Annotated in this window: 47 protein-coding genes, 8 tRNA genes, 1 other RNA gene and 1 pseudogene (2 of these 57 cut by a window edge); 34 read left to right on the plus strand and 23 right to left on the minus strand. The window is 69.6% G+C overall.

All coding sequences use genetic code 11. The annotated features are described in order from the left end of the window. From OG352_RS20480 to OG352_RS20490, 3 genes are all read right to left on the minus strand, one after another. Positions 1-1,740 carry the 5' portion of a DEAD/DEAH box helicase gene (locus OG352_RS20480; RefSeq protein ID WP_329218775.1) on the minus strand. It extends 651 nt beyond the left edge of the window, so 1,740 of the gene's 2,391 nt are visible here — the first part of the coding sequence; the start codon lies at positions 1,738-1,740; its stop codon lies beyond the left edge, outside the window. Between the two features lie 378 nt (positions 1,741-2,118). Beyond that, complete coding sequence (locus tag OG352_RS20485; protein ID WP_329218777.1) at positions 2,119-2,670, minus strand: hypothetical protein; 552 nt, start codon at positions 2,668-2,670, stop codon at positions 2,119-2,121. A 131-nt stretch (positions 2,671-2,801) separates the two neighbouring features. Then, positions 2,802-3,152 (minus strand): metallopeptidase family protein, encoded by a 351-nt coding sequence (locus OG352_RS20490; protein WP_067435541.1) that lies wholly within the window; start codon positions 3,150-3,152, stop codon positions 2,802-2,804. A gap of 84 nt (positions 3,153-3,236) precedes the next feature. Between OG352_RS20490 and OG352_RS20495 the strand changes: the two genes are divergently transcribed. The 6 genes from OG352_RS20495 (at position 3,237) to OG352_RS20520 (ending at position 9,502) form a co-directional block, all read left to right on the plus strand. Continuing rightward, positions 3,237-4,868 (plus strand): metallophosphoesterase family protein, encoded by a 1,632-nt coding sequence (locus OG352_RS20495; RefSeq protein WP_329218779.1) that lies wholly within the window; start codon positions 3,237-3,239, stop codon positions 4,866-4,868. 80 nt (positions 4,869-4,948) lie between these two features. Then, positions 4,949-5,021: transfer RNA gene (locus tag OG352_RS20500), tRNA-Glu, on the plus strand. A 38-nt stretch (positions 5,022-5,059) separates the two neighbouring features. Next, a tRNA-Asp gene (locus tag OG352_RS20505) sits at positions 5,060-5,134 on the plus strand. 30 nt (positions 5,135-5,164) lie between these two features. Further along, a tRNA-Phe gene (locus tag OG352_RS20510) sits at positions 5,165-5,241 on the plus strand. Between the two features lie 113 nt (positions 5,242-5,354). Further along, positions 5,355-9,332: an ATP-dependent RNA helicase HrpA gene (gene hrpA, locus OG352_RS20515; RefSeq protein ID WP_329218781.1), complete on the plus strand. Its 3,978-nt coding sequence runs from the start codon at positions 5,355-5,357 to the stop codon at positions 9,330-9,332. A 95-nt stretch (positions 9,333-9,427) separates the two neighbouring features. Beyond that, positions 9,428-9,502, plus strand: a tRNA-Asp gene (locus OG352_RS20520). A gap of 609 nt (positions 9,503-10,111) precedes the next feature. Here OG352_RS20520 and bldC read toward each other — a convergent pair. Together bldC and OG352_RS20530 are read right to left on the minus strand one after the other, a co-directional pair. After that, positions 10,112-10,318, minus strand: a complete 207-nt coding sequence (bldC, locus tag OG352_RS20525) for a developmental transcriptional regulator BldC (protein ID WP_033321412.1) — start codon at positions 10,316-10,318, stop codon at positions 10,112-10,114. A gap of 561 nt (positions 10,319-10,879) precedes the next feature. After that, the gene (locus OG352_RS20530; protein ID WP_329218783.1) at positions 10,880-11,725 is read right to left on the minus strand and encodes a hypothetical protein; all 846 of its coding nucleotides are present in this window, start codon (positions 11,723-11,725) and stop codon (positions 10,880-10,882) included. Between the two features lie 188 nt (positions 11,726-11,913). On the opposite strand from OG352_RS20530, the gene OG352_RS20535 reads away from it, so the two are divergent. Next, on the plus strand, positions 11,914-13,017 hold the full coding sequence (locus OG352_RS20535) for a Leu/Phe/Val dehydrogenase (RefSeq protein ID WP_329218784.1): 1,104 nt from the start codon (positions 11,914-11,916) through the stop codon (positions 13,015-13,017). 366 nt (positions 13,018-13,383) lie between these two features. Then, positions 13,384-13,641: a DUF3073 domain-containing protein gene (locus OG352_RS20540; RefSeq protein ID WP_093781564.1), complete on the plus strand. Its 258-nt coding sequence runs from the start codon at positions 13,384-13,386 to the stop codon at positions 13,639-13,641. A gap of 161 nt (positions 13,642-13,802) precedes the next feature. On the opposite strand, the gene purM is transcribed toward OG352_RS20540, so the two are convergent. The 6 genes from purM to OG352_RS20570 form a co-directional block, all read right to left on the minus strand. After that, a complete protein-coding gene (gene purM, locus OG352_RS20545; protein ID WP_329218785.1) occupies positions 13,803-14,888 on the minus strand; it encodes a phosphoribosylformylglycinamidine cyclo-ligase in 1,086 nt (361 codons plus the stop codon). 36 nt (positions 14,889-14,924) lie between these two features. Then, the gene (gene purF / locus OG352_RS20550; RefSeq protein ID WP_329218786.1) at positions 14,925-16,451 is read right to left on the minus strand and encodes an amidophosphoribosyltransferase; all 1,527 of its coding nucleotides are present in this window, start codon (positions 16,449-16,451) and stop codon (positions 14,925-14,927) included. Between the two features lie 232 nt (positions 16,452-16,683). After that, on the minus strand, positions 16,684-17,163 hold the full coding sequence (locus OG352_RS20555) for an META domain-containing protein (protein WP_329218788.1): 480 nt from the start codon (positions 17,161-17,163) through the stop codon (positions 16,684-16,686). Between the two features lie 47 nt (positions 17,164-17,210). Beyond that, positions 17,211-18,008 carry a maleylpyruvate isomerase family mycothiol-dependent enzyme gene (locus OG352_RS20560; protein ID WP_329218790.1) on the minus strand — a complete coding sequence of 266 codons (798 nt, stop codon included), beginning with the start codon at positions 18,006-18,008 and terminating at the stop codon, positions 17,211-17,213. A 121-nt stretch (positions 18,009-18,129) separates the two neighbouring features. Continuing rightward, entirely contained in the window at positions 18,130-18,378 is a 249-nt protein-coding gene (locus tag OG352_RS20565) for a DUF397 domain-containing protein (RefSeq protein ID WP_329218792.1), read from the minus strand. Then, the gene (locus OG352_RS20570) at positions 18,375-19,466 is read right to left on the minus strand and encodes a helix-turn-helix domain-containing protein (RefSeq protein WP_329218793.1); all 1,092 of its coding nucleotides are present in this window, start codon (positions 19,464-19,466) and stop codon (positions 18,375-18,377) included. Before OG352_RS20570 ends, OG352_RS20565 begins: the two co-directional genes overlap by 4 nt. Before the next feature lie 17 nt (positions 19,467-19,483). Between OG352_RS20570 and OG352_RS20575 the strand changes: the two genes are divergently transcribed. Both OG352_RS20575 and OG352_RS20580 read left to right on the plus strand, forming a co-directional pair. Then, positions 19,484-19,711 carry a hypothetical protein gene (locus OG352_RS20575; RefSeq protein ID WP_329218795.1) on the plus strand — a complete coding sequence of 76 codons (228 nt, stop codon included), beginning with the start codon at positions 19,484-19,486 and terminating at the stop codon, positions 19,709-19,711. 37 nt (positions 19,712-19,748) lie between these two features. Next, on the plus strand, positions 19,749-20,027 hold the full coding sequence (locus tag OG352_RS20580; RefSeq protein ID WP_329218796.1) for a hypothetical protein: 279 nt from the start codon (positions 19,749-19,751) through the stop codon (positions 20,025-20,027). A gap of 153 nt (positions 20,028-20,180) precedes the next feature. Here OG352_RS20580 and purL read toward each other — a convergent pair whose 3' ends face one another. Genes purL through purS form a run of 3 tightly spaced genes read right to left on the minus strand, consistent with a single transcriptional unit; the run spans position 20,181 to position 23,376 of the window. Beyond that, positions 20,181-22,439 carry a phosphoribosylformylglycinamidine synthase subunit PurL gene (purL, locus tag OG352_RS20585; RefSeq protein ID WP_329218797.1) on the minus strand — a complete coding sequence of 753 codons (2,259 nt, stop codon included), beginning with the start codon at positions 22,437-22,439 and terminating at the stop codon, positions 20,181-20,183. After that, a complete protein-coding gene (purQ, locus tag OG352_RS20590; RefSeq protein ID WP_329218799.1) occupies positions 22,436-23,116 on the minus strand; it encodes a phosphoribosylformylglycinamidine synthase subunit PurQ in 681 nt (226 codons plus the stop codon). Before purQ ends, purL begins: the two co-directional genes overlap by 4 nt. Further along, positions 23,113-23,376: a phosphoribosylformylglycinamidine synthase subunit PurS gene (purS, locus tag OG352_RS20595; RefSeq protein ID WP_329218800.1), complete on the minus strand. Its 264-nt coding sequence runs from the start codon at positions 23,374-23,376 to the stop codon at positions 23,113-23,115. The genes purQ and purS overlap by 4 nt, the downstream gene beginning before the upstream one ends. Before the next feature lie 332 nt (positions 23,377-23,708). On the opposite strand from purS, the gene OG352_RS20600 reads away from it, so the two are divergent. The 8 genes from OG352_RS20600 (at position 23,709) to OG352_RS20635 (ending at position 28,494) form a co-directional block, all read left to right on the plus strand. Continuing rightward, positions 23,709-24,026 carry a histone-like nucleoid-structuring protein Lsr2 gene (locus OG352_RS20600; RefSeq protein WP_329218802.1) on the plus strand — a complete coding sequence of 106 codons (318 nt, stop codon included), beginning with the start codon at positions 23,709-23,711 and terminating at the stop codon, positions 24,024-24,026. Positions 24,027-24,271: 245 nt separating this feature from the next. Further along, positions 24,272-24,343: transfer RNA gene (locus OG352_RS20605), tRNA-Gly, on the plus strand. 80 nt (positions 24,344-24,423) lie between these two features. Beyond that, a tRNA-Gly gene (locus tag OG352_RS20610) sits at positions 24,424-24,496 on the plus strand. A 157-nt stretch (positions 24,497-24,653) separates the two neighbouring features. Further along, positions 24,654-25,625: an ABC transporter ATP-binding protein gene (locus tag OG352_RS20615; RefSeq protein WP_329218803.1), complete on the plus strand. Its 972-nt coding sequence runs from the start codon at positions 24,654-24,656 to the stop codon at positions 25,623-25,625. 125 nt (positions 25,626-25,750) lie between these two features. Further along, on the plus strand, positions 25,751-26,494 hold the full coding sequence (locus OG352_RS20620; protein WP_329223897.1) for an ABC transporter permease: 744 nt from the start codon (positions 25,751-25,753) through the stop codon (positions 26,492-26,494). Between the two features lie 50 nt (positions 26,495-26,544). Beyond that, complete coding sequence (locus OG352_RS20625; RefSeq protein ID WP_329223898.1) at positions 26,545-27,771, plus strand: sensor histidine kinase; 1,227 nt, start codon at positions 26,545-26,547, stop codon at positions 27,769-27,771. Beyond that, on the plus strand, positions 27,768-28,376 hold the full coding sequence (locus OG352_RS20630; protein WP_329218805.1) for a response regulator transcription factor: 609 nt from the start codon (positions 27,768-27,770) through the stop codon (positions 28,374-28,376). The genes OG352_RS20625 and OG352_RS20630 overlap by 4 nt, the downstream gene beginning before the upstream one ends. Before the next feature lie 45 nt (positions 28,377-28,421). After that, a tRNA-Gly gene (locus tag OG352_RS20635) sits at positions 28,422-28,494 on the plus strand. A 55-nt stretch (positions 28,495-28,549) separates the two neighbouring features. On the opposite strand, the gene OG352_RS20640 is transcribed toward OG352_RS20635, so the two are convergent. The 5 genes from OG352_RS20640 to OG352_RS20660 all read right to left on the minus strand — a co-directional run bounded on the left by OG352_RS20640 (position 28,550) and on the right by OG352_RS20660 (position 37,845). Then, positions 28,550-29,449 carry a phosphoribosylaminoimidazolesuccinocarboxamide synthase gene (locus tag OG352_RS20640; RefSeq protein ID WP_329218806.1) on the minus strand — a complete coding sequence of 300 codons (900 nt, stop codon included), beginning with the start codon at positions 29,447-29,449 and terminating at the stop codon, positions 28,550-28,552. A 286-nt stretch (positions 29,450-29,735) separates the two neighbouring features. Continuing rightward, entirely contained in the window at positions 29,736-31,283 is a 1,548-nt protein-coding gene (locus OG352_RS20645; RefSeq protein ID WP_329218808.1) for a N,N-dimethylformamidase beta subunit family domain-containing protein, read from the minus strand. A 358-nt stretch (positions 31,284-31,641) separates the two neighbouring features. Then, positions 31,642-33,651 (minus strand): hypothetical protein, encoded by a 2,010-nt coding sequence (locus tag OG352_RS20650; RefSeq protein WP_329223899.1) that lies wholly within the window; start codon positions 33,649-33,651, stop codon positions 31,642-31,644. Between the two features lie 373 nt (positions 33,652-34,024). Then, entirely contained in the window at positions 34,025-35,278 is a 1,254-nt protein-coding gene (gene purD, locus OG352_RS20655) for a phosphoribosylamine--glycine ligase (RefSeq protein WP_329218810.1), read from the minus strand. 158 nt (positions 35,279-35,436) lie between these two features. Next, the gene (locus OG352_RS20660; protein ID WP_329218811.1) at positions 35,437-37,845 is read right to left on the minus strand and encodes a DNA polymerase III subunit gamma and tau; all 2,409 of its coding nucleotides are present in this window, start codon (positions 37,843-37,845) and stop codon (positions 35,437-35,439) included. A 237-nt stretch (positions 37,846-38,082) separates the two neighbouring features. Between OG352_RS20660 and OG352_RS40020 the strand changes: the two are divergent. Further along, a pseudogene (locus tag OG352_RS40020) lies at positions 38,083-38,580 on the plus strand (histidine phosphatase family protein); the annotation flags it as partial. A 1,238-nt stretch (positions 38,581-39,818) separates the two neighbouring features. Here OG352_RS40020 and ffs read toward each other — a convergent pair. Beyond that, an RNA gene (gene ffs, locus OG352_RS20670) (signal recognition particle sRNA small type) lies at positions 39,819-39,915 on the minus strand. Positions 39,916-39,988: 73 nt separating this feature from the next. On the opposite strand from ffs, the gene OG352_RS20675 reads away from it, so the two are divergent. From OG352_RS20675 to OG352_RS20690, 4 genes are all read left to right on the plus strand, one after another. Then, a tRNA-Ser gene (locus tag OG352_RS20675) sits at positions 39,989-40,076 on the plus strand. A 316-nt stretch (positions 40,077-40,392) separates the two neighbouring features. Then, positions 40,393-41,373, plus strand: coding sequence for a serine/threonine protein kinase (locus tag OG352_RS20680; RefSeq protein WP_329218814.1), 981 nt, complete (start codon positions 40,393-40,395; stop codon positions 41,371-41,373). Between the two features lie 40 nt (positions 41,374-41,413). Beyond that, complete coding sequence (locus OG352_RS20685; RefSeq protein ID WP_164323976.1) at positions 41,414-41,992, plus strand: ABC-three component system middle component 2; 579 nt, start codon at positions 41,414-41,416, stop codon at positions 41,990-41,992. Further along, positions 41,989-44,004 carry a DNA recombination protein RecN gene (locus tag OG352_RS20690; protein WP_329218817.1) on the plus strand — a complete coding sequence of 672 codons (2,016 nt, stop codon included), beginning with the start codon at positions 41,989-41,991 and terminating at the stop codon, positions 44,002-44,004. Before OG352_RS20685 ends, OG352_RS20690 begins: the two co-directional genes overlap by 4 nt. A 107-nt stretch (positions 44,005-44,111) precedes the next feature. On the opposite strand, the gene OG352_RS20695 is transcribed toward OG352_RS20690, so the two are convergent. The 3 genes from OG352_RS20695 to OG352_RS20705 form a co-directional block, all read right to left on the minus strand. Next, positions 44,112-45,347 carry a tyrosine-type recombinase/integrase gene (locus OG352_RS20695; protein ID WP_164323974.1) on the minus strand — a complete coding sequence of 412 codons (1,236 nt, stop codon included), beginning with the start codon at positions 45,345-45,347 and terminating at the stop codon, positions 44,112-44,114. 11 nt (positions 45,348-45,358) lie between these two features. Next, positions 45,359-45,664, minus strand: coding sequence for a helix-turn-helix domain-containing protein (locus OG352_RS20700; RefSeq protein ID WP_164323972.1), 306 nt, complete (start codon positions 45,662-45,664; stop codon positions 45,359-45,361). A 176-nt stretch (positions 45,665-45,840) separates the two neighbouring features. Continuing rightward, a complete protein-coding gene (locus tag OG352_RS20705) occupies positions 45,841-46,347 on the minus strand; it encodes a helix-turn-helix domain-containing protein (RefSeq protein WP_164323970.1) in 507 nt (168 codons plus the stop codon). Positions 46,348-46,729: 382 nt separating this feature from the next. Here OG352_RS20705 and OG352_RS20710 point away from each other — a divergent pair, with 382 nt between their 5' ends. The 11 genes from OG352_RS20710 to OG352_RS20760 all read left to right on the plus strand — a co-directional run. Further along, positions 46,730-47,926 carry a DUF3631 domain-containing protein gene (locus tag OG352_RS20710; protein ID WP_443072488.1) on the plus strand — a complete coding sequence of 399 codons (1,197 nt, stop codon included), beginning with the start codon at positions 46,730-46,732 and terminating at the stop codon, positions 47,924-47,926. Between the two features lie 409 nt (positions 47,927-48,335). Further along, complete coding sequence (locus OG352_RS20715) at positions 48,336-49,334, plus strand: DUF2637 domain-containing protein (RefSeq protein WP_329218819.1); 999 nt, start codon at positions 48,336-48,338, stop codon at positions 49,332-49,334. A 374-nt stretch (positions 49,335-49,708) separates the two neighbouring features. Then, positions 49,709-50,260 (plus strand): MobC family plasmid mobilization relaxosome protein, encoded by a 552-nt coding sequence (locus tag OG352_RS20720; RefSeq protein ID WP_329218820.1) that lies wholly within the window; start codon positions 49,709-49,711, stop codon positions 50,258-50,260. Positions 50,261-50,265: 5 nt separating this feature from the next. Further along, entirely contained in the window at positions 50,266-51,981 is a 1,716-nt protein-coding gene (locus tag OG352_RS20725; protein WP_329218822.1) for a relaxase/mobilization nuclease domain-containing protein, read from the plus strand. Between the two features lie 851 nt (positions 51,982-52,832). After that, a complete protein-coding gene (locus tag OG352_RS20730) occupies positions 52,833-53,027 on the plus strand; it encodes a hypothetical protein (RefSeq protein ID WP_329218823.1) in 195 nt (64 codons plus the stop codon). 15 nt (positions 53,028-53,042) lie between these two features. Then, complete coding sequence (locus tag OG352_RS20735; protein ID WP_329218825.1) at positions 53,043-53,237, plus strand: hypothetical protein; 195 nt, start codon at positions 53,043-53,045, stop codon at positions 53,235-53,237. A gap of 376 nt (positions 53,238-53,613) precedes the next feature. Beyond that, positions 53,614-55,275, plus strand: coding sequence for an alpha/beta fold hydrolase (locus OG352_RS20740; RefSeq protein ID WP_329218827.1), 1,662 nt, complete (start codon positions 53,614-53,616; stop codon positions 55,273-55,275). After that, entirely contained in the window at positions 55,272-55,856 is a 585-nt protein-coding gene (locus tag OG352_RS20745; protein WP_329218828.1) for a hypothetical protein, read from the plus strand. Before OG352_RS20740 ends, OG352_RS20745 begins: the two co-directional genes overlap by 4 nt. Positions 55,857-55,983: 127 nt before the next feature. Beyond that, entirely contained in the window at positions 55,984-56,745 is a 762-nt protein-coding gene (locus OG352_RS20750) for a class I SAM-dependent DNA methyltransferase (protein ID WP_329218829.1), read from the plus strand. A 48-nt stretch (positions 56,746-56,793) separates the two neighbouring features. Further along, a complete protein-coding gene (locus OG352_RS20755; protein ID WP_329218830.1) occupies positions 56,794-56,973 on the plus strand; it encodes a hypothetical protein in 180 nt (59 codons plus the stop codon). Then, on the plus strand, positions 56,970-57,671 hold the beginning of the coding sequence (locus tag OG352_RS20760; RefSeq protein ID WP_329218832.1) for an ABC transporter ATP-binding protein. Its footprint extends 1,020 nt past the window's final position; the window shows 702 of its 1,722 coding nt (coding positions 1-702); its start codon is at positions 56,970-56,972; its stop codon lies beyond the right edge, outside the window. The genes OG352_RS20755 and OG352_RS20760 overlap by 4 nt, the downstream gene beginning before the upstream one ends.

Below are 57,671 nucleotides of genomic sequence, written 5' to 3' on the forward strand. Positions count from 1 at the left end.
ACCGGACGACGAACGGTCATCGCGGCGGTCGTCACGGCGGTCGCGGCGCTCGTAGTTGCCCCGCTCGTCACGACGCTGACGCGGCTCGTAAGAAGAGGACTTCTCGTAGGCGGGCTTCTCGTAGGAGGACGGGCGCTCCTCGCGCACCGGAGCCTCGGTCGCCTGCGGGGCGGCCGACTGCTCCGGCAGGGAGACGTCGGCCACGGTCGCGGCCTCGGTCGCGGCGGCGGCCACGGCCGCCTCCGGGTCCTCGCCGCGCTCACGCGCCACGCGGGCCACCAGACGGTCGGCGTCCTCGCGCAGCTCGGTCGCCCGGCGCTGCGCGCGCTCCAGCTCCTTGGTGAGCTGGGAGACCTCACGCTCGGCCTGCTGCGCCGCGTTGCCCGCGGACTCGGCCTGGACCTCCGTCATCGACCGGGCGCCGGTGATCTCGGCGACCTCGGGCTCGAAGGCGGTGCCGCCCTGGATGATGTGACGCCCGGCGTCGACGCCCGCGTCCTCCATCAGGCGGAAGATCTGACGGCGCTGGTGCGGCAGGGAGAGCGAGACGACCGTGCCGGTACGGCCGGCACGCGCCGTGCGGCCCGCGCGGTGCAGGTAGTCCTTGTGGTCGCCGGCCGGGTCCACGTTCAGGACGAGGTCGATGCCGTCGACGTGGATACCGCGGGCGGCGACGTCGGTCGCGACGAGCGCGTTGACGTAACCGTCCTTGAAGTCGGCCAGCGTGCGGGTGCGCGCGCCCTGGGTCATGCCGCCGTGCAGCGCGTCGGCCTTCACGCCGGAGTCGCGCAGTTGCTCGGCGATCCGGTCGGCGCCGAGCTGGGTGCGCACGAAGATGATGGTGCGGCCCTTGCGGGACGCGATCGCGGCCGTGACCGGCGCCTTGTCCTTGGGCTTCACGATCAGGATGTGGTGCGACATGGTCGTGACGTTGCCCTGGGCGCTGTCGACCTCGTGCGTGACCGGGTTGCTCAGGTAGCGCTTGACCAGCGTGGAGATCTCGTTCTCCATCGTGGCCGAGAACAGCATCCGCTGGCCGCCGCCGGGGATCTGGTCGAGCAGCTCGGTGACCTCGGGCAGGAAGCCCAGGTCGGACATCTGGTCGGCCTCGTCGAGTACGGCGATCTGCACGTTCTCGAGGGAGCAGGCGCCGCGGTTGATGAGGTCGCGCAGCCGGCCCGGGGTGGCGACGAGGACGTCGACGCCGCGCTCCAGGGCGTAGATCTGGTTGCTCATCGACGTACCGCCGCAGACGACCTTCATCTTCAGGCCGAGGACGTCGCCGTAGGGCTGCAGCGCGTCCGCGACCTGCATCGCCAGCTCACGCGTCGGCGTGAGGATGACGGCGCGCGGCTTGCGCTTCTCGGTCGTGCCGCCGGCCAGCGTGGCCAGGGTCGGCAGACCGAAGGAGAGGGTCTTGCCGGAGCCGGTGCGGCCACGGCCGAGGATGTCCTTGCCGGCCAGGGCGTCCGGGATGGTCGCGGCCTGGATCGGGAAGGGGCTGGTCACACCGTTCTGCGCGAGCTTGCGCACGATGCCCTCGGGAAGCCCGAGGTCGCCGAAGGTCTGCTCGGGGGTCTCGGCCTCCACGGCTTCCTCCTCCACAGCCTCTACGGCCTCCACGATCTCGGCCTCGGCTTCGGTGAGTTCTGCGGCGTCGATGTCGATGACGTCGGTGAGCTCGATCGGCTCGTCGTTGCTCTCGGGCACGACGGCGTGATCAGTACTGGAAATGGACATGCGAATGCGAAACCTTCCGGAGTCTCCTCGGCACGCGCCCGTCAACTCCGTGTTCGCATCGCTTTACGACCGCCTCTATGCGGTCCGCCACGGCAAGGGAGAGTACGCGCCACACGGCGCGCTCTGTGGTGGCGCCGGGCAAATGGGATCAAACGATCTACTACCATACTCACCCTTGCCACCGAAGGCAAACCGAGCCCCATAACCGCAGCTCAGCAGCCATCCGGGTCCTGCGCCCTGCCGTTCCGAGGTCCACTCCCGGACTGGCCTAAGGTCGCCCCTGAGGTCGACCGTGAGGTCCCGTCCCGGGCCGGTCCGAGGTCCCACCGGCCCTAGGCCAGCGACCCCGCCCAGGCCACGCCCGGGCCGGCGAACCCCCTAGACCGGCGAAGCCGCCTCGGGCGCCGCTTCCGGAGCCGGCTCCCGCTCCGCCAACTGCGGCGCCGTCCCCCCGCCGTCCTCGTGCGCCGAGGCCGACGGCTCGGCGACCGTCGGCTCCGGGGAGGGCGACGGCGGCTCCGGCGACGGCACGGGCGGCTCCGGGTCCGGCGAGCGGGTGGGCGCCGTCGGCTGCGCCTTGGTCGGCGTGGGCGCCCCCGGCTTGTCGGTCCTCCCCGGCTTCACCGCCCCCGCCGAGGCCGACGCGCTCGCACCGGCCGACGGCGCGGCCGAGGCGGATGCCGACGCGCTCGCCTTCGCCGCGTCACCCTTCCCGTGCCCGTGCTTGCCGTCGCCGCCCGCCGCGCCCATCCCGAAGCCGCCGCCCACGCCCGCCGAACCCCCGTCCGGCGCCTCACCGGCCTGCTGCCCCGCCGAGTGCGACGGCTTGACCCGGCCGCCCTCCTCGTCCCCCACGCTCATGCAGCCGGCGGCCGCGGCGACGGCCATGACCGTCACGGCCAGACGAACGGGTACGTACAAGGGGCGCACGGGGCCACCTCCGGTGCAGGCGTATGGAGTCGACGTGCCCAACTCCCGCCGCCCACAAGAAGACACGCCCGGGACACGCGCCCCCACCGGACGCCTCGCCGGACTCCGCACCGGACATCCCGCCGGACGCCTCAGCCGTACCCCAGCGCGTGCAGCCGCGCGTCGTCGATGCCGAAGTGATGGGCGATCTCGTGCACCACCGTCACCTCGGTCTCCGCCACGACCTCCTCCCGCGACCCGCACATCCGCAGCGTGGGCCCCCGGTAGATCGTGATCCGGTCCGGCAGCACCCCCGCGTACCACTCCCCGCGATCCGTCAGCGGAGTCCCCTCGTAGAGCCCGAGCAGCTCGGGATCGTCCGCCGGCGGCTCGTCCTCGACGAACACCGCGACGTTGTCCATCAGCCGCGTCAACTCCGGCGGAATCCGGTCCAGCGCCTCGGCGACCAGTTCCTCGAACTCCTCACGCGTCATCTCCAGCACAGGCCCATTGTCCGGTACGAGGCCGCCGTACGAAGGGTCCGAACCGTTCGCATACCAGCGCCCGGACCGGGGCATACGGCACCAATGGCCCGCGCCCGCGTCCCCGCCGCAGCCCTGAACCGCCTCAAGCGCCGCAACAGCACCAAGAACAGGATCAGGAACAGCAGCAGGACGGTCCCCGAACTCGCCGCCCGGCCAGGCCCCTGGGCCCGCGCCTTCGGGCTGACCGCCGTCGTCCTGTTCGGCGCCTGGCTCGGGCTGCTGATCGTCGGCGACGTCCGCGTGCCCGTCGGCCCCATGGACACGACCATGACCCTGCGCCCGTCCGTCACCGGCGGCACGAAGATCAACGTCTCCCCGCTCGGCGCGCTCACCCTGGACAGCCACCACGCCCCGGTCCGCCTCGACGTGAACGTCGACCAGCTCGACCCGGTCCGCGCCCAGGCCCTCGTCGACCACCCCGAACGCCTCTCCGGCCTCCAGGACGAGATCGTCCGCGACGTCGAACACGGCACCCTCGACCTGGCACTCCGCTCCTGCGTCGCCGTCGTCTCCGGCGCCACCGCCCTCGGCCTCGCCGTCTACCGCCGCCCCCGCCGCGCCCTCGCCGCCGGCGGCCTCGCCCTCACCCTCCTGGGCGCCTCGGGCGCGACCGCGTACGCCACCTGGAACCCCAACTCGGTGCTGGAACCGCGCTTCTCGGGCCTGCTGTCCTCGGCGCCCTCCATCGTCGGCAACGCGCGCAGCATCGTCACCGAGTTCGACGTCTACCAGCGGGAACTCGCCCGCCTGGTCACCAACGTGACCAAGCTCTACGACGTCACCTCCACGCTCCCCGCCTACCAGCCGGACCCGACGACCGTCCGCGTCCTGCACGTGTCCGACATCCACCTCAACCCCGCGAGCTGGAAGATCATCGCCTCGCTCGTCGAGCAGTACAAGGTCAACGTGATCGTCGACTCCGGCGACACCATGGACCACGGCACGGCGGCGGAGAACGGCTTCCTGGACCCCATCGCCCACCTGGGCGCGCCGTACGTCTGGGTCAGGGGCAACCACGACTCCCTCGTCACCCAGCGCTACCTGGCGGGCATGAAGAACGTGCACGTCCTCGACGACGGCCGCGCGGTCACCGTCGCCGGGCTGCGCTTCGCGGGCATCGGCGACCCCCAGTTCACCCCCGACCGCTCCACCGTGCCGGGCGCCGCCGAGACCCAGGAGGCGGCGGGCGCCCGGCTGGCGGCCGCCCTGCGCGCCCAGCAGGCCGCCGGCACCCCGGCCGACGTGGCCGTCGCCCACGAGCCCTCCGCCGCCCGCGGCACGGACGGCGCGGTGCCGCTCGTCCTGGCCGGCCACCTCCACCACGAGGAGATGGAGGTCATGAAGCAGGGCACCCGGCTGCGCGTCGAGGGCTCGACCGGCGGCAGCGGCCTGCGCGCCGTCGAGGGCAAGTACCCCGACCCCATCGAGGCGTCGATCCTCTACTTCGACCGCGACACCCGCCGCCTCCAGGCCTGGGACGAGATCAAACTCGGCGGCCTGGGCCTGACGACGGCCGAGGTCAGCCGCCACCTCCCGAAGGAGAACCAACCGGGCGCCGACAAGTCGCCGTCCCCCGAGTCCCCCACCCCGAGCCCCGCCCCCACTCCTTCCCCCAGCACCGCCGAAACCGCCGCCGGAACCCCGTCCCGAACCCCCTCCAGGACGGCCCGGTAAACCGTTTTGGCGATACCCCCCGCCATCCCATATGCTCATGACGTCCCCGACGCGCTGAGAAGCGCCCAGGCGGGCCGATAGCCCTCATCGTCTAGCGGCCTAGGACGCCGCCCTTTCAAGGCGGTAGCACGGGTTCGAATCCCGTTGGGGGCACGCAACACCGTGTGCGACACTGTCGTACGCAACAGCTGGGTCCTGTGGAGCAGTTTGGAGTGCTCGCCACCCTGTCAAGGTGGAGGCCGCGGGTTCAAATCCCGTCAGGACCGCTGAGGTTTCCGTTTCACGTGAAACCTCGTGGCTGGGTAGCTCAGTTGGTACGAGCGATCGCCTGAAAAGCGATAGGTCGCCGGTTCGACCCCGGCCCCAGCCACCAGAACGAAAACCCCCTCCGGGCAACTGGAGGGGGTTTTCGTCGCTCCGCGTCAGGTGAGGCGGCCCCAAAAGCGCTCGCCCCTTCTTTCGCCAAGATGAGATCCTGGATCGCGTATGTCTACGCACCCCGCCCCCGGCGCCTCTGCCCCGGGAACCCCCGCCCTCGGCGCTCTCGCCCCCCGCCTGGCCGAGCTGTCTCTGCGCGACGCGCATCGGCTCGGGCGCAGGCTCGAAGGCGCGCGCAGGATCCGCAAGCCGGAGGCCCGTGCCGCCGTCCTCGCCGAGATCGAGGCGGAGGTCGCGCAGGTCGAGGAGCGGATGACGCTGCGGCGCAGCCGTGTGCCCGCCGTCTCGTACCCCGAGCAGCTCCCGGTCAGCCAGAAGAAGGACGATATCGCGGCCGCCATCCGTGATCACCAGGTCGTCATCGTCGCCGGTGAGACGGGGTCCGGCAAGACGACCCAGATCCCGAAGATCTGTCTCGAGCTGGGTCGTGGCGTGCGCGGGATGATCGGGCACACCCAGCCCCGTCGCATCGCCGCCCGTACGGTCGCCGAGCGGGTCGCCGAGGAGCTGCGGACGCCGCTCGGTGAGGCCGTCGGCTGGAAGGTGCGGTTCACCGACCAGGTGAACCCGGACGCCACCTTCGTGAAGCTGATGACGGACGGCATCCTGCTCGCGGAGATCCAGACCGACCGTGAGCTGCGCGCGTACGACACGATCATCATCGACGAGGCCCACGAGCGGTCCCTCAACATCGACTTCCTGCTGGGCTACCTCGCCCAGTTGCTGCCGCGCCGGCCGGACCTCAAGGTCGTCATCACCTCCGCGACCATCGACCCGGAGCGTTTCTCCCGGCACTTCGGCGACGCCCCGATCGTCGAGGTCAGCGGGCGGACGTATCCGGTGGAGGTGCGTTACCGACCGCTCCTCGAAGACGAGTCCGACGACGCCGACCGGGATCAGATCACCGCGATCTGCGATGCCGTGGAGGAGCTCCAGGCCGAGGGGCAGGGCGACATCCTCGTCTTCCTCTCCGGTGAGCGGGAGATCCGGGACACCGCGGACGCGCTGGAGAAGAAGAGATACCGGTTCACCGAGGTACTGCCTCTCTACGCCCGGCTGTCGCACGCCGAGCAGCACCGGGTGTTCCAGCAGCACACGGGCCGCAGGATCGTTCTGGCGACGAACGTGGCCGAGACGTCCCTGACCGTCCCGGGCATCAAGTACGTCATCGACCCCGGCTTCGCCCGGATCAGCCGCTACAGCCACCGCACCAAGGTCCAGCGGCTGCCCATCGAGGCGGTCTCGCAGGCCAGCGCCAACCAGCGCAAGGGCCGCTGCGGCCGGACCAGCGACGGCATCTGCATCCGGCTGTACGACGAGGACGACTTCGTCGCCCGCCCGGAGTTCACGGACGCGGAGATCCTCCGGACGAACCTGGCGAGCGTCATCCTCCAGATGACGGCGGCCGGGCTCGGCGAGATCGAGAAGTTCCCGTTCATCGACCCGCCGGACCACCGCAACATCCGTGACGGCGTGCAGCTCCTCCAGGAGCTGAACGCGCTGGACCCGACCGAGAAGGACCCGCGCAAGCGGCTCACGCCGACCGGCCGCAAGCTGGCCCAGTTGCCCGTAGATCCGCGGCTGGCCCGGATGGTCCTGGAGGCCGAGAAGAACGGCTGTGTCCGCGAGGTCATGGTGATAGCCGCCGCGCTGTCCATCCAGGACCCGCGCGAGCGGCCGGCCGACAAGCAGACGCAGGCCGACCAGCAGCACGCCCGTTTCAAGGACGAGACCAGCGACTTCCTCGCGTATCTCAACCTGTGGCGGTACGTCCGCGAGCAGCAGAAGGAGCGAGGGTCCTCCTCCTTCCGGCGGATGTGCAAGCAGGAGTACCTGAACTTCCTGCGCATCCGTGAGTGGCAGGACATCTACTCGCAGTTGCGCACGGTCGCCAAGCAGATGGGGATCCATCCGAACGAGGAGGACGCGGCCGAGCAGAGTGTCCACGTCTCCCTCCTCGCCGGTCTGCTCTCGCACATCGGCATGAAGGACGTGAAGGACGGCAACAAGAACGAGTATCTGGGCGCGCGGAGCGCCAAGTTCGCGCTCTTCCCGGGCTCGGCCCTGTTCAAGAAGCAGCCCCGGTTCGTCATGTCCGCGGAGTTGGTGGAGACGTCCCGTCTCTGGGCGCGGGTCAACGCGAAGATCGAGCCGGAGTGGGTGGAGCCGCTCGCCGGGCATCTCCTGAAGCGGACGTACAGCGAGCCGCGCTGGGAGAAGGACCAGGCGGCCGTGATGGCGGACGAGAAGGTCACGCTGTACGGCGTGCCGATCATCGCCCAGCGGAAGGTCAACTACGGCCGGATCGACCCGGAGACCTCCCGCGAGCTGTTCATCCGCAACGCGCTCGTCGAGGGCGACTGGCGCACGCACCACAAGTTCTTCGCCGACAACCGCCGGCTCCTCAGCGAGGTCGAGGAGCTGGAGCACCGGGCGCGGCGGCGGGACATCGTCGTCGACGACGACACGCTGTTCGACTTCTACGAGCAGCGGGTGCCCGAACACGTGGTGTCCGGCGCGCACTTCGACTCCTGGTGGAAGCACAAGCGGCACGAGCAGCCCGATTTCCTGGACTTCGAGCGGGAGATGCTCATCCGGGAGTCGGCGGAGGCGGTCACGAAGGCCGACTATCCGGACGCGTGGCGGCAGGGTCCGCTGAAGTTCCCGGTCACGTACCAGTTCGAGCCGGGCGCGGACGCGGACGGTGTGACCGTCCACATCCCGCTCCAGGTGCTCAACCAGGTCACGGACGAGGGATTCGACTGGCAGATCCCGGGTCTGCGGGAGGAGGTCGTCACGGAGCTGATCCGTTCCCTGCCGAAGCCGATCCGCCGCAACTACGTGCCGGCGCCGAACTTCGCGCAGCGTTTCCTGGGCCAGGCGGCGCCGCTCCAAGGGCCGCTCACGACGGCGATGGCCCGCGATCTGAAGCGCATGGTCGGTGTCCCCTTCGAGGCGGACGACTTCGACTGGTCGCGGCTCCCCGACCACCTGAAGATCACCTTCCGGATCGTCGACGAGCGGCGCCGCAAGCTGGCCGAGGACAAGGACCTGGAGTCCCTGAAGCTCCGGCTGAAGCCGAAGGCGAGGCAGGCCATCTCGCAGGCCGCCGCGGCCACCGCCGAACGGCAGGGCGGCGAGTCCCTGGAGCGTTCGGGCCTGACGGACTGGACGATCGGCGCGCTCACCCGCGTCTTCGAGACCCGCCGCGCCGGCCAACCGGTGAGGGCGTACCCGGCGCTGGTCGACGACGGACCGACGGCGAACACGGTGTCCGTACGCCTCTTCGACACGGAGGCGGAGCAGGCGGAGGCGATGTGGAAGGGCACCCGCCGGCTGATCCTGCGCAACATCCCGGTCAACCCGGCAAAGTTCGCATCCGAGAAGTTGACGAACGCTCAGAAGATCGCGCTGTCGGCGAATCCGCACGGTTCCATCCAGGCTCTGTTCGACGACTGCGCGATGGCGGCGGCGGACCGGCTGATCGCCGACTTCGGCGGTCCGGCGTGGGACGAGGAGTCGTTCCGGAAGCTGTACGACAAGGTGCGCGCGGAGATCGTCGACACGACGGTGCGGACGGTCGGGCAGGTGCAGCAGGTGCTGGCCGCCTGGCAGGCCTGTGAGCGCCGTCTGAAGGGCGTACGCAGCCCCGTGCTCCTGGCGAACCTCACGGACGTACGGGGGCAGTTGGACGCCCTGGTGAAGCCCGGTTTCGTGACGTGGGCGGGCCTGCGCCGGCTGCCCGACCTCATGCGCTACCTGGTGGCGGTGGACCGGCGCCTGCAGCAGATGCCGACCGGCGTGCAGCGGGACACCAGCCGCATGGAGAAGGTCCACGAGATGCAGGACGAGTACGCCTGGCTCCTGGAACAGCTCCCCCCGGGCCGGCCGGTGCCGTCCTCGGTGCTGGACATCCGCTGGATGATCGAGGAGCTGCGGGTCAGCTACTTCGCGCACGCGCTGGGCACGGCGTACGCGGTCTCCGACAAGCGGATCGTGAAGGCGATCGACGCGGCGGTGCCGTAACGGATCCCGTACGGAGGGTGAGTTCGACCAGCAGGCTCACCCTCCTGTACAGTCCTTCTCGCAGCACAACGCAACATCAAGTGCCGCGAAAACCTGGTCCTGTGGAGCAGTTTGGAGTGCTCGCCACCCTGTCAAGGTGGAGGCCGCGGGTTCAAATCCCGTCAGGACCGCAGTAACAGAGAGCCCGGATCTTCGGATCCGGGCTCTCTGCGTTCCCCGACGCGCCCTTGACGGCGTCGCGTCCGGCCCGGTACCCAGATCTCAGGGACCGCCCCCGCACAGCCCGCGAGCGTCGACGCCCAACTCCCCTTTAGCGCACATGGGTCAGCGGCGACAAGGCTTCCGGCATGTGACAGGTGTCACCGCATGAGTTTCGAAAACCCGGGTTCTTACCGGTCGCCTACAACTGGTCAATTTTATATGTGCAATTGCACCACTCGGTAGGAAGTCCGGAGGAAGTCCGGGAGATGCCCCCAGGAACCCTCCCAGAGCCTCCCCAGACTCCGACAAGGTCGCTCACAGAGTCACCTGATACGACCTGATGCGACCACGAAGAGCGGCCCTCAGCGGCCTCAGGCAGTCCCAAGCGGTCTCAAGCGGTCTCAAGTGGCACCAGGCGCACAAAAAAAGATCGCGCTGGACCCGGCGGAGTCCAGCGCGATCGACGACGTTCCCAGTGGGCGAGGGGCCTGTTGGGGCAGGACCCACGTCGCTTGGAGCTAGGTTTCGGGCGTCCGAACAGGTTGGGGGACCTGACGTGTTGCCCGCATATTCAGTTGTCAGGCTTCGGTGCGCTGCTGCGGGATCCCCGCAAGCAGAGCGCGGACCTCGGCCTCGCGATAACGGCGATGTCCGCCGAGCGTACGAATCGACGTGAGCTTGCCGGCCTTCGCCCACCGTGTGACCGTCTTAGGGTCCACACGGAACATGGTGGCGACCTCAGCCGGGGTCAGCAGCGGCTCAGCATCAGGGGTGCGAGCGGTCATGAGCGGCCTCCTCGGGAGAACCGAACCTTCTCGGTTCTTTCCTCTAAATTCTGCACCTTGACCCGCGTTGCCCGAAATGGCGGACGCGAGTCGAGTCGGTTATAGGACGAACGGCTTGTCCTCGGCACTACAACTACACCATCCGTCCAGCCGCGTCGGCCAAACCGATGGAATTGCCCCCCAGGTGTTCATCGGCGACGGAAGCCGATGGACCATGCCATAGCGGACAGTCACGCCACTGTGACGATCAGTCACAGTGGCGATCAGGAGTCACCAGACTCCACAAAGCGTGCATTACTGAGATTTCCCCCCACAGTGGAACATAAGCGGGTGGAGGAGTCCTCCCCGGACTCCTTGTCCTATTTTGGCACGAGGAGGGGCAAGCGGCGCAAGGGCCGTGTACGTGCGGTCCGTCACCCTTGCGACATAAGCCCGGATCGGGACCTACGTCCCGTCAGTTCCGTGAAGTGCGTTTGACGGTACGCTGTCCGGCCACTTCTGGTCCGTGACGTGCGTCACATGCGCCACCGCTGTAGCGCCTGTCACACCGTCAGTTGATCATCAGTTCGCGGAGCGCCTGTTCCGGACCGACCGCCACCGCTCCACGAGCCGCGCGTACGCCTCGCCGGCCGCCGCGCCGTCGCCGGTCCGCAGCGCCTCGATGCCCTCGGCCACGTCCTTCGCCGAGTGATCGTCCTCCAGCTCGCCGGCCGGCAGCACGTGCACGAGGCCGCCGTAATCCAGTTCCACAAGCGAACGCGGGTGGAATTCCTCCAGCCAGCGCCCCACGTCCAGCAGGCCGTCGATCAGCGGCCCCTCGTCCATCGCGTCCTTCAGCGTGCGCAGCGACCGGGCCACCCGCCGCCGCGCCTGCACCATGGGCGTGCGGTAGCGCAGCACGGGTGCGACCTCCGCCGTCCCCTTGCCGTACTCCCGCTCCCCGTCGGAGACGAGCACGAACCAGTTGATCGGCACCTGCCAGATCGCCGTGCGGATCCACGGGCGGGCGTCGGGGTTGCGCTCCAGCCACCGCTCGTGGTCCTTCGCCGCCTGCAGGCGTACGACCTCGGGGAGCGCCGCGTCGAGGACCGACCGGGGCAGCTCGTCGCCGTCCAGCTCCGCCAGGGCCAGCCAGCCGCGCAGCCGGGTGCGCCAGGGGCAGACGCAGAGCACGCCGTCCACCTCGGTCACGAACGCGTCGCCGCTCTCGTGCACCGGTACCCCGACCGGCGGGGTGGGCAGCAGGTCGGCCAGCGAGCGGCGCAGCTCGTCCTGGTAGGAGGGGAGCTCGGGGCGGCGGGCGTAGGCCGTCCAGTGGGTGCGTTCGGGCTCGGGAAAGGCGGCCAGCGGCTCGTACACGCGCAGATAGGCCGCGTACGGGACGATCACCGAGGACTCCTTGGGCACGCCTGCTCCCTCCCCCTTCCGCGGACCGGGAAACCCCGCGCATCGTCCCACGGCGGCACTCCGGAAGAAGTGATCCTCCACAGGTCGCGATCGGCGGGCCGCGCAGGCTCTACGCTCAGTTCACAGGCCCCGCCACCCTTACGGTGCCTGCGCCCCGAACCGCCGCTAGTCACCCGGGAGTCACCACAGTGACCGACGTATCCGGCGCACCTGCTGACGTACTGCACACCCTGTTCCACTCGAACCAGGGCGGCCATGAGCAGGTCGTGTTCTGCCAGGACCGTGTCAGCGGCCTCAAGGCCGTCATCGCGCTCCACTCCACCGCCCTGGGCCCCGCCCTCGGCGGTACCCGCTGCTACCCCTACGCGACCGAGGCGGAGGCCGTCGCCGACGCGCTGAACCTCGCGCGCGGGATGTCGTACAAGAACGCCATGGCCGGTCTGGACCACGGCGGCGGCAAGGCCGTGATCATCGGTGATCCGGACACGATCAAGACCGAAGCGCTGCTGCTCGCGTACGGCCGTTTCGTGGCCTCGCTCGGCGGGCGGTACGTGACCGCCTGCGATGTCGGCACGTATGTCGCCGACATGGACGTCGTGGCGCGCGAGTGCCGCTGGACGACCGGGCGCTCGCCGGAGAACGGCGGGGCCGGCGACTCGTCCGTGCTGACCGCCTTCGGCGTCTACCAGGGCATGCGGGCCTCGGCCCAGCACCAGTGGGGCGATCCGTCGCTGCGGGGCCGCAAGGTCGGCGTCGCGGGCGTCGGCAAGGTCGGCCACCACCTGGTGGAGCACCTGCGGGCCGAGGGCGCCGAGGTCGTGATCACCGACGTACGCGAGGACGCCGTACGCCGGATCCTCGGCCGGCACCCGGAAGGGGTGACGGCGGTCGCCGACACCGAGGCGCTGATCCGCGTGGACGGGCTCGACGTGTACGCCCCCTGCGCGCTCGGCGGGGCGCTCGACGACGGCTCGGTGCCGGTGCTGACGGCGAGGATCGTCTGCGGCGCGGCCAACAACCAGCTCGCCCACCCGGGCGTCGAGAAGGACCTCGCCGACCGCGGGATCCTCTACGCCCCGGACTACGTGGTGAACGCCGGCGGGGTCATCCAGGTCGCCGACGAGCTGCACGGCTTCGACTTCGAGCGGTGCAAGGCGAAGGCCGCGAGGATCTTCGACACCACGCTGGGAATCTTCGCACGTGCGAAGGAGGACGGGATTCCACCGGCCGCCGCGGCCGACCGGATCGCCGAGCAGCGGATGCACGAGGCGGCCCAGGCACGCGGCTGGTGACCGGCCGGTGACGGACTGACGAGGGGCCGGTGGGGCTCTGTGAGAGTCCCACCGGGGTTCAGCCGGGGTTCCCGTGGCGGCTCGTCCGAGGGTTTCGGCGGTACCGGCCGGTGGAAAGTTAGAGAGAACTCACACTCTCCCCGGCGGGTCGGCCGCCGATAAGTGGTTAAAATCGCCACTGACCAGCAAGGACGGGTCGTCTGAAAGGTGCTGCGCACACGCGCGTGCGGCGGGCGACGTACCGTACGGGCGTGGGCTCAGGTACCGTGGGAGCCCTACGACGGGCTCTCCATGGAGAGGCCGTCCTGGATCATGAACGCGTGTCAACCTGGGGCCGTCGAGCCCCGTCGTTGAGGGGGTCGAGCCATGGGGCGCGGCCGGGCCAAGGCCAAGCAAGCGAAGGTCGCCCGCCAGCTGAAGTACAACAGCGGCGGGACGGATCTCTCACGCCTGGCCGAAGAGCTGGGCGCATCGCCATCGAATATTCCGCCGAACGCTGAGCCGTTCGAGGATGATGACGATGAGCAAGACGAGGACGACCCGTACGCCCGGTACGCCGAGCTGTACGGGGCCGACGACGAGGATGACGGCGAGGATTCCTCGCAACACCGTCGCGGCGCTTGACCTTGTACTGAGCACCCGCCCGGTCGGTGACTTCGGTCACCGGCCGGGTCTTGTGCTGCCTGCACGGGTATTGCCCGTGCGGTTACTGCCTGTGCGATTACTGCCTGTGCGGTTACCGCCTGCGCGGTCCTGACCGCGCAGGCAGTCCCAGCGGGCGGGTCCTAGCGGGCGTAGTCGCCGACCAGTTCGGCTCCCGTGGTGTGCTCGCCGCGCTCGGTGATCTCGCCGGCGATCCAGGCGTCGACCCCGCGGTCGGCCAGTGTGGCCAGGGCCACGTCCGCCGACTCGCCGGGCACGATCGCCATCATGCCGACGCCCATGTTCAGGGTCTTCTCCAGCTCCAGGCGCTCGACCGAGCCGGTCCGGCCGACGAGGTCGAAGATCGGGTCCGGGGTCCAGGTGGAGCGGTCCACGGTCGCGTGCAGCGCGTCGGGGATCACGCGGGCCAGGTTGGCCGCGAGGCCGCCGCCGGTGATGTGCGAGAAGGCGTGCACGTCCGCCGTACGGGTGAGGGCCAGGCAGTCCAGGGAGTAGATCTTGGTGGGTTCCAGGAGCTCTTCGCCGAGCGTGCGGCCGAGGTCGTCGATCCGGGCGTCGAGGGCCAGGCCCGCCTGGTTCAGCAGGACATGCCGGACCAGGGAGTACCCGTTCGAGTGAAGGCCGGAGGACGCCATGGCGATCACCGCGTCACCCGTGCGGATACGGTCCGGGCCGAGCAGCCGGTCGGCCTCCACGACGCCCGTACCGGCGCCGGCGACGTCGAAGTCGTCCTCGCCGAGCAGGCCCGGGTGTTCGGCGGTCTCGCCGCCGACGAGGGCGCAGCCGGCGAGGACACAGCCCTCGGCGATGCCCTTGACGATGGCGGCGACCCGCTCGGGGTGGACCTTGCCGACGCAGATGTAGTCGGTCATGAACAGCGGCTCGGCGCCGCACACCACGATGTCGTCCATGACCATCGCGACCAGGTCGTGGCCGATGGTGTCGTACACGCCGAGCTGGCGGGCGATGTCGACCTTGGTGCCGACGCCGTCCGTGGCGGAGGCGAGGAGCGGGCGCTCGTAGTGCTTGAGGGCGGAGGCGTCGAAGAGGCCGGCGAAGCCGCCGAGGCCGCCGAGGACCTCGGGCCGCCGCGTCTTCTTCACCCACTCCTTCATCAGCTCTACGGCGCGGTCGCCCGCTTCGATATCGACGCCGGCGGCCGCGTAGGAAGCACCGGTTCCGGATACACCGGACGTGGTCTCAGACATTGCCTGGGATCTTTCGAGTTGATGGGGATACGGGGCTTACGGGCGACGGATGGCGTCAGCCGCGGCCGTGGCTGCGGGACCCGCGGCCAGCTCCGTCTCCAGGAGCTGCTTGCCGAGCAGCTCGGGGTCGGGCAGCTCCATCGGGTACTCGCCGTCGAAGCAGGCGCGGCAGAGGTCCGGCTTGGCGATGGTGGTCGCCTCGATCATGCCGTCGAGGGAGATGTACGAGAGGGAGTCGGCGCCCAGCGAGGTGCCGATCTCGTCGATGGTCATGCCGTTGGCGATGAGCTCCGCGCGGGTGGCGAAGTCGATGCCGAAGAAGCAGGGCCACTTCACGGGCGGCGAGGAGATCCGGATGTGGACCTCGGCCGCGCCCGCCTCGCGGAGCATGCGCACCAGGGCCCGCTGGGTGTTGCCGCGGACGATCGAGTCGTCGACGACGACCAGCCGCTTGCCCTTGATGACTTCCTTCAGCGGGTTCAGCTTCAGGCGGATGCCGAGCTGCCGGATGGTCTGCGAGGGCTGGATGAAGGTCCGGCCGACGTACGCGTTCTTGACGAGACCCGCGCCGAAGGGGATGCCGGAGGCCTCCGCGTAGCCGATAGCGGCCGGGGTGCCGGACTCCGGGGTCGCTATGACCAGGTCGGCGTCGGCCGGGGCTTCCTTGGCGAGCTTGCGGCCCATCTCCACGCGGGAGAGGTACACGTTCCGCCCGGCGATGTCGGTGTCGGGGCGGGCCAGGTACACGTACTCGAAGACACAGCCCTTGGGCTTCGCGTCCGCGAATCGGGAGGTGCGCAGGCCGTTCTCGTCGATGGCGATGAACTCGCCCGGCTCGATCTCGCGGACGTAGGCCGCGCCGCAGATGTCGAGGGCGGCGGACTCGGAGGCGACCACCCAGCCGCGCTCGAGGCGGCCGAGGACCAGCGGGCGGATGCCCTGCGGGTCGCGGGCGGCGTAGAGGGTGTGCTCGTCCATGAAGACGAGCGAGAAGGCGCCCTTGACCTGCGGGAGGACCGCGTGGGCGGCTTCCTCGATGGTCAGCGGCTTGCCGTCCTCGTCGACCTGGGCCGCGAGGAGCGCGGTGAGCAGGTCGGTGTCGTTGGTCGCCGCGACGCGCGGGGACCGGCCTTCCTGCTTGGGCAGGTCGGCGACCATCTCGGCGAGCTGGGCGGTGTTGACGAGGTTGCCGTTGTGGCCGAGCGCGATCGAGCCGTGCGCGGTGGCACGGAACGTCGGCTGGGCGTTCTCCCACACGGAGGCGCCGGTGGTCGAGTAGCGGGCGTGACCGACCGCGATGTGACCGAGGAGCGAACCGAGCGAGGTCTCGTCGAAGACCTGGGAAACGAGGCCCATGTCCTTGAAGACAAGGATCTGGGAGCCGTTGCTGACCGCGATTCCCGCGGATTCCTGGCCTCGATGCTGGAGGGCGTAGAGCCCGAAGTAAGTGAGCTTGGCGACCTCTTCACCGGGAGCCCAGACTCCGAAGACGCCGCAAGCGTCCTGGGGTCCTTTCTCGCCGGGGAGCAGATCATGACTGAGTCGACCGTCACCACGTGGCACGCCACCGAGTGTAGGCGAGATCGACCACTGGTCCGAATTGGGGATACCCGCCGGTAACTGGATCACTCGTCGGCGAACGCGTCCACGATCGGCTCGTTTTCGCAGGTCAGATGGGATATGTGATGATCCACTTGTTGGCCGGACGGAGTTCCGGGGTGACCCGGCGGGGACCCGTTCCGAGCGCGTGAGTGAGGTGTCGCACACCAATAGGGCCGGTGGGCCGGGGTCGGCGTCACTTTTTGGTCAGGTGGACCTGGTCGCCGTCGGCTGTGCCGAGGGTCAGCGTGGTGCCCTCGACCTCGGTGGTGAGGGTGCCCTTGCCGAGGGTTCCGGACAGCGTGCGCTCGAAGGTCATGGGCTGGCCCGTGCAGGCCATCCTGGTCGACCGGGCGTCGCTGAAGCGGACGCTGTCGGCGGCGACGGCGGCCGTGGCGGTGAAGGTGTTGCAGCCGTAGCTGCCCGCCGCCTTGCTGTCCTCGATCTCCAGGTGCGCGCCGTCCGGTGCCTGGTGGGTGGTGCCGTTGACAGTGACGCTGTCGATGTTCCACCGGACCCCGGTGACGGGCTGCTCGGCGCTCACCGCCCCGCTGCCGGGCTGTTCGCCGCCGGCCTTCTCCGCGCCGCAGGCCGCGGCGAGCGGTATGAGGACGACAGCAGCGGCCGTCAGCATCATGCGCTGCTTGTGCCTGTACTTGTCCGTGTACGTGTACATGCCGATGTGACGGTCCCCGGAGACGACCGGTTCCCCTACGCCGGCGACTACGACAGCAGCGGCAGCAAATGCGCGAGATCGGCCCGCTCGCCGCTCGCGCTGACCTTCGCCTCCTCGACGGCGTCCTGCCAGGTCACCCGGCCGGTCGCCAGCCGCATCCAGGTCAGCGGGTCCGTCTCGACGACGTTGGGCGGGGTGCCCCGGGTGTGCCGGGGCCCTTCGACGCACTGCACGACGGCGTACGGCGGGATCCGCACCTCCGTCGCACCGCCGGGTGCCTTGACCGCGAGGGCGTCGGCGAGCAGCCGGGTGGCGGCCGCGAGCGCCTGTCGGTCGTACGGGATCTCCAGGCCGGGGACTGCGGCGTTGAGGTCGTCGGTGTGGACGACGAGTTCGACGGTACGGGTGACGAGGTAGTCGGCGAGGGTCATCGCGCCGGTGCGGGCGGCGAGGCGGCGGTCGCCGGGGGCGGTGGCGAGGGCCTCGGTGAGGCATTCCCCGGTGCGGGTGTAGAGGGCGTCCAGGTCGGGGTGGGCGGCGGCGAGGGCCACGGTGTCGTCGGAGATGCCGGCGGCTCGGACGGCGGTGGCGAAGGGCCACTCCAGGAGGGCGAGCTCCGCTTTCGGGGGCTCGTCCCGGTCGAGGTTGCGGCTGACGGTCTCCACGGCCATGGTCACGTGCGCGGCCAGCTCCCGCACGGACCAGCCCGCCAGCCGCGTGGGCATCGCGAGCTGCTCCGCGCTGAGCCCGCCGACCCCCTCCCGCACGTTGACGAACTGGGCCAGTACGGCGGCCCGAGTCTTGACGGGGTCGTACACACGGGTGCGCTTCTTGGCCGGGGGCATGCGGGTGAGCCTAGTCAGCGACGCTGCCGGCGAATTCCGCCTAGGCGATCCGGGTCTTGGCGAGTCCGTGCCGGAGACCCGGGTGGTGTCCCGCGAAATGTGACACATCACCCTGGGAGTGTCACGTTCGTAGAACTGGGACCCGGCCGCTCGTGGATTCGCCAACATGGTCGACGAAGGTTGTGAATGCCACCGGCGGCAGCAGGAGGGCGGGGCCGCTCGGGAACTTGGAGTCGCGGACGGCCACGCGGGCGTGGGTCGGGATGAGGTTCGCGACCTCGACGCAGCTACCGCCCGTTTGGTCGCTGTACGAGGACTTGAACCAGGCACCCGTGTCGGCCAGTTCGAGGGCGTTGTGGTGTGTGGTCATGACTGTTCCAACTCTCGTTCCGCTCGCTTCAGGAAGTCGTGCGTCGCCCTGGGCCCGCCGGCGTCGGCCCGCATGGCATCGAACCGACGCTTGTACGCCCAGATCTCCGTGTCCTTGTCAGTGACGTTCACCGCGCTGAAGCCGTCGACGCTCACGACGGTGGGCAGGGGCGGCTCGAACTCCATGAGGATGAAGTTCTGGCCGGAGCGGTAGACGGGCTGACTCATCGGCAGGATCTGCACGGTGACATTGTCCAACACCGCCAGTTCCGCCAGGTGTTCGTACTGCTCCCGCATTACTTCCGGGCCGCCGTACACGCGTCGCAAGACGGCCTCGTCGAGGATCGCGTGGATCTCGACCGGGCGTTCGCTGCGGGTGATGGCCTCCTTGCGCCTCATCCGGATCTCAATGTTCCGCTCGACGAACTCCGTGTTGCGCTCGTCGACCGGCTTGGCGCTCTCGAACTGGGCTCGTGCGTAGGACGCCGTCTGGAACAACCCGAACATGACGTCTGGTTGGTAGATCCTGAGGATCTTGGCGTCGCCCTCAAGCCCCACGCTGAGATTGAAGCCGGAGGGCATGAAGAGCCGGTACGGCGACCACCATCCCCGGTTCAGCGAGTTCTTGTGGATGTCCAACAGGAACTCGATGTCCCCCGGGTCGCTCACCCCGTACCGCTTCAGCAGTGACTTGAGGTCCTGCACCCGAGGGAGGCTGGTCAGGCCCCTCTCCACGCGGTGCAGGGTCGACTCGGACACGCTCGTCCCCTTGACCGCCTGGCCCCTCGTGATACCCCGCCCCAACTCCCCTCCGCCGTCGGCCTGCTCGCGCAGGCGTCGCAGCTCCTGTCCCAGTTGCATACGACGGATCGTGGGCCCCGTCTTCGCTGCCACCGTGTCCACCTCTTTTCGTGCTGTGCCGACCAACTCGACCCGCATGCCCACCGAATGACGCTCGGTGCCCGGCGGATCGCAGCCAGTGCCCGGAGTCTGGCATACCGTGCCCTGCGTCCGCAGCCATATGCCCACCACCGGGCATATACCAGTCAACGAGGGATTCCCTTGTTCGATTGCGGAGCCCTGCTCCACCTGCGGAAAGTGGTCCCATGGCTACCCCACGCAAACCCAGCCCGCGCCCCCGCACCGACGCCCCCTTCCTCATCGGTGACCGGGTTCGGGGCACCACCTACGTCCCGCCCGACGCCCGCCGTCGGGAACGCCGCGAGCCCTTCGAGGGCGTCGTCGTTCAGGTCGGGTCCGGGTACGCCGGCGTCGACGCGAGGAGGCGTTTCTCTGGGTGCGGCTCGCCGATCACACCGAGCGCCAAGCGCTGATCACGGAGACCGAGTTGGCGTCGGAGGCGGTCCGCAAGTGAACCTCGTGGACCTCGTCCTCGGCTGCCTCGCCGGTCTCCTCGCGCTGCTCGCCGTCGTCTTACTGCTCACGTCGTACGACGAGCCGGCTCCCCCGGACCCCGTCCCCGCCGAGCGGGAAACCCTCCCCGCGCGGCGCATCCTGGGCACCGGTCTCGGTGGGGCCTGGCCGCCCGTCACCTTCTGCGACGGACGCTGCTGTCCAGCCCCCTCGCCCCTGCCCTACGCCACCGGGATCCTCCGGATCACCGAAGCCCACTCCCCGCCCACCAGGTAGTCCCCACAAAAATGTGACACTTCAGTACCCGAGTGTCACATTCCCGCACCTCACCCACCGGGACCCTGCGTGCAACGACGAAGGCCCCGCTCGCCGAAACGAACGGGGCCTTCACAGCCGTAGAGCCACGGAACCGCGAAACTGCGTGACCGCTTACGCGAGCAGCGCCGGGATCGTCTCCTCGTGGGCCTTGCGCAGCTCCTCCAGGGACAGTTCGAACTCGCCCTGGAGCTCGACCGTGTCGCCGTCGACGACACCGATGCGGGTGACGGGCAGGCCGCGCGCCCCGCACATGTCGTTGAAGCGGAGTTCCTCGGAGCGCGGCACGGCCACGACCGCGCGGCCGGCCGACTCGGAGAAGAGGAGGGTGAAGGCGTCCAGGCCGTCCGGGACGATCAGACGCGCGCCCTTCTCACCGAGCAGCGCCGACTCGACGACCGCCTGGATCAGACCGCCGTCGGACAGGTCGTGCGCGGAGTCGACCATTCCGTCGCGGGAGGCGGAGATCAGGATCTCGGCGAGGAGGCGTTCGCGCTCCAGGTCGACCTTGGGCGGCAGGCCACCCAGGTGGTCGTGGACGACCTGGGACCAGGCCGAGCCGCCAAACTCCTCACGTGTGTCGCCGAGCAGGTAGAGGAGCTGGCCCTCTTCCTGGAAGGCGACCGGCGTGCGGCGCGCGACGTCGTCGATGACGCCCAACACCGCGACGACCGGGGTCGGGTGGATGGCCACCTCGCCCGTCTGGTTGTAGAGAGACACGTTGCCGCCCGTCACCGGGGTGCCCAACTGCTGGCAGGCGTCGGCCAGTCCGCGCACGGCCTCCGCGAACTGCCACATCACCGCCGGGTCTTCGGGCGAGCCGAAGTTCAGGCAGTCGGAGACGGCGAGGGGCTTCGCGCCGGTCGTCGCCACGTTCCGGTACGCCTCGGAGAGCGCCAACTGCGCGCCCGCGTACGGGTCGAGCTTGGCGTACCGGCCGTTGCCGTCGGTCGCGATGGCGACGCCGAGGCCGGTCTCCTCGTCGATCCGGATCATGCCCGAGTCCTCGGGCTGGGCGAGAACGGTGTTGCCCTGCACGAAGTGGTCGTACTGGGACGTGATCCACTTCTTCGAGGCCTGGTTGGGAGACCCCACCAGCTGCAGGACCTGGTCCTTGAGCTCCGCCGAAGTCGTGGGCCGGGGAAGCTTGTTGGCGTCGTCCGCCTGGAGGGCGTCCTGCCAGTGCGGGCGGGCGTACGGACGCTCGTAGACCGGGCCGTCGTGGGCGACCGTGCGCGGGTCGACGTCGACGATCTTGCCGCCGTGCCAGAAGATCTCCAGCCGGTCGCCGTCGGTCACCTCACCGATGACGGTGGCGATGACGTCCCACTTGTCGCAGATCTCCAGGAACCGGTCGACCTTCGCCGGCTCGACGACCGCGCACATGCGTTCCTGCGACTCGCTCATGAGGATTTCCTCGGGCGAGAGCGTCGAGTCGCGCAGCGGTACGTCGTCCAGCGTCACGCGCATGCCGCCGGAGCCGTTGGACGCCAACTCGCTGGTGGCGCAGGAGAGTCCGGCCGCGCCGAGGTCCTGGATGCCGACGACCAGCTTCTCGGCGAAGGCCTCCAGGGTGCACTCGATGAGGAGCTTCTCCTGGAAGGGGTCGCCGACCTGGACCGCCGGGCGCTTCGACGGCTTGGCGTCGTCGAAGGTCTCGGACGCCAGGATCGACGCGCCGCCGATGCCGTCGCCGCCCGTGCGAGCCCCGTACAGGATGACCTTGTTGCCCGCGCCGGACGCCTTCGCCAGGTGAATGTCCTCGTGCCGCATCACACCGATGGCACCGGCGTTGACCAGCGGGTTTCCCTGGTAGCAGGAGTCGAAGACGACCTCGCCGCCGATGTTCGGCAGACCCAGGCAGTTGCCGTAGCCGCCGATGCCCGCGACGACGCCCGGCAGGACGCGCTTGGTGTCGGGGTGGTCCGCCGCGCCGAAGCGCAGCGGGTCGACGACCGCGACCGGCCGCGCGCCCATCGCGATGATGTCGCGCACGATGCCGCCGACGCCCGTGGCCGCGCCCTGGTAGGGCTCGACGTAGGAGGGGTGGTTGTGCGACTCGACCTTGAAGGTGACCGCGTAGCCCTGGCCGACGTCCACCACGCCCGCGTTCTCGCCGATGCCGACGAGAAGAGCATCTGATTGGGGCGCCTTCTCGCCGAACTGGCGCAGGTGCACCTTCGACGACTTGTAGCTGCAGTGCTCGGACCACATGACCGAGTACATGGCGAGCTCGGCACCGGTGGGCCGGCGGCCGAGGATCTCCACGACCCGCTCGTACTCGTCCTTCTTCAGGCCGAGTTCGGCCCAGGGCAGCTCGACGTCGGGGGTCTCGGCCGCGTGCTCGACCGTGTCCAGAGGCGTCCGGCTCATGCGTTGACCAGCTTCTTGAGGATCGAGGTGAAGAAGGGGAGGCCGTCGGTGCGGCCGGAGCCGATGAGCGGCTCGACGGCGTGCTCCGGGTGCGGCATGAGGCCTACGACGTTCCCGGCCTCGTTCGTGATGCCGGCGATGTCACGGAGCGAGCCGTTCGGATTGAAGTCGACGTACCGGAAGGCGACGCGGCCCTCCGCCTCGAGCTTGTCGAGGGTGTACTCGTCGGCGACGTACCGGCCGTCCATGTTCTTCAGCGGGATGTGGATCTCCTGGCCCGCCTCGTAGTCGGCGGTCCAGGCGGTCTCCGCGTTCTCCACCCGCAGCTTCTGGTCGCGGCAGATGAAGTGGAGGTGGTCGTTGCCGAGCATGCCGCCGGGGAGGAGGTGGGCCTCGGTGAGGACCTGGAAGCCGTTGCAGATACCCAGGACCGGAAGGCCGGCCTTCGCCTGCTCGATGACGGTCTCCATCACCGGCGAGAAGCGGGAGATGGCTCCGGCGCGCAGATAGTCGCCGTAGGAGAAACCGCCGGGCAGTACCACGGCGTCCACCTGGTGGAGGTTCTTGTCCTTGTGCCAGAGAGCGACGGGTTCGGCACCCGCGAGGCGGATCGCACGCTGCGTGTCCCGGTCGTCGAGGCTGCCCGGGAAAGTGACGACGCCAATACGAGCGGTCACTTCGCTGCCTCCGCGACTTCATCAACGCGGACCGTGAAGTCCTCGATCACGGTGTTGGCGAGGAAGGATTCCGCAAGATCATGGATGCGGGCGAGGGCGGCGTCGTCGACGGGGCCGTCAACTTCCAGTTCGAATCGCTTTCCCTGACGTACGTCGGAGATGCCTTCGAAACCCAGCCGCGGCAGTGCGCGCTGCACCGCCTGGCCCTGGGGGTCGAGGATCTCCGGCTTGAGCATGACGTCGACTACGACGCGTGCCACTGGCACTCCCGGTGGTGTGGTGCTGAGCAGGCTCCTGCCGGTGTCTCCAACAGGCACCTTCAGACTACCCGCACAAAATTTCTACGCGGGTAGCGTTGTAGGAATCTACGTGACGGCCATCACGATCGCGCAACGGAGGCGGGTGTTCGCGAAAAGTTACGGGAAAGATCCCCGAACGGTCCCGGAAACCTATTGCGCTCGGACACGCGGACAGATTTAGTCGGGCTTCACAATGCATTCCGCGCACTGTACAAATGAATTAGAAATAGCCGAGACTCGGCACTTCACCGTAGCTACGGTGTATGTGGTGCCGGACGAAGGGACCGATATTCGTGGCGCAGAAGGTCGTGGTCACTCTCTTTGACGACATCGACGGCTCGGAAGCGGCGGAAACGATCGCCTTCGGACTCGACGGCAAGTCGTACGAGATCGACCTGAATGAAGCCAATGCCAAGAAACTGCGTAAGGCGCTCGCGCCCTACGTGGACGCCGGCCGCAAGCGGTCGAGGTCGGGCCGGGCGTACAAGCAGACGGAGGTCGCACCCGACCCCGCGGCGGTCCGCGCCTGGGCCCAGGCCAACAAGATGGAGGTGCCGGCCCGCGGCCGTATCCCCAAGAGGATCTACGAGGCGTTCACCGACGCGCAGTGAGTCGCGTCCGGCACGTCGCGTCCTCTGAGCCACGTCCGGTACGTCGTGTACGTCGCGTTCCCGAGTCGCTGCCGCCGAGTCGCGTCTTCTGAGTCGCCGCCGCTGAACCGCACCCGCTGAGCAGTGGGCCGCCGACCGGTCATCCGCCCCTCGAACGAACCGACTTGCGCTGCACCCCTCCCGGTCGGCTAGAGTCTGGAGCACGCCGAGGGGCGAGGCCGAAAGGCCCAGCTCACGGAGTACACGCGGGTGTAGTTCAGTAGCAGAACATCCCCCTTCCAGGGGGAAGGCGCAGTGTGCAATTCCTGTCACCCGCTCTGCATCGCCGGTCTGACCACTGTTGTGGATCAGGTAGGCTGGTGCTCGCGCCGATCGGTGAAAGCTGGTCGGAGGCAATGCGGACGTAGCTCAGTTGGTAGAGCGCAACCTTGCCAAGGTTGAGGTCGCCAGTTCGAACCTGGTCGTCCGCTCTGGATAGAGATCAAGCCCCCCGGCTTCGGCCGGGGGGCTTTTTCGTTCCCGTTGCGTCCTTGCCCGTCGCGTCCGTGCTCGTCACCTGACATTTGTCATGGGGAGTGGTGACAGCTCTCACTGCTGCCGGCCTCCGGCTGCGGGGAGGCTTGAGGCATGGACACGAATGAACACGTGATTGAGGTCAGCGACCTCCGGCGTGTGTACGGGGGCGGGTTCGAAGCGGTCCGTGGGATCTCCTTCCACGTCGACCGCGGTGAGATCTTCGCGCTGCTGGGCACCAATGGGGCCGGAAAGACATCGACCGTCGAGTTGCTGGAAGGCCTCGCGCGGCCCGACGGCGGGCGGATCGGCGTGCTCGGCCACGACCCGTACACCGAGCGGGCCGCCGTACGGCCGCGCACCGGCGTGATGCTCCAGGAGGGCGGCTTCCCCTCCGAGCTGACCGTCGCCGAGACCGCGCGGATGTGGGCCGGCTGCGTGAGCGGCGCCCGCCCGGTCGGGGAGGCGCTGGCGCTGGTCGGGCTCGCCGGGCGGGCCCGCGTCCGCGTCAAGCAGCTGTCCGGCGGTGAACGCCGTCGCCTCGACCTGGCGCTCGCGGTGCTCGGCGAACCCGAGGTGCTGTTCCTGGACGAGCCGACGACCGGCCTGGACGCCGAAGGCCGCCGGGACACCTGGGACCTGGTCCGCGCCCTGCGCGACGCCGGTACGACGGTGCTGCTGACCACGCACTACCTGGAGGAGGCGGAGAACCTCGCCGACCGGCTGGCCATCCTGCACGAGGGCCGCATCGCCGCCGCCGGGACACCCGCCGAGGTGACCGGCGCCCAGCCGTCCCGGATCACCTTCGAACTGCCCGAGGGGTACTTCGTGGGCGACCTGCCACCGCTGGGCGAACTGGGCGTGTGCGGTCACGAGAGCGAGGGCCGCGTCGTACGGCTGCGTACGCGGGAGCTGCAGCGTGCGGCGACCGGGCTGCTGGTGTGGGCCGAGCGGGCCGGCGTCGAGCTGCGCAGGCTGGACGTGCGGTCGGCCTCCTTGGAGGAAGCGTTCCTGGGGATAGCCCGGGAGGCGTCGAACAGTGACACGGCCGACCAGGCCGACCAGACCGAGGGGGTCGCGGCATGAGCGGGGGGAACGGGGTGAACGGGGTGACGGTGAAGGACTCCGGGGGCAGGGGCGCGGGCACCGGTACGGGCGGGGGTGCGAGCAAGGGTGCGAGCAGGGGTGCGGTCACGACTCCCGTGAGCCGGATGACCGCCCTCGCGCGGGCCGAGCTGACGCTGCTCGGGCGCAGCAAGAGCACGATCCTCGCGGCCGTCTTCGTGCCGCTGGTGCTGCCCGTCAGCCTGGCCACGGTGGTCAAGGACATGGACGTGGAGGACGTCGGGCTCAGTGTCGGCCTGGTGCTGCTGCCCGCCTCGATCGGCTTCTCGCTGCTGTTCGGGGTGTACTCGGCGCTGGCCGCCATCTACACCGCCCGGCGCGAGGAGTTGGTGCTGAAGCGGCTGCGCACCGGTGAGCTGCGGGACACCGAGATCCTCGGTGGGTCGGCGCTGCCGGTCCTCGCCACCGGGCTGGCGCAGTCCCTGGTCCTGGTGGCGGGCTGCACGGTCCTGCTCGACATACCGGCCCCGAAAGCACCCCATCTCGCCGTCCTGGGGCTGCTGTTGGGCCTGGTGATGTGCGCGGCGCTCGCGGCGGTCACGGCGTCCGTGACCCGGAGCGTGGAGAGCGCGCAGGTCACCACGATGCCGATGGTGCTCGTGTCGATGATCGGCTCCGGGATGGCCGTCCCCCTTGAAATGCTGCCCGACCGGCTCGCCTCCGTCTGCGAACTGCTCCCGCTGACCCCGGTGATCACCCTGATACGCGGCGGCTGGACCGGCAGCCTGTCGGCGTACGAGACCCTGGGCGCCCTGGCGACCGCGCTGGCCTGGACGGTGCTGGCGGTGTTTGCTGTACGGCGGTGGTTCCGGTGGGAGCCCCGGCGCTGACGTACGGGGAGCGCCGGGAGTACGGGAAGACGGGGGCGTGGGGCATGGGGATGCGCAGGCCTGGGGGCTGGTGGCGGCAGAAGAGCACGCCGGCGAAGGTCGAGACGTACACACGGTGGTCGTTCCACTTCTTCGCGGTCGCCGAGTGCCTGTCGGTGGGGCTGCCCTTCGTGGGGGCGCTGTGGACCGGGTTCGGGCTGTGGCTGCCGGCCATGATGCTCGGGCACAGCGCGCTCTGTGCCGTGACGGCCTCGCGGGCGCTGGACTGGAAGCGCGGGCGCCGACCACAACCCGTCGGGCTGCTGTGGGGCCTCGCCGCCGCCACCGGGGTGGTCGCCGTCGTCGCGCTCTGGACCGCCGTGCACGGCTCCGCCCACGAGGGCGTCCCCGACGCCGCGGCCACCGTCTTCGGGGTCGCCCTGATCTTCGGGGCGGGCATCACCGCGCTCGGCGTCCGCGAGCGGCAGCAGGCGTTCGCGGTCGTCAGCGGCTACTCGCTGGGCACCGGAGCCGTGGCGTTCCCGATCAGCCAGAACGGCTACGCCAGCCTCGTCGCGATGTCGGCGGTGATGATCGGCGGCGCGTTCCTCGCCTTCACCTCCGTCTTCTCCGTCTGGCTGCTCAACTCCTTCTACGAACTCGACGAGGCCCGCGAGACCCGCACGCGGCTCGCCGTCGCCGAGGAGCGGCTGCGGTTCGGGCGGGACCTGCACGACGTGATGGGCCGCAATCTGGCCGTGATCGCCCTGAAGAGCGAACTCGCCGTGCAACTGGCCCGGCGCGGCCGGCCGGACGCCGTGGACCAGATGATCGAGGTGCAGCGCATAGCGCGGGAGTCGCAGCGGGAGGTACGCGCTGTCGTACGGGGCTACCGGGAGGCCGACCTCGGAGTCGAACTCGCGGGAGCCCAAGGAGTGTTGAAGGCCGCCGGGATCACCTGCGAGGTGAGCGGAGAGGTCGACGGGCTGCCCGCCGAGGTGCAGTCCGCGCTCGGCTGGGTGGTGCGGGAGAGCACCACCAACGTGCTGCGGCACGGAGACGCCGGGCGGTGCTCGGTGACGTTGGGGAGGACGGAGGAACATGTGGTGCTGACAGTGGAGAACGACGGGGCCGGGGCCACCGCCGGAGGCGGCGGGTCGGGGCTCGCCGGGCTGCGGGAGCGGCTGCGGGGAGTCGACGGGCGGCTGGAGGCCGGGTTCGTCGGGGCGGGCGTGTTCCGAGTGGTCGCCGAGGTGCCGCTGACCGGGAAGGCTGCTGTGAGAGAGGTCACTTCATGACGGTGCGGGTGCTGCTCGCGGACGACGAACACCTCATCCGGGGTGCGCTGGCCGCGCTGCTCTCCATGGAGGACGACCTCGTGATCGTCGCCGAGGCGGCCACCGGGCCGGAGGCGCTGGCGATGGCGCGGGCACACCGGCCCGACGTGGCCGTCCTGGATCTGCAGATGCCGGGCGCGGACGGTGTGAAGGTCGCCACATCCCTGCGTACCGAACTGCCCGGCTGCCAGGCACTGATCGTCACGAGCCACGGCCGGCCGGGGCATCTCAAGCGGGCTCTCGCGGCGGGGGTGCGCGGGTTCGTGCCGAAGACGGTGAGCGCGCAGCGGCTCGCGGAGATCATCCGTACCGTGCACGCCGGGAACCGTTACGTCGACCCGGAGTTGGCGGCCGACGCGATCGCCGCCGGGGACTCGCCGCTGACCTCGCGCGAGGCGGAGGTGCTCGAACTCGCCGCCGACGGGGCGCCCGTCGCGGAGATCGCCGAGCGGGCCGCGCTGTCACAGGGGACCGTGCGTAACTATCTGTCGTCGGCCGTGTCCAAGCTCGGGGCGGAGAACCGGCACGCGGCGGTGCGGCTCGCACGGCAGCGAGGTTGGGTATAGTTGGCCTCGCGCCACGGACGTTCACCGCGTTCATCGCGGCGCGATGCGGACGTAGCTCAGTTGGTAGAGCGCAACCTTGCCAAGGTTGAGGTCGCCAGTTCGAACCTGGTCGTCCGCTCGGTTCAGGAAAGGCCCCCGGTTCTCCGGGGGCCTTTTTCGTGCCGTCGGCGCCGCTAGCTCCAGCTCGTGCCGGTCAGGCGCTCGTAGGCCTCGACGTACTTCGCGCGGGTGGCGTCCACGATCTGCTGGGGCAGGGGCGGCGGGGGCTGCTCGCTCGCGCGGTCCCAGCCGGACTCTGCGGAGGTCAGCCAGTCGCGCACGAACTGCTTGTCGTACGAGGACTGGGCGCGGCCGGGCTGCCACTGGTCGGCGGGCCAGAAGCGGGAGGAGTCCGGGGTGAGGACCTCGTCGGCGGCGACCAGGGTCTCGCCCTCGAAGCCGAACTCGAACTTGGTGTCGGCGAGGATGATGCCCCGGTCGCGGGCGATGTGGCAGGCGCGGCCGTAGACGGCGAGGGTCGCCTGGCGGAGCTGGGCGGCGGTGTCGGCGCCGACCTGGCGGGCGACCTCCTCGTAGGAGACGTTCTCGTCGTGCTCGCCGACGGCGGCCTTGGTGGCGGGGGTGAAGATCGGGGCGGGGAGTTCGCTGCCGTCGACCAGGCCCTCGGGGAGGGCGAGGCCGCAGACCGTGCGGGACTCCCGGTACTCGGCGAGGCCCGAGCCGGTGAGGTAGCCGCGGGCCACGCACTCGACGGGGACCATCTGCAGCGACTTGCAGATCAGGGTGCGACCCGCCCAGTCGGCGGGGGCGCCGGCGGGCAGCTCCGTGCTCAGGACGTGGTTCGGGACCAGGTCGGCGAGCTGGTCGAACCACCACAGGGAGAGCTGGGTGAGGACGCGGCCCTTGTCGGGGATCTCGGTCGGCAGCACCCAGTCGTACGCGGACGTACGGTCGCTGGCGACCATCACGAGGTCGCCCGCCTCGTTCTGGTACAGCTCGCGCACCTTGCCGGTGTGCAGATGCACCAGGCCCGGCACCTGAAGAGGCTCGGGCTTTTCTACGAATCCGGACACGGTTCCTCCCCGTGGGTATGACCTAACGGCTCGATTGTCCCGTATGGGGGCCTGGTCATGGTCGGCGGGTCGGCGGGTCGGCGCGTATGGGTGCCTGGCGTCGGTCGGTGGTCGGTCGGGGTGGGGTGCGTGGCTCCGGGCAGCGGTCGGTCGGGGAGGGGTGCGTGGCTCCGGGCAGCGGTCGGTCGCGTAGGGGGGCGTGGCTCTGGGCAGCGGTCGGTCGCGTAGGGGGGCCTGGCCTCCGTCAGCGGTCAGGCGCGTATGAGTGCCTGGGCTCCGTCGGCGGTCAGTCTCGCTTGCAGATGCGGTCCAGGAGGTTGGCTGTGGCGCGTTGGACTCGGGGGTCCACGTGGCCGGGGCGGTCCAGGGCGGGGGACCAGGCGAAGGTTCCGGAGGCGAAGACCAGGGCGCCTGAGGGGGCACGGTAGAGGGAGGTCTCCTGGTGGCGGAGGGCGCCCTCGCTGTCGGCGTACGGGGAGTGGGCGAGAAGGATGCGGTCCTCGTGGGGCGGGAGGGCGGTGCGGGGGAAGTAGCGGTCGGCCTCGCCCGCGACCAGGCCCTCGATGCCGTCGCCCTCGCGGGCGCCGGTCGCCTCCCACAGCCAGTGGTTCGCGTTACGCACGATCAGCGGGTGCGGCTCGGGCACCCGGCCCGCGTACTGGATGCCGACGAGCTGCTGCTCGGCCCGGTCGATCTCGCGCCAGAGGACGGGTTTGCCGGGTCCCTTGCGCTTGCGGCAGGTGAGCAGCCGGCCGGGCACGCCCGACGGGGACGGCCCCAACTCCACCTGCCAGTAAAGGGAGTTGGCGGACAGGAAGACGAGCGAAGTGCCGCTGTCGCGGGCGAGTTCCACGGTGCGGCGCATGTTCGTCGACCAGTACTCGTCGTGGCCGGGGAAGACCAGGCCCTGGTAACGGGTGGGGTCGATGTGACCTGCGTGCAGGTCGCGGGCGTCGGCGTAGGCGAGGTCGTAGCCGTAGCGCTCGGCCCAGCGGATGAAGTCGTAGGCGTGGCCGACGTGGAGGGGGAGGCCGGCGCCCGCGTAGGGCCGGTCGAAGGAGACCGTGGTCGCGGCGTCGGCCTCGCCGAGGAGGCGGCCGTCGTCGTCCCAGGCGTGGTAAAGGCTGGCGCCGGTGTGGCCGTCCTCGGGGTAGAGGTTGTAGGCCTGCCAGGTGACGTCGGGGAGGACCAGGAGCAGGTCGGCGGGGTGGTCGTCGCGGACCGTGAAGGGGACGTGCGAGCGGTAGCCGTCGGCGGTGGTGAGGACGGCGACGTACGCGCCGACGTTCCAGTACGACGGGACCTGGAGACGCCAGGAGAGCCACCAGTGGTGGCAGGAGACCGTGCGGTCGGCGGCCAGGGGCGGCGGCTGGACGATGCCGGAGAGGCGCGGACTGGTGGTGATCTTGGCGGCGCCGTCGCCGTCGTAGTGACCGATGCGGTAGATGTCGACGCTGAATTCCTGCGGCGGGTCGACCGTGACGTGGAAGTCGACGGCGTCGCCGGGGGCGACCGCGCCGGTGGAGATGAAGCCCTTGATCTGGCGGCGGACGTCGTCGGCGGAGCGGGGGCCGCCGGAGGTGGGGGCGGTGCGGGGGGCGGGGACGCGGGGCGCTCCGCGCGGGGTGCCGCGGGTGGGGCCGTGGCGGGTTCCGTCGGTGGGGGCGGGGGGCGCGTCCACGTACCAGGGGACGACATTGCCGGTGTCGTCGAAGTACGTCTCGCTGCCGCGCAGCCAGGGGACGGGGCCCAGCCCGAAGGGATCGCTCACGGCGTGGGCCAGCGCTCCCGACTCCCATCGGCGGATGTGCTCCGGTCGTGGTCCGGGTCCCATGGTGCTCCCCTCCCTGGTGCCCCCGCGGTGGTTCGCGCGTGCGTACGTACGTGACGGCTGTGCGCGTCGCTTGCCCTCTGGCGCTTGTCCTGTCGCGCTGCGCCCTACGCCGCTTGCCTTGCAGCGCCGCTTGCCTTGCAGCGCCGCTTGCCTGTAGCGCTTGTCTTATGTCGCGAGCCCTTGCCATGGGCTCGATCGGTCCCAGCACATCACATAACGCGCGCAGGCAGTCACTATTCGTTGCGAATTGGCCGAAAGTGGAATCCGCTGCTCCGCGAGGGGAGTGCGGTGGGGCGGGGTGGGTGGAGCGGGTTGGAGCCGGGTGAAGCGGGGTGGGGTGGCTTCGCGGTCGCTGTGTTCAGCCGAGTCGTACCGGTTTCTCCGGGCGTATGCCCAGCTCCACGAGCCAGGTGCGCAGGGGGACCGCGTCGCCGTCCTCGACGAGGCTGAGGACGCGGGGGGTCAGGTCGGCCACGCGCTCGCCGTCGACCAGGAGAGTCGGGCCGTCGAGCCAGTCGAGGCCCGGGGTCGCGCCGACGGTGTCCATCGCGGCGCAGCAGACCATCGCCGTGACGTGATCGGCGAGCAACTCGCGGTCGGTGCGCGGGGGTTGGAGGGGGAAGAGGGGGAGCGCGCCGTCGTCCCAGAGGGCCATGTCGGGGCCTTGTCCGGGTTGCGGGGGGCCTGCCGGGGCGGGGGGTGCGGCGGCTGCGGCTGCCACCTCTTCCCGACCGACCTCGACACCGAGCCGAGCGGCCAGGGCAGCGCTGCGGGGGTTGGGGGGTGGGGGGTCGTCGGGGTCGAGGGGAGAGTCGAGGGGGGAGATGCCTTCGGGGTCGGGAGTTCGGGCTGGATCGGACGTCACGGTGTGCGGGTCCGGGGCCGTGGCGGGGTCGGCGGTGGCGGGGTACGTGGCCTGGGTCGGGGCCGGGGTGGCAATGGGGGAGTCCTCCGCGACGTGGGACCTGTCCGCCGTGTGAGAGCTGTCCGCCGTGTGGGAGCTGCCCGCCGTGTGGGAGCTGCCCGCGACGTCGGAGTCCTCCGCCCCGTGAGAGTCCTCCGCTGCCTGGGGCCTGTTTGTCAGGTGGTCCAGGACTCGGGCCAGGGTGGGGCCACCGGGGTGCGTGGTGGTGGTCAAGGGGTTGTCGGGGGTGCGGCGAACGCCGAGGGTGTCCAGGGCGCGGTGGAGGCGGGCCGCGTCGGTGCGCCACTTGCGGTCGACGACCTCGTCCGGGTAGTCCGCCCAGGCCACCGGCGACCAGTCCGGGCCGGGCTCGGCGGGGCCGCCGTGGAAGAGGCGGGCGGCGAGCAGTGAGGCGGCCTCGTCGATGGTGCCGGGCTCTTCGAGCAGGTCACAGGCGGGGCGCTCGCCGAGACGGGAGGCGAAGCCCTCGGCCAGGCGGTCGCGCCGGGACAGTTCGGTGAGGGCGGCGACGACTCCCGCGTCCAGCCGGGAGGGCCAGCGGCCCATCCGCCAGGCGGGCAGCGCCACGCGCGTCAGGAGGCGGTCCCAGCCCGCGTACGCCAGACCCACCTGCTCCTGGGCGACGATCCGCAGCCCGTAATCCACAGCCTGTGCGCGCTCGGCCGCCGCGGCGGCCACGCCCCGCTCCATCTCGCCGGCGTGGACCTGGCAGCCGCGCAGCATCAGGCGCGCGACCCAGCCGATGCCCGAGCAGACCGGGCGCAGGACGGGATACCGGTTGCCGCGGTAGGCGCAGCCGGCCACCGCGGCGTCCAGCCCGCGCACGAAGCGCCGGGCCGCCGCTATGTCGGGGTGCGCGGAGGGCCCCGTACCGGCGACGACCGGCGCGAGGACGGCGCGCAGCTCGCCGACGCGCATCCACCACAGGAACGGGGAGCCGATGACGAGGACGGGCGCCGCCGTCGTACGACGGTGGAGGGGGCCGTGGGAGCCGCCCGCGCCGGCTATCTCGTCGTCGGCGCGGGGCGGGGGCGGGCCGTGCGACGGGTGGGTGCGGTCCTCCAGCCAGCTGTCGCAGTCCGGGGTGAGCGCTATCGCGGAGGGCGCCGGGACGTCGAGGCGGTCGGCGAGGTCGCGGACCAGCCGGTACAGGTCGGGTGCCGCTTCCTCGGCGATCGCGACCGTGGGACTGACGGCCGGCCGGGCCCGGGCCACGACCAGGGCGATGACACCGGCGGCGAGCAGTACGACGATCGCGACGACGGACGTCGTCCAGCGCGCGGCGTCCCACCCCGGGCCCACGAAGTGCCCGGTGGAGCCGCCCGCGCGCAGGATCACGGCGACGGCCGCCGGCAGCAGCGCGACGGCGAACGTCCGGCTGCGGACGCGCAGCACGGCAAGCGCCCGGGCACGCGCGGCCTGCGCGCCCATCTCCACACCCATACCGGTCACGACCGGACCTCACCCCCTCCCTGCAGTCCTGTTTCCCCCGGCTGTCGTCTTGGCAGTGCTCACTCCCCCACTGTGGCACCGCCCACTGACATCGCAATGCCGGTGGGCCAAGTGCCGGAACGAGTACCGGGACGCTTGCGCCGCACCCTAGTTGGCGCTCCGGCCCCCGTCAGCCGGATAGCGCAGCGCTCACTCGATGGAATGGCCTTGGGGAAAGGTGGATGACAGTGGGCAACGATCAGGCCCCGGGTTTCATGGGTCCTCCGTGCGGAGTTCATGAGGCCCGGGGCCTGGGAGATGCGTAGAGATACTCGGAGAAAGAGGTACCTGGAGGTATCTGCCGAGTTGCCTGCCGAGACGCGGGTTACGCGCCTGCCGCCGCCTTCGCGGCGATGTCCGTACGGTGCTGGGAACCGTCGAGACCGATGCGGGCGACCGCCTGGTACGCGCGTTCGCGGGCCTCGGTGAGGTCGGCGCCGCTCGCCGTGACGGTCAGCACGCGGCCGCCGGCGCTGACGACCGTCTCGCCGTCGAACCTCGTCCCGGCGTGCAGGACGTACGCGTGCGGGGCGTCCTCGGCGGCGACCTCGGCGAGGCCGGTGATCGGGTCGCCGGTGCGCGGGGTGCCGGGGTAGTTGTGCGAGGCGATGACGACGGTGACGGCCGCGTCGTCGCTCCAGCGCAGGGGCGGCAGGTCGGCGAGCTCGCCGGTGGCGGCCGCCGTCAGGACGCCGGCCAGCGGCGTCTTCAGGCGGGCCAGGACGACCTGCGTCTCGGGGTCGCCGAAGCGGGCGTTGAACTCGATGACCCGGACACCGCGGCTGGTGATCGCGAGGCCGGCGTAGAGCAGGCCGGAGAAGGGGGTGCCGCGGCGGCGCAGCTCGTCGACGGTCGGCTGGAGGACCGTCGCCATGACCTCCTCGACCAGCTTCGGGTCGGCCCACGGCAGCGGCGAGTACGCGCCCATGCCGCCGGTGTTCGGGCCCTCGTCGCCGTCGAGCGCGCGCTTGAAGTCCTGGGCGGGCTGGAGGGGGACGACCGTGTCGCCGTCGGTGATCGCGAAGAGCGAGACCTCCGGGCCGTCGAGGAACTCCTCGATGACCACGCGCTCACAGGCGGCGGCGTGCGCCGCGGCGGCCTCCAGGTCGTCGGTGACGACGACGCCCTTGCCGGCGGCCAGACCGTCGTCCTTGACGACGTACGGCGCGCCGAAGGCGTCGAGGGCCTCGGCGGCCTCCTCGGGGGTGGTGCAGACGTAGGAGCGGGCCGTCGGCACGCCGGCCGCGGCCATCACGTCCTTGGCGAACGCCTTGGAGCCCTCCAACTGCGCGGCCTCCTTCGAGGGGCCGAACACCGGGATGCCCGCCTCGCGCACGGCGTCGGCGACACCGGCGACGAGCGGCGCCTCCGGGCCTACGACGACCAGCTCGGCGCCGAGTTCGACGGCCAGCGCGGCCACGGCCTTGCCGTCCAGGGCGTCGACCTGGTGCAGCTCGGCGACCTCGGCGATGCCGGCGTTGCCGGGCGCGCAGTACAGCGCGGTGACGGCGGGGTCGAGGGACAGTGAGCGGCACAGGGCGTGTTCGCGGGCGCCGCTGCCGATGACGAGGACGTTCACGGGGGTCAGCCTAACGGGCCGGGGGCGGGGCGGTTTGTGCGGGCTTCCGAAGGACGGGGGCGGGGAGTGTTGTGCGTTCCTCCAAACGGCCCCGGGCCCGGGGCCGTTTGGGCCCTGGTGTTACGCGTGCGTTGCTCTTCGCGGTTCGCCGCTACTCGCTACTCGTTGGTGAACTCCTCCACCACCGTCGCTCCCAGTTCGCGCACGATCAGTTCGTAACCGGAGAGGGCCGACTCGTTGAGGTCCGGGTCGTCGTCCTCGGGGGTGTCGTCCTCGGGGGACACCGGATCCGGGGCAGGGGCGGTCATGGGGGCGGGTGCCGACGTCTGCGTGGACATGGATGTGGGTGCGGGTGCGTGCTGGGTGGGGGTGGTCGGCGGACCGGGCGGTGCCTGGGTCGTCGCCGGGTACGACGGGGACGACGTACCGCCAGCGCCGTAGCCGCCGGGGTTGCCGTAGCCGCCCCCCGTGCCGCCGCCACCGCCGAAGCCGCCGGTCGGCGGGGGTGCGGAGCCGCCGGACGGGTCGATGACCGCGTCGATCTTCCACTGGACGCTGAACTGCTCGGCCAGCGCCTGTCGCAACACCTCCTCGCTGCCGCTGCTCGCGAAGTTGTCGCGGGCGCCTGCGCTGGCGAAGCCGAGCTGGAGGGTCGTCCCGTCGAAACCGGCCACGTGGGCGTTCTGGCTGAGCAGGATCCAGGTGAAACGGCGACGGTTCTTGACCGCCTCCAGGATGTTCGGCCAGAGCATGCGGGGGTCGAGGCCGCCGGAGGGGGGCGCGTACGTGCCCCCAGCGGGGGCGGCAGCGGCGGCGGGTGCGGGGGTCGGGGTTGCTGCCGGGGCGGAGGCCGGGGGGCCGGCCTGGGCTGCGGGTGGCGTCGGCGGGCGTCCGCCACCGCCCGCGGGCGCGGCGGTCGGCCAGCCGCCGGGCCGACGTCCGCTGCCCGCCACGGTGGGGGTGGGCCAGGCGCCGGGGGCGGGCTGGGCGGGGGCCTCGTCGACGGACGGGGCCGCGGTGGGAGGGGGAGGGGGCGTCGGAGTGGGAGCGGGAGCGGGAGTGTGCGTCGGGGGGACTGCGGGCGGAGGGGCCGGAGCCTGGGCAGGTGCCGACGCGGCAGGACCGGCCTGTCCCGGCGCTTGCCCCGGCCCCTGGCCCCGTACCGCCGCGCGGGCCGCCGCAGCCCCGCCGCCGGGCGGAACGGGCGCGCCCCCGGCCATGGCGGAGCCGCCGTGCACGTCCGGCCCGGGCACGTACCCCATGGCAGGCACGGCGGGCATGGCAGGCACCGTCGGCATGGCAGGCACCGCAGGCATCGCGGGTGCGCCCTGCACAGCCCCCTGCCCCTGCCCCTGCCCTTGCCCTTGCCCTTGCCCTTGCCCTTGCACAGCGCCGCCCGGCGAGAAGTTGACGCCGCGCTCGATGCGGTCGAGGCGGGCCATGACGGACCGCTCGTCGCCATAGGCGGCGGGCAGCATCACGCGCGCGCAGATCAGCTCGAGCTGGAGACGGGGCGAGGTGGCGCCGCGCATCTCGGTGAGGCCCTCGTTGACGAGGTCGGCGGCACGGCTCAGCTCGGCGGCGCCGAAGACGCCGGCCTGGGCCTGCATGCGCTCGATGACGTCGGACGGGGCGTCGATGAGCCCCTTCTCGGCCGCGTCGGGAACGGCGGCGAGGATGACGAGGTCACGCAGCCGCTCCAGCAGGTCGGCGACGAAGCGGCGCGGGTCGTTGCCCCCCTCGATGATCCGGTCGACGACCTCGAAGGCGGCGGCGCCGTCACCGGTGGCGAAGGCCTCGACGACGGAGTCGAGCAGCGAGGCCTCGGTGTAGCCGAGCAGGGAGGTGGCCATGGCGTACGTCACACCGTCCTCGCGGGCGCCGGCGAGGAGCTGGTCCATGACGGACATGGAGTCGCGCACGGACCCCGCGCCGGACCGCACGACGAGCGGCAGCACGCCTTCCTCGACGGGAATGCCCTCCTGCCCGCACACCTCACCGAGGTAGTCCCGCAGTGTCCCCGGCGGGACGAGCCGGAACGGATAGTGGTGGGTCCGCGACCGGATGGTCCCGATGACCTTCTCGGGCTCCGTGGTCGCGAAGATGAACTTCAGATGCTCCGGCGGCTCCTCGACGACCTTGAGGAGCGCGTTGAAACCGGCCGACGTGACCATGTGGGCCTCGTCGATGATGTAGATCTTGTAGCGGCTTCCGGCGGGCCCGAAGAAGGCCTTTTCCCGCAGGTCACGGGCGTCGTCCACACCACCGTGGGAGGCGGCGTCGATCTCGATGACGTCGATGGAACCGGGCCCGTTGCGCGCGAGGTCCTGGCAGGACTGGCACGCCCCGCACGGGGTCGGCGTGGGCCCCTGCTCGCAGTTCAGGCACCTGGCCAGGATCCGCGCGCTGGTGGTCTTCCCGCACCCACGCGGCCCGCTGAACAGGTACGCGTGATTGACCCGGTTGTTCCGCAGCGCCTGCTGCAGCGGGTCGGTGACATGCTCCTGCCCGATGACCTCGGCGAACGACTCCGGGCGATAGCGGCGGTACAGCGCAAGGGACGACACGCATACGACGATATCGGGCTCCACTGACAGCGAGCCCCGATCGCCCCTGCCCCCTCTCCCTCGGACCCCTCCCCGAGTCCTCTTCCTCCGCTTCCTCCACCCCCATCAGGCGGACAATTTACAGCAAAGAGTCCCTAAACGTTCACCGGAAGGTATTTCACAGGAGGCCCAGAACCCTCACCATAAACTTGAGACATCAAATACATGGCGCCCCCCGACCCCCACACAAGGACGCTCATGCCCCTCTACTTCATCCGACACGGCGAGTCCCAGGCCAACGAGCAGAACCGGTTCGCCGGACGACTGGACACCCCCCTCACCGACCTCGGCGTAAGCCAGGCCGAGCAGGCGGCAGAACGGGTCGCCGCGCTGGTCGCAGGTGGCGTACGCATCGACGAAGTGCACATGTCCACCCTCCAGCGCGCCCGCCGGACCGCCTGGACGATCATCGACCGCCTCCCCGAACCGCCGGACCGGATCACGGTCGACGAGGCCCTGGTGGAGCGCGACTTCGGCAGCTTCAGCGGCCGCAACAAGAGCCTGGTGAAGAAGAGCATCGGCTTCGCCGAGTACACCGAGGCGTTCCACTCGCCCACCGGCCGGCCGCCCGAGGGCGAGAGCTGGCAGGCGATGTACGACCGGATCGCCGCCTACTACCGCGACGTACTGCTCCCCGCCTCCCGCGCGGGCCGGACCGTCCTCGTGGTGGCCCACAAGTACATCGTGGAGATGTTCGCGCTGGTCGTCGCGGACGTGCACCCCGACTCGTACCGCGACTTCAAGATCCCCAACGCCCGCCCGCTCACCGAGCAGGACCTGCGCCGCGCGGTCGCCGCACCGGCCGCGGCAGGACTCCTCAACGACCTCGGCGAGATCGTCGAGATCCGCCTCCCGCTGCTGATAGCCGGGGCGGCGGGAGCCGGAGTGGTGGCCCAGTTGCTCCTGGGCGTGCACGTGCCCGCGTGGGCGTTCACCGGCGCCCTGACGGCCCTTCTCGCCGTAGGCACCTTCTTCGCGATGCTGCGCGTGAACCCGCCCGCGCTGCGCGGCCCGCTGGGCAGTCTGCGTACGGCCTGGCCCCTGCTGCTGCCCCGCCTGGCCCTCGGCCTCACCCTCCTCTGGGCGGGCCGCTCGGTCCCCCTGGAACTGGCGGGCCTGTTCCTCCTCCTGCCGCCCGCGCTGATCGCGCCCACCCTCTCCCTGCACTGGGGCGGCGACTACTTCTTCGCGATACGGCACACAGTGGCTGCCTCTCTGGCGCTGCCCGCGCTGCTGCTGGCGGGCCTGGCCGCCCCGCTGATCCTGCCCGGCGCCCACGCGGACACCCTGACGGCGCTCGGCCCGGCGCTCATCACGTACGTGGTGGTGCTGGTCACGGCCCTCGGCCTGCCCGGCACCGCGGCCCAGGCCCTGCGCCACCGCGACCCCATCCGCGCGGGCGCGCTCAGCACCAACTGGAACTGGCTCGGCGGCCTGGCCCTGGTCCCCCTGGCGGCCCTGGCCACCTTCGCGCTCACGCCGTCGACGGGCCTCACCCTGGGCCTGCTGACTCCCCTGGTCCTCACGATGACGATCACCGGCGCGGCTCTGGCCGCCCTGCGCCTTCTGACATCGTTGTTCCTGCGCCTGCGCCCGCACGGCAACGCCCTGGGCAAGGACATGTTCATCACCCAGAACACGCCCAACGTCTTCCTCTGGCTGGCCATGACCGCCGTCCTGGCCCCCACCACCGGCCACCACCCGTCGGTGATCGGCCTGGGCGTGGCGCTGGTCTTCTTCGTCTCGGTCTACATCGACGAGCGGGTGTTCCTCCACCGACACCGCCGCGCCCTGCCCCCCGAGGGTTCCCTCGACACCGCACCGGGAGCCCCTGCGACGACTCTCACACCCCGCACAGCCCTTGCGGCCCGCACGGCCCTCACCGTCCCTGGAGCCCTCACCGTCCCCCCGGGAGGCCTCACCGTCCCGGGAACACAAAAGACCCCCCACGCACCCGCCAGAGCCGACCTACCCTTGCTGCCTTCCGGCCCTGGGGGAGTTCAGTCAGATAGCGCCGCGTGAGGGGCTGACGCCCAGCCTACCTGATCCCCGAGGGCCCGAACGAGTTCGCAAGCACCCCCCGACTTCATGTAATGTTCCCGGCGGAGGATTCGCCTAGTGGCCTAGGGCGCACGCTTGGAAAGCGTGTTGGGGGCAACCCCTCACGAGTTCGAATCTCGTATCCTCCGCCAGTGCCTCACCGGGCACGATGTCGAAGGGCCCCACCGTTCGCGGTGGGGCCCTTCTTCGTCGAGGGTTTGCAGTTTGGGTTGCAGTTGCCGCGATCAGGCGGCGACGGCTCCCTGCGGGAGAGGGCTGCAGCCCTCTCGCCAAGACGAACTGCATGCCTGAACCGTGGCCCGCAGGTCCTGCGCGGTGGTCCATGTTTGAGATGCCAGCGCGTTCCACTTGTTGATCAGATGAGTGGGAGTTGGTTACGCTCCACCAATACGCTGTGTGACCACAGGGAACGTCTTGTGTGCAACTACCGGCGCAGGGGGGTGGGCTGTGCCTGACTCGATAGCCGTGCCGACGGGTGTCCAGCCAATCAGCTTTGACGTGCACGCACTCCGCGGGGCAAGCGCCGGCGGAGCCCGCGAAGACTTCGAAAAGATGATCATTCAGCTTGCCGCCGCGACGACCCCGAACGTACGGTCCATCGCTGCGAACCCGGGCGACTGGGGTATCGACGCCTTCGCCGGGAACCTCGGCGGAGCGATCACGGTGTGGCAGTCCAAGTACTTCATGCCGGTCACCACCAAGAAGCACGTACAGCAGGTCAAAGAGTCGCTCGACAACGTGCTGAAGGCAGCCGTCGATAACGGCCACACCATCGCCAGCTGGATTCTGTGCATCCCCTCCAGCATGGACGGCCCCATGACGGCATGGTGGGACACGTGGTCGAAGGCGAGGGAAAAGGAACACAGCCTCGTCATCCAGCTCTGGGACGAGACCGCCCTCCGGAAGAAGCTGCTTAGCCCCGAGGGCGACGACGTCCGTCGCGGCTTCTACGAGACGTACGCTCAGGCCGCCCTCGCTCAGGCCCCCGTGGAGCAGCTTCGGCTGGTCCTCGACGTCGAGGACGACAAGGCAGCCGCCCTTGGCTCCGCCTTGTTCGTTCGGCAGATGGCCGAGGCCGGCCACGTGGAGCTGGACTCAGCCAAGAAGCAGTTCTTCAATGCCGATCTGGTGGCTCGCGAGATCGCGCACAAGGATGTTCCGGCTGAGGTGGCGGCGCTCAGTTCTGCCGATGCGACGCTCCACGGGCTATGGGAGATGCAGTTCAACGAATGCGCGGCCGAGGACGCGCTTCGGGTTCTCCACACCCGTGTCTGGCGGGACGTCCGTAACGAGCACGACAAATTGCCGAAGTCGCTCCGCCTGGAGCTGGTACACAGCTGGGGGCTGGTCCACCGGCTCGTGGACAACCGCAAGGCGGGCTGGGTCAAACACTGGCGGCAGATCGCCGCCGAGCACTCCGACGGCTGACCGCCGTCGCCTGTCCTGTCAGACCTACGAGGAGTTCGCTGTGGAAGCACACCGGCCGGTGATGATGCCGGAGGACGAGGTGACCTTCCGGCTGGCGCAGCTGCTGCTTCTTCTCGACGCTGTCGCCGGACAGGACGCGAAGGGGGTGAGCCTGGAGCGCATCGGCTACTACGACTTCCTGTCTGCGAATCCCTTCCTCGTCGTCGATTCCGAGGGCCGAGAGGGCAATATGCTCAGGCTGGCCGGGTTTGATCCGCAGGTGCTCTCGTATGCGTCCTCCTCGCAGCGCTTCACCAGTCGACGCGAGCGCATCCAGCATGATCTCGGACTGCTCGTGGCATACGGGTGTTGCGACGTCCACAACCGCAACGGCGCCTTCGCCTATTCGATCAGCAACCGTGGTCGGGAACTCGGGGCTCGCTTCACCGCCACCTACGCCGCGTCGTTCACCACTGCGGCATCCATCGTCGTGCGTAGCCTCCGCAAGCTCAGCGACAAGGCGCTGCGGGAACAGACCGCACGGTGGCTGCGGCCGGATGGCGAGGGCGGTCCCGGTGCCGCGCTCCTCAGCGTGCTGGGTCCGGGACCGCAGGCACCTGACATGCCCTGGGAGGGATGACCACCATGCAGCCTCTGCCTGGCATCCGGATCCGGCGCCTGCGCCTTGCTGGCGTCAGCCGGAACTATGACGTCGATTTCACGCAGGACCAGCGGGTGCGGGACCTGTCCGTGGTGGCTGGGGCATTCAGCTCGGGCAAGACCGCGGTGTTGGAGTTCATCGCCTACGGCCTCGGCGGGAAGCGCCATCCACGGCATCCTGAGGTGTTGCGGAAGGTCCGTTCCTGCCTTCTGGAAGTCGAGCTGTCCGGCGAACCGCACGTCATCGAGCGGCCCGTCGGGGAACCGTCGAAGGTTGCCTACGTACGCCGGGGGACGCTGGACAGCCCGCCGCTCTCCAAGCCTGAGAGCAAGACCATCGAGCCGGCGGGAGCACCCGAGAGCCTCTCCGCTCTGCTGCTGGGGCACTGCAAGCTCGAAGGCGTCCAGCTGCGGGAGGCCCCCTCCAGCCGTGAGTCCCGGACCGACCCCCTGAGTATCCGCGACCTCATGAACCTCGCGTTTCTGCCCAACGAGCGCGTCGCCTCCAAGAACTTCCTGTTCGAGAACGAGTACATGAAGAAGCACAAGCTGAAGCAGGTGGTCGACGTCGTCTTCGGCGTTCACGACGACCGCGCCGTCGAGCTTGGGCAACGCATCAAGGAACTGGGTGCCCGACTCACCCAGGCACGCTCCGAACTCGCCGTAGCACGGGCGTTCGTCGACGAGCAGGACGTTCCCACGGTCGGCGCGCTGATCGCTGAGCAATACGAAGGCGAGCTGCGGGAGCTGACCGAGCAACTACGGGTCCTCGACGAGGCAGCGCAAGCCGGCACCGCCTTCGCCGGGCGTCTGCGCCGCGAGCACCAGCAAGCTGCCCAGCGCGCCCGGCAAACCGCCGGCGTGGTACGTGACTGCGAGACGCAACTCACTCGGATGATGCCGCTGCGGGCGCAGTACGCGGACGACCTCGTCAAGCTCAACATGCTGGCCGAAGCGCAGCGCCTGTTCGACCCCCTCAGCGTCACTAACTGCCCGGCGTGCCTGAATCGACTGCCCGCTCCCCCGTCGGTGGAAAACGGCTCGTGCAGTCTTTGCAGCCACGAGCTGCCCCATGGCGACGGTCACCTGACGCTCGGCACCGCCACAGCTGAGCACTCGTCGGATGAAGGGCTTCTGGACGTCGCGGCCGAGGTCAGGGCCACCAAGGCCCGTTTGAAGGAGATCACTGCCTACATCGAGGGCCTGGACAGCTCGCTCGCCACGTTGAAGCTCCAGGCAGAAGACGCCTCCATCGACGAAGAACGTGCCGCGGCCGCGGTCGACGAAGCCACTTCGCCCACCGTCACCCCGTTCCTCGCCGCTCGCGACGACCTCCAGCGCCGGCGCGAGGAAGTCCTCCGTCATCTCCAGCACGCCGAGAACGCGACGAAGCTTCAGGCTGGCCTGGAGAAGCGCGCCGCGCTCGTGGAGCGGCAGGAGGCACAGATCGAACGTCTGCGGGAGGAACGCGACCGGCTGGGAGATGCCGCACAGGACCGGGACCTGGTGGTCGGCCGAATCAGCGGCCGGTACAGCGACCTCCTGCGGCAGTGGCGCTACCCGAAACTCAGCCAGCCGATGATCGACACGAACCTGGTTCCTCACGTACGCGGCGACTCCTACCGCGAGGCATCATCCGGCGCCCGAACACTCCTGACCCTGGCCTGGCAGCTGGCCGTCTTCGAGGTCGCCGTCGAAACATCGGCAGCCCACCCCGGCTTCCTCATGATCGACAGCCCACAGAAGAACCTGGGCCACGGCGCCACCCGGGATGCGGTAATCGCAGACGCGATCGCCATTGACGACTTCTACCGCCATCTAAGCAATTGGCTGGCTGAACAGGGGGCCGGTGCCCAAGTGATCATCGTCGACAACAGTCCGCCCGTGCTCGTGGAAGAGCACGTCGTCGTCCGGTACAGCCGCAACGAGGACCGCCCCCCCTACGGGCTGATCGACGACGAGACCACTACAGACGAAGGCAGCCCCGAATAGCCTCCTCGCCCCCTCCGGGGGGGCGGGACCCGTAGGGGCCCCAGCCCAAGTCGGCCCGAATGCAAACGCATTCGGGCCGACGGCCACGCTGTTGTAGTGCGCGGCGCTCAGACGACGGGCGGCACCTCGGGCAGCGGCCAGAGCAGCCCACCGATCTTGTCCGCGGTGTCCGTGAGCACCCTGTTGGTGAGGTGCTGGTAGCGGCGGCGCATCCGGGCGGACTTGCCCGGTTCCCAGCCCATGATCGCGTCGACGACCGTGTCCGGGACACCGAGGATCAGCAGCACGGTCGCCGCCGTGTGACGGGCGTCGTGGAGACGGCCTGTGCGCAGGCCCGCCGCCTTCAGGAGTTCCTTCCACTCGTGGTGGTCGGTGTTCGGGTTGAGGGGCTCGCCGATCGGGGAGGCGAAGACGTACCCCTTCTCCGTCCAGAGGTCGCCGGCCAGTCGGCGGTCCCGCTCCTGCTCTCGCCGGTGCTGGAGCAGGAGCCGCACCAGTGGTTCGGGGATGCCGATGGGCCGACGTCCGGCGCGGGACTTGGTGTCCTTGGTCTCACGTCGGATGTTGACCTTCTGGGGGCAGTAGCCGGGCTTGCGCCCGCAGCGGTTGCCGCAGCCGTGCTCGTACCGGGGCCGTAGGCGGTTGCGGTGGACCGTCATGACCCGCAGCTCGAAGTCGACGTCCGTCCACTTGAGCCCGAGGACCTCGCCCTGACGCAGTCCGAGTGCCAGGGATATGACCCAACGCGCCGGGTGTCGGCTCTTGTTGGCCAGGTCGAGGAGCTTCTGCACCTCCTCGACCGTGTAGGGCTCGACCTCTTCCTCCTCCAGGCGTGGCGCCTTGGCGACGGAGGCGGGGTTGACGGTGAGGTGACCTCGGCGCACCGCCTCGTTGAGGGCCGTGCGCACGGTGCGGTGGACCTGGTGCGCGGTACCGGCGGCGCTGCCGGCCTTCCGCATCTTGGCGTAGAAGCGCTCCAGGTGCTCGGGCTCCAGCTTGGGGAGGCGGTGCGCGCCGAGGCCGGGGATGAGGTGGTGGTAGACGGCGACGCGGTAGCCGTCGATGGTGTTCTCGCCCACGTGTGGTGCAGCGATGTTCTCGACCCAGTGGGTCAGCCAGGTCGTGACGGTCCAGGTCTGCCCGGCCTTGCCGACGGTGCCGGAGTCGCGCTTGCGTTCCAGTTCGCGGACCGCCTTGGTGGCGTCGGCGCGGGTCTTGCGCTTGACGTGGCGCCGGTCGGGCTTGCCGTCATCCTTGACGCCGACGGTCACGTAGCCGTGCCACTTGCCGTCCTTGCCGAGAAAGATCGAGGAGGCGCCGTTGGGCTGGCGGGAGTTGGCCATGTCCGCCCCCTTCAGGCCGCGAGGGCGACGGTCGGGGCGGGAGCCTGGGAGCGGCTGGCGAGGTAGGCGGCCAGGGCATCGGCAGGCACTCGGCGCAGGCGGCCTATGCGGACGGACTGGACCTCGCCGGAGGCGATGAGCGCGTACATGGTGGTGCGTCCGACACCGAGGCGACGGGCGGCCTCCTCGACGGTGAGCGCGGCGAGAGTCGCGTCAGGGGTGGGTGCCGTGTGTTCCAGCACGAGAGTGCGGAGCCGCTGCTCGGGGACGCCGAGCGCGTCGGCGATACGGGTGAGCGGGGGCAGGGTGGTGGGCATGCAGGATCGCCTTTCGGCGGTCACGGGGCAACGTGACCGCTGGACTGTCCGGGATGGGCGGTGGGCTTGGATCGGTGTCCGCGCTGGTGGCCCTCGGTGTTCGTAGCACCGAGGGACGGCGGTGGATGGGCTTCGAAGACCCCGTTCAGGCGCCAGAGGAGATCTCCGCCGAGCGGTTACTCGTCGTCGGCAGAACCGCTGCGGAGCGGATCCCCGGGCGAGTTCGGAGCCGGGTAGAACGAGAGGCTCCCCGGGTCGGGCTCGACGCCGAGACGCTCGGCGATCTCGTCGTATCGGGCCTCGGCCGCCTCAAGTCTGGTCTTCGCGGCGTCGGCGAGATCTTGGGCGACTTGGTGCTCCTGTTCGGCCTTCTGAATGTCGAAGGCCGCTTCCTGCAACTCCCAGTGAGGATCGTCGCGGCTGGCGACAGCTTCGAGCAGGAAGTGACCAGCAGGGACGCCGAGAGCCTTGGCGAAGCCGAGGGCCTCGTTAAGGCTGATGCTCCGGGCACCGTTCTCGATCTTGGCGATCTGGGTCTGGTGCATCTTGAAGCCCAGGCGGCGCATGCGCTCCGCCATGTCCTCCTGGGACAGGCGGGCCGTCATGCGTAGGACCTTCAGGTTATGCGCCACCAGAGCTTCGCCCTCCGGCGGAGCCCAACGCTGCGGCTTGGCATCGTCCACTTCTTTGACCTCCCTCCTCTTTCTCGGCCGGCGAAGGTAGCCATGCCTCCACCCTTAAACCATACCAGCATGGATACCCCAACCCGCAAGAGAATAGCCCCACATGTGGCACGCGTCACTATGGACTTGAGCAGCGAATATACCTGAGGGGATTAGTTTTCCGATGCACTGAAAGGTTGACTACGGGCGGACGCTCGTGCACACTTATGCCATAAGGGCATCTACTGCCGAACCGCCAGGAGGTTGAATCGCCTAGGTGCCCCGAGGAACGCGAAAACCCCCGGCGCTACGAACACCGGGGGCTGCAGGAACCTCGCCACCGCCCATCCCAGGACAGTCGACCACGGCGGACCGGGTTGCCCCCCGGAGCCGCCGAGTGAGGATCTCCGTGAACGAGAGTACCGCCCCCGCCGCCCCTGCGGCATCCCTTCCGACCGGCACCCCGACACCGGACCGTGGGCAGCCGGACGCCGCCGCGCTGCTGGATGAGTTGCGCACCGCACTGGCCCGCTTCGTGGTCCTCCCGAGCGAGCAGGCACTGGACGCGACCGTGCTGTGGATCGCGGCCACCCACCTCCAGCAGGTGTGGCAGCACGCCCCACGTCTGGCTGTGGTCGGCCCGGCGAAGCGGTGTGGGAAGTCCCGCCTGCTCGACCTGCTCACCGAGACGGTCCACAGGCCCGTCATCACCATGAACTTCACGGCAGCGGCCATCTTCCGCTCGATCTCGGACGAGCCGCCGACCCTCCTCGTGGACGAAGCCGACACCATCTTCGGCAGCCCCAAGGTCGCCGAGAAGAACGAGGAGATGCGCGGTCTGCTCAACGCCGGGCACCAGCGCGGCCGACCGGTACTACGAGTGGTCGGCAAGGAGCACACACCCCACTCCTTCGCGACCTTCGCCATGGCGGCGCTCGCCGGCATCGGCGACCTGCCCGACACGATCATGGACCGGTCCGTCGTGATCCGGATGCGCCGCCGGGCGGAAGGCGAGCAGGTGAGCCCGTACCGGACCCGCCGCGACAGCCCCAGCCTGCACGACCTGCGGGCCCGTCTCGCGCGCTGGGCCGCCTCGGTGAGCGAGCAGGCCCTGCACCTGGAGCCAGGGATGCCCGTCGAGGACCGGGCAGCCGACACCTGGGAGCCTCTGGTGATCGTCGCCGACCTCGCAGGCGGCACCTGGCCCGAGCGCGCCCGCACCGCGTGCGCGCAGATGGTCACCGCCGAGGCCCAGGCCGAGGAGGACAACCCCTCCAACGCCCGCATCCTCGCCGACATCCGCCGCGCCTTCGCCGCCGTCGGTGACCCCGAGAGCGTCTCCACCGACGCCCTGCTCTACCGCCTCAACTCCGACCCCGAAGCCCCCTGGGCTGAGGCCGGGCGGGGCGGGCTCAACCCGCGCGCCCTGTCCGGGCTGCTGCGCGAGTACGGCATCCGCTCCGGCAACGTCCGCATGCCCGACGGCACCCAGCTCAAGGGCTACACCCGGGCGAAGTTCACCGACGCCTGGAAGCGCTACTGCCCCACCGTCCACCCCGAGACCGGCCCGGACGACGCCAGAGACGTACGGACCGACTGACCCCCGCGTGGGTGCCGCCGCCGACCGTTCGACGGCGGCACCCACGACGGGCACCCCGCTACGGGCGCGGACGCCGCCGAAGGACAATCCCGGTCCATATCCGTCTCGTGCCGTCCCTGCCGTATAAGCGCAGGTCAAAGCAGCTCCGGCCAAGACGGCACAGCTTCCCAAGACGGATAGGCATCCGTCCCGGGCTCCGAGCCGACGGCACCAGCACTCCTGTCGAGCCAACGGGTGCGACCACGGCCGCCGAGCCGACGCCGTACGGCAGGACGCGTCCGGACGGCGCTGAGACACCGTACAGAACACCTGCCGTCCCGCCCCTGACCTGCACCGTCAACGGCAAGACGGCCAAGACGGATCACCACTCACCCCCACCCAAGACCGCACCCCGAGGGGGACCACACCCATGCCCGACACCGCCATACCCACCACGCCCGCCACGCCCACCAGCCGCCACCGCGCCACATCGTGGGACCGGTTCGCCATCGTCCTGCTCGGCATCGCCGGATGCGCGCTTTCCTACGATGCGCTGCGGCAGATGGCCACCGCCGTCCACGTCCGCCCCCACCTGACCTACCTCTTCCCCGTCGTGATCGACGGCTTCATCGCCTACGGCGTCCGCGCCCTGCTGGTTCTGCGCGAGGCCCCGCTGCCGGCGCGCCTGTACGCGTGGACCCTGTTCATCGCCGCCACCGCCGCCAGTATCTGGGCCAACGGTCTGCACGCCCTCGACCTCAACCAGCCCGGCACCGTGGACCTCCATCTCGACGACATCACCGTCACCGTCCTGTCCGCGATCGCTCCGCTTGCATTGGCCGGAGCCACCCACCTACACATCCTGATCACCCGCTACGGCGGCACCGACCCGGCAGGAACGTCGGTTCACCCCACCACCGCACGGGTTCCGTACCGGCACCAGCAGGCCGACGGAACCCTGTCGGCGGATCCGTCCCAGCAGCGGAAGCGGCTTGAGCGGCACGACCTGCCTCAGCCCCAGCAGGCCGGGATCGCGCAGCCCGGCGAAGCAACGGTTCCGGGCGCCCTGGGGTCCGGAAGCGTCGATCTGGACAGCGGCACGGGAACCGTGCCGCCGGCCGGCTCCCCGCACAGCGAGTCCGAGGACGAGCCCGACGGTGCAGACCAGGGGCAGGACGAGGGTTCCGTACCGCGCGCTCAGAGCCAGGGCGGACGCCCACCTATGGCGTCCCTGGAGCGGCTGGCCGAGGTGATCACCGCAGCCCACCCGGACCCGGATGCAATCACTCGCGACAGCGCCCGCAAGGCCCTGTCCGAATCCGGGCTCGGCGCCGGAACCGTCCGCCTGACCGAGGCCATCACCCTGGTCCGCCGCGCCGCCCAGGCCCGCGAGCACCCGGACCAGCGACCCCTCGCCGACCGGACCTGAACCCATCCGGACACCCATAGCCCACCCGATCCGGTAGGCCGGCGCGGCTGCCGACACCCCGGCAGCCGCGCCACCAGCAGCCCCCTATCCCAGAACCGCAGCACCGCAAAACCGCTGGCCGCCCGGACCATCCCACCCGTACGCCCCGGACAGCGCAGGGGTGCCCACAGCCCCCGCGCGCCCCGACAGGAGACAATGCAGTGAGGAAGAGGTCGCACCTCGACGACAACAAGACCGAAGGTCCGGATCAGCCATCGAAGTCCGTTGACCTGAAGGCCCTTTGGCGCCGAGCCTTTGGTAAAGGGGCTCCTGGCGGAGCCAGTAGTACCCCGAGTCCGACTCATGGCCAGTCTTCGGGGGTCTCCGCCCCGGGGGTGGCGGAGACGGCCCGGCGCCAGGGGGCGCCGGACCAGGGGGTCGGGGCCGAGGGCGGCTCCGACCTGGACACGCTTCACTCCGTCCAGCAAGCCGTCCTGCGCCCCGCAGACAGCCCAGCCGTCGCCGCCGGCGAGCCTGCCGTGCAGAGCGTGCAGCCCACGATCCGCCGCTTCACAGGCACCAAGCGGGTCGTGCGCGTCGGCCCGCTGCGCTTCACCGGCGACGAGCACACCCAGCTTCAGGAGGCATCTGCCGAGCACGGGTACAAGGGCGACTCCGGCTTCGCCGCCGACATCGTCCTCGCCTTCGTCACCGGCCGGTTCACCGCCAACCTGCCCCTGTCCGAGGACCGCCGCCGCACCCACATTTTCCGCGCCCAAGTACTGCGCCAGCTCAACCGGATCGGCGTCAACGTCAACCAGATCGCCCGCGCCCTCAACAGCGACCACACCCCACCCGACATACGTCAGCGCCTGGACGAACTCCACGACCTGCTGGAGCTGATCGCCGAGGCCCTGCGCGAGCCTGCCGACCCGCGGGAGGTCTGACCAGCGTGATCGCCGCCATCAAGCCCGCCGGGGCCAACACCCGGGGCCTGCTCGCGTACCTCTACGGCCGCGGAACCCACGACGAGCACTTCGACCCGCACATCGTGGCGGGCTTCGCGATGCTCGGCATGCCCGACCCCGGCCGCGACGAGAACGCCACCCTCACCGAACTCGGCCACTACCTCGACGAGCCGGTCTCCCTGCGCAACAGCGAGTTCGGCAAGCCGGTCACCGACCACGTCTGGCACTGCCCGGTCCGAGCCGCCCCCGAGGACCGCCACCTCTCCGACGCCGAGTGGGGCGAGATCGCCCAGCGCATCGTCCAAGCGGCCGGCATCGCCCCCGCCGGTGACGACCTGGGCTGCCGCTGGATCGCCGTACGCCACGCCGACGACCACATCCACATCCTCGCCACCACCGTCCGCGAAGACGGACGGCGTCCCAAGCTCCACGACAGCGGCCTCCGCGTCGGCGACGCCTGCCGCGAGATCGAGAATGACTACGGGCTGCGCCGCTTGAAGAAGGGCAACCGCACCGCCGCCCGCCGCCCCACCCAGGCCGAGATGCACAAAGCCGAACGCCTTGGCTGGGAACAGCCCAGCCCCGAGTGGCTCCAGGACCGCATCCGCGCGGCCATCCCCCACGTGACCAACGCCGAGGAATTCATCGCCTACCTCGAAGCCGGCGGCATCGGGGTCCAGGTCCGGCGCGGCCCGTCAGGGGACCTCCTCGGGTATGCCGTCGGCCGCCCCGGCGACGTCAACGAGGCCGGCGAGCAGATCTACCACCCCGGAAGCAAGATCTCCCCCGACCTCTCCCTGCCCAAAATCAAGGCCCGCCTCGAATCCAGCCGGCCCGAAGAACGCCCCACCGCGAGCCGTAGCCACCCCAACACCCCCTGGCACCAAGCCACCGACGCGCTCGACGTCCTCCACACCGACCTCGCCGACGACACACATGCCCAGGCCCACGTCACCGCCCTCGGTGAACTGCTGGAAGCCACCGCCCAGAAGGCACCCGCCAATCTGCGCGCCGAACTCCAGGCCGCTTCGAAGACGTTCAGCCGAGCGCAGCGGTCCCAGGTCCGGGCGGAAGACCGCGCCGCCCACGCCCTGCGTAGCGCGGCGCGCGACATCGTGCACACCGCCACCGGCCCCGACGGCAGCGTGTTCGCAGCCCTGATCGCAGCCCTCGTCTGGGCCGCCATCGTCGCCGGGCGCTGGCACGAAGCGAAGAACCACGCCCACCAGACCGACGCCGCCCGCCAGGCCGTCCAGCACCTCCAGACAGCCGCCGACCACGCCCTCGCCCCGACACTCGCCGAACTCACAGCCCGCCCACCCAGGGAGGAAGCCCGCCGAGTTCTGGCCAGCGACGTACGAGCAGCCGTCCCCGACCACGCCGAGCGAATCCTCGCCGACCCGGCCTGGCCCGCGCTCTCCACCGCCCTCGCCGACGCCGAAGCCCGCGGCCACCAACCCCACCAACTCCTCAAGGAAGCCGCTGCCCAGCGCGAGCTGACCACCGCCCGCCAACCCGCACGCGTCCTCATCACCCGCATCCAGCACACCGGCCGAAACCCCGCCCCCAACCGCCGTGCGGAAGCCGCCCGCCGACGCTCAGCCATCGCAGCATCAGTCACCGCCCAGCAGAGCCGTCCGCCTCAGTCCGCACCATTGGCGGCGACACCCGCTGAACAGCAGCACCGACAGCGCCGGTAGGCACCTTGCGCTCCAAGTGCCAGACGGGCATTGCCAAGCGAGACTGATGCCTTGGTCGATCGCGGATAGCGGTGGCGAGGGCGTTGTGCGGTTTCGCTCCGCTCCCTACAGCTTTTGCGACTGAGAGTCGGCGGGATCCGCAGCGATGCGTGGAGCTGGCCGCACCCCGCTGCATGGAGGGCGCGATCACCGTGAATGTCATTGTATGGCAGGGCATACGACATGGAATCTGGGTGATCTACGCGAGTAGCGATGATCATCCAAAAATTCCGGCCATCCACCCTCTTTATGGTCGATCCATTCTCGCCATATTGCTCGCGGCCATGAGTCGGTACGCTCGGGCGCCAGATCCGGGCCGACCTGGGCTAACATCAATTTTCAGCCAGTAATAAGCGGGCGGTTCTCTTTGCTCTATCGGCTGACTTCCCTGGTCAGGTGGGCTGCAGAGAGTCGACCTGCTGGGGAAAAGTTCAGCCACGCAAAACTTCCCACGCCTGAACCGGAATGAAATACTCCAAGGTGATCAACGGGTCGCGTGATGTGCGTCACTCGTGTTCTGCTTGCTCCTGGTGGGTAAAGGTTTTCTATAGTGAGTGCTGTGACGGGGAACGACCAATGATCGCCACGCTGAAGCAGTGACGTAATGACACGGGGGCTACGTGCAGCAACTCTCTAATTTCCGCGAGAGTCTGTCCGGCTGTCCGCATTGCATTTTCAGCTGATGTGCGCGCAATAATCATCCGAATCACTTGCGTGGCACTAACCTCCGAGTATTTCGGCAACCGCATCGCGGGGGATCTGTTTTTCGTTGCGGAAGATCCGACCATTGATAGAACTAAAGGGAGAGTGTCATGGCTGAGATAGCAGCATTCATGAACAGACTGGAGATGTCCCCTCTCAAGGAGGGCATGGCCAAGACCGGCGGATCGCCGATCATGGCCACCCCCGCGGTCGTCGCCGTTCCGGCCGGCGCCAAGATCGCGGCGGCGGCGGTGGCGTTCACCATCCCCGTCGGCGCGTACGTAACCGGGCGCATCTTCGGCTGAGGCGGGGAGATCTCGATGAACCAGATCACAGAGAGCGCGCGCAAGGCTGCGTCGCCGACCCTGTCCGAGGTGCAAAGCGACAAGGTCGTGCGAATGATGCCGGTGGCCTTCACCCCCAGCGTCATAGCACTGTGCCCCTACGCGGCCGGCGGGCTGGCTGCGGGCGCCGCGGTGGTCGGTGCCTATGAGGCTGGGCGCGCGGCCGGCTGAGTCACACCCGCTGCCTGCGCTCTGAGCGCGGGCCTGTAACGGTACCTGTGGAGTGACATTCCGTGGGTGCACGAAGCTGTCGGGCCGCGCGCCAATCGCGGCCCGACAGCTTTCCCATGTTAGCCGACCCGCTGACGAGTCAGGAGGAATTTTGAGGTACCTGAAAAAGATCAGCTCGGCAGTTTTCGGCCCCGTGCCGATTTCCCGAAGCAGGGCGTTAGGGGTATCGGAGAGGTTGGCGGCACTCACAACGCTGTCCTCCGCTCTGGAGTACCTGCACCAGCACCGACACATGGACCCCGGTGGGCTGAATGACTGGGAGGTTATGAAGAGGACCCCGGAGGCCAAGAGCGTAACTCTCCGCAAGGCCGCGGACATGGTGAGCGGAAAGAAGGTGACGCTGGCGCTGCATGCAACTCGGGCGGCTGTCAGCATCGGCATGCTATTGCCGGGAAAGTCGCGGTGGCGCGGCGTTGGAAGCCTCTTCCTCAGCGGAACCAACTGTCTGATGCAAGCTCGCCACCGTTACGGAACGGATGGGTCGGACCAGGTCGCAAATCTGGTGCAGAGCGTCACCGGTGTGGCTCGGCTGGCAAAGAAGTCGGAAACTCAGGACGCACTTCTGTGGTACATCGGAATACAGGCGAGCATGTCCTATGCCGTCTCCGGCTGGGTCAAGCTGGTGGGTGACAAATGGCGAGACGGAACAGCTCTTCCGGGAGTGATGCGGACGCGGACCTACGGTTCTGAACCGTTCTACCGCCTGACGCTGCGTTATCCGAAGACGTTCAAGGTCGTTCAGCACAGTACCTTGGCGATGGAGTGCCTCTTCCCGCTCGTCCATGTCGCCAGCGGCCGATTCACCCGCCCGTTCCTGGCTGCTGCCGGCAGTTTTCATGTAGCCAACGGCTTCATCATGGGGCTCGGGCGATTCATGACTGCGTTCCCTGCGATGCACCCGATGGTCGCGTACACCACGGCGCCCAAGACCCATCCCGCGGTCGCAGGACGCGACGACCGGGCGGCCAAGGCGGCAGCCCTTCTGCTCGCTGGGGGAATCGCTGCCAGTGTCGTGATCGCGGCTCAGCGCCGGGCGGTGGTTCTCGAAGGCTGGCCGACCTCCCGGAAGGTCGTGACCCGGCACGGCAATGAGCTGATGTACGAAGCGGGAGGTCCGGAGTCGGATGCTCCGGTCTTGGTGTTCTGCGCGGGATTGGCCTCCACGTCGGAGCACTTCGCGTGGATCACCGAATGGTTCGCGCACGGCTCGGATCACGCCGTCGTGTCTTACGCACGGGCGGGCTACGCGGGGAGCCGCCGCCGCAGCAAGGCAACCTACGAGCTGACGGAGTCGGTCGACGACCTGGAAGACCTGGTACGCGCGGTCGTACCGGAGAACCGCAAGGTGGTGCTGGTCGGGCACTCCCTGGGCGGCGACCTGATCCGGCGAGTCGCCGAGCGTATGCCGGAGCGGCTGGCCGGTCTCGTCTATCTCGATCCGTCGCACCCCGCGGAACTGCAGCGCTCTGACCGGCAGCGTGCCGGGGCGAAGGACCTTCGAGTCACGCTTACCCACGTGGCCCGCTACGTCCAGCTGGGCACGGGGGTTCTGATGAGTCGGCCCGGCTGGGTCGACAGACTGCCCCCGGCCTACCGCGAGAAGGTGTTCGCGCAGTACACCGACGCCCGGCTGTGGGCAGCGGGCAAACGGGAATGGCTGGCGGTCGAGAAAGAATTCACCGAGTTCACGGGGGCTATCGACCCGGTCACCACACCCGCGTTGATCATCGCCGCGCAGCAGACCGTGGACCAGGATCCAGAGCAGTTCCTGCTGTACAACGAGCTGGCTCGGGTCCATCAGAGCCATGGCGAGCGGGATGCGGTCGAAGTCATCGAGGGAGCCGATCACGACACCATGCTCACCGAGGCGCGCTACGCCCACCAGGCTGCCCGGCTCATGGCCGATTTCCTGGCCGCAGAGCGCCAGCGCGACAGGGCTGATGCGATCACCGCTCACGAGGGAGGTGCTGAACGATGAAACCTGCCGCGCTCTTCAAGGACGCGTTCACAGGACCGGGCTCCCTCGCGAGATGGGTGGGAGCGGGCATGCTGGTGACGACACTCGCCGCGCAGCATCCGCATCTCGTGTTCGACCGTGCTCGCACCAAGGATCTCTTTTCCATGGTGCCGAACTGGAAGTTCTTCGCCCCGAACCCGGCGGTCCACGACTTCCACTACACCTACCGGACTCTTGATCTGGACGGTGAGACCAGCGAGTGGCGCGAGATCGAGATGATCGCGTCCCGAAGGCTGTATCAGGCGTTCTGGTTCGCCTCCCGCCGTCCGGAGAAGGCGGTCTTCGACATCTGCACCGCCATCCTGCAGGAGGCGCAGAAAGGCGGAGTCCGGCAGGCTCAGACGCTGTCCTCCTACCAGCTGCTGGTCGAGTTCGTGCGCCGCACCGTCAGTGAGGAGCAGGACGAGGAGGCAGTGAAGGGATTCCAGTTCGCGGTCGTCCGGGCCGCCGGGCACGACCGCAGCGAACAGCCGGAGACCCTCTTCGTCTCGCCCTACACGTCGATGAAGACGCCGACACCGCAGTACCTGGCTGCCGTCTAGGCGACAGGGTCTGCACGACCACGACGGCGTCACGCGGCGCCCTGCCACCGCGCGGGGCGCCGCATCCCAAGGCCACCCTGACTCGGTGTGACCGCCGCCCGGAGCCCGGTAAGGAACAGACACTCAGATGAACGGCAACGTCGACGACATCGGCTACGGCAAGCAGTTCGCCGCCTGGTACGACCGCCTTTTCCCCAAAGACGCCAACGCCGTCACCACCGCGGAGACACTCGCCCACCTCCATCCCGACCCTGAGAAGGGCACTCTGGAGTTCGGCGTGGGCACCGGCCGCATCGCCGTCCCGCTCTCCCAAAAGGTCGGCCGCATCGTCGGCATCGACTCCTCACCGGAGATGCTGGCGCTGCTGGCCGACGATCCCGGAAGCGTGGACGTCACAGGCGTCCACGCAGACATCCGCTCCTACAGCGACGACCGCGCCTACGCACTCGTGTACGCGGTCTGCGGGGTCCTGTCCATGCTCTTGACCCCAGAGGACCAGCAGAAGGCTGTACAGCGGGCGGCCGAGCTCCTGGCGCCGGAGGGTCGCCTGGTGATCGAGAGCGGCAACCGGCCGGCCGTCGAGGCAATGCACGAGGGCCTTGCGCGAACAACTCTGTTCACCCCGTATCCGGAACCTGGCACGGGGCTTCAGACGCACTCGACCCTTCCCCCTGGATCTGATCTCTGGCAGTGCTCGCACGTCTGGTACGAAGCTGACGGAACCACCCGCGTGGGAAGTGAACTCGCCCGTCTGACCACTCCGGACGAGGTCGACGCCTACGCCGTCGCGGCCGGGCTCACTCCCGAAGCCCGATACGCCGACTGGCAATTGTCTCCCTACACCTCCCAGTACCCAATGTTTCTCACCACTTATCGCAAGGGCGTATGAGTCGGAGCTGAAACGCCTGTCTCCACGCCACGACCAGAGAAAGGAATCATGGTGACAACCCATCGTGTGGTGTCGTTCGTCGTCGCCTTCATCGTCGCCGTGCCGGTCATGCTGACCGTTTTTCGCGACAGCGGCGAAATCACCAGGGAAACTTGGGCCAAGAGCCTCATCTTCGGCGGCAGCATCGCCGCGATAGCCGCGATCGCCTTGGGCAGGAGCAGGCAGTGAATGTATCTGCCGTCGTCCGCCGCCATCGGCTGCTGCTCGGCGCGGGCATCCTGCTGGGCCTGCTGGGAACGGCTGCAACGCTTCTACAGCCATTGCTCATCGGCGACTTGATCGAAGCGGTAGCCGTGGATGAGCCAACCATGAGGCCGATCCTGCTCCTTGCGGGGCTCTTCGTCGCAGACGCGCTGCTTGCCGCCACCCACTTCTATCTCATCGGGCGAGCCGGCGAGAACATCGTCTTCGACATGCGCGGCACTCTCACCGGGCGTCTCCTGCACTCCCGTATCCGGGCCTTCAACCGGCTCGAACACGGCGACGTCTTCACCCGTACCGTCGCCGACACCTCCTTGGCACGCGTCGCGCTCTCCTCTTCCGTATCCCAGATGATCACCTCCGGATTCGCCGTCGTCGGCTGTGTCGGCGTCATGGCCTGGCTCGACTGGCGGATGCTGCTGGCCACCGCCGGCTGCCTCGGAGCGGCCTCGGTGATCGGGCTCGGTTTGGCGCGAGCTGTGCGCAAGGCCGCGGTGACGAACCGCGAGGACACCAGCAACTACGGATCGGCGCTCCTACGGGTGCTGGGCGCCCTCACCACGGTGAAAGCCTCCCGCGCCGAAGAGCGCGAAGCCGAACGCATCGGAGAACTGGCTGATGCCGCGCGGGCCAGTGGCATCCACGTCACCCGCCTGTCGGCGATG

The sequence above is a fragment of the Streptomyces sp. NBC_01485 genome, from assembly GCF_036227125.1.
Taxonomy (GTDB): domain Bacteria; phylum Actinomycetota; class Actinomycetes; order Streptomycetales; family Streptomycetaceae; genus Streptomyces.

Excerpts from the sequence above, each read along its gene's own strand:
- OG352_RS20495 (WP_329218779.1), top strand. The coding sequence starts at position 3,237 with ATGGCCCGCGCCCGCGTCCCCGCCGCAGCCCTGAACCGCCTCAAGCGC.
- hrpA (WP_329218781.1), top strand. The coding sequence starts at position 5,355 with ATGTCTACGCACCCCGCCCCCGGCGCCTCTGCCCCGGGAACCCCCGCC.
- bldC (WP_033321412.1), bottom strand. The coding sequence starts at position 10,318 with ATGACCGCTCGCACCCCTGATGCTGAGCCGCTGCTGACCCCGGCTGAG.
- OG352_RS20540 (WP_093781564.1), top strand. The coding sequence starts at position 13,384 with ATGGGGCGCGGCCGGGCCAAGGCCAAGCAAGCGAAGGTCGCCCGCCAG.
- purM (WP_329218785.1), bottom strand. The coding sequence starts at position 14,888 with ATGTCTGAGACCACGTCCGGTGTATCCGGAACCGGTGCTTCCTACGCG.
- OG352_RS20555 (WP_329218788.1), bottom strand. The coding sequence starts at position 17,163 with ATGTACACGTACACGGACAAGTACAGGCACAAGCAGCGCATGATGCTG.
- OG352_RS20560 (WP_329218790.1), bottom strand. The coding sequence starts at position 18,008 with ATGCCCCCGGCCAAGAAGCGCACCCGTGTGTACGACCCCGTCAAGACT.
- OG352_RS20565 (WP_329218792.1), bottom strand. The coding sequence starts at position 18,378 with ATGACCACACACCACAACGCCCTCGAACTGGCCGACACGGGTGCCTGG.
- OG352_RS20575 (WP_329218795.1), top strand. The coding sequence starts at position 19,484 with ATGGCTACCCCACGCAAACCCAGCCCGCGCCCCCGCACCGACGCCCCC.
- purL (WP_329218797.1), bottom strand. The coding sequence starts at position 22,439 with ATGAGCCGGACGCCTCTGGACACGGTCGAGCACGCGGCCGAGACCCCC.
- OG352_RS20615 (WP_329218803.1), top strand. The coding sequence starts at position 24,654 with ATGGACACGAATGAACACGTGATTGAGGTCAGCGACCTCCGGCGTGTG.
- OG352_RS20620 (WP_329223897.1), top strand. The coding sequence starts at position 25,751 with ATGACCGCCCTCGCGCGGGCCGAGCTGACGCTGCTCGGGCGCAGCAAG.
- OG352_RS20625 (WP_329223898.1), top strand. The coding sequence starts at position 26,545 with ATGCGCAGGCCTGGGGGCTGGTGGCGGCAGAAGAGCACGCCGGCGAAG.
- OG352_RS20630 (WP_329218805.1), top strand. The coding sequence starts at position 27,768 with ATGACGGTGCGGGTGCTGCTCGCGGACGACGAACACCTCATCCGGGGT.
- OG352_RS20645 (WP_329218808.1), bottom strand. The coding sequence starts at position 31,283 with ATGGGACCCGGACCACGACCGGAGCACATCCGCCGATGGGAGTCGGGA.
- OG352_RS20650 (WP_329223899.1), bottom strand. The coding sequence starts at position 33,651 with ATGGGTGTGGAGATGGGCGCGCAGGCCGCGCGTGCCCGGGCGCTTGCC.
- OG352_RS20690 (WP_329218817.1), top strand. The coding sequence starts at position 41,989 with ATGACCACCATGCAGCCTCTGCCTGGCATCCGGATCCGGCGCCTGCGC.
- OG352_RS20695 (WP_164323974.1), bottom strand. The coding sequence starts at position 45,347 with ATGGCCAACTCCCGCCAGCCCAACGGCGCCTCCTCGATCTTTCTCGGC.
- OG352_RS20700 (WP_164323972.1), bottom strand. The coding sequence starts at position 45,664 with ATGCCCACCACCCTGCCCCCGCTCACCCGTATCGCCGACGCGCTCGGC.
- OG352_RS20715 (WP_329218819.1), top strand. The coding sequence starts at position 48,336 with ATGCCCGACACCGCCATACCCACCACGCCCGCCACGCCCACCAGCCGC.
- OG352_RS20730 (WP_329218823.1), top strand. The coding sequence starts at position 52,833 with ATGGCTGAGATAGCAGCATTCATGAACAGACTGGAGATGTCCCCTCTC.
- OG352_RS20735 (WP_329218825.1), top strand. The coding sequence starts at position 53,043 with ATGAACCAGATCACAGAGAGCGCGCGCAAGGCTGCGTCGCCGACCCTG.
- OG352_RS20740 (WP_329218827.1), top strand. The coding sequence starts at position 53,614 with ATGGTGAGCGGAAAGAAGGTGACGCTGGCGCTGCATGCAACTCGGGCG.
- OG352_RS20745 (WP_329218828.1), top strand. The coding sequence starts at position 55,272 with ATGAAACCTGCCGCGCTCTTCAAGGACGCGTTCACAGGACCGGGCTCC.
- OG352_RS20750 (WP_329218829.1), top strand. The coding sequence starts at position 55,984 with ATGAACGGCAACGTCGACGACATCGGCTACGGCAAGCAGTTCGCCGCC.
- OG352_RS20755 (WP_329218830.1), top strand. The coding sequence starts at position 56,794 with ATGGTGACAACCCATCGTGTGGTGTCGTTCGTCGTCGCCTTCATCGTC.